The 55,498-nt window shown below is 67.0% G+C and carries 57 protein-coding genes and 1 tRNA gene (1 of these 58 cut by a window edge); 4 read left to right on the top strand and 54 right to left on the bottom strand.

All coding sequences use genetic code 11. From position 1 onward, the window contains the following. The 13 genes from bamA to dnaE form a co-directional block, all read right to left on the bottom strand. Positions 1–2,040, bottom strand: the 5' portion of a protein-coding gene (gene bamA / locus DXK32_RS10620) for an outer membrane protein assembly factor BamA (RefSeq protein ID WP_114858470.1). The gene continues 327 nt to the left of window position 1, outside the view; 2,040 of the gene's 2,367 nt are visible here — the first part of the coding sequence; it begins with the start codon at positions 2,038–2,040; its stop codon lies off the left edge, out of view. A 29-nt stretch (positions 2,041–2,069) separates the two neighbouring features. Next, the gene (gene rseP, locus DXK32_RS10615; protein ID WP_114858469.1) at positions 2,070–3,203 is read right to left on the bottom strand and encodes an RIP metalloprotease RseP; all 1,134 of its coding nucleotides are present in this window, start codon (positions 3,201–3,203) and stop codon (positions 2,070–2,072) included. Between the two features lie 55 nt (positions 3,204–3,258). Continuing rightward, positions 3,259–4,449, bottom strand: coding sequence for a 1-deoxy-D-xylulose-5-phosphate reductoisomerase (locus tag DXK32_RS10610; protein WP_114858468.1), 1,191 nt, complete (start codon positions 4,447–4,449; stop codon positions 3,259–3,261). A 7-nt stretch (positions 4,450–4,456) separates the two neighbouring features. Beyond that, the gene (locus tag DXK32_RS10605) at positions 4,457–5,305 is read right to left on the bottom strand and encodes a phosphatidate cytidylyltransferase (protein WP_114858467.1); all 849 of its coding nucleotides are present in this window, start codon (positions 5,303–5,305) and stop codon (positions 4,457–4,459) included. Beyond that, the gene (locus DXK32_RS10600) at positions 5,250–5,987 is read right to left on the bottom strand and encodes an isoprenyl transferase (protein ID WP_114858466.1); all 738 of its coding nucleotides are present in this window, start codon (positions 5,985–5,987) and stop codon (positions 5,250–5,252) included. Before DXK32_RS10600 ends, DXK32_RS10605 begins: the two co-directional genes overlap by 56 nt. Before the next feature lie 4 nt (positions 5,988–5,991). After that, a complete protein-coding gene (gene frr / locus DXK32_RS10595) occupies positions 5,992–6,561 on the bottom strand; it encodes a ribosome recycling factor (RefSeq protein WP_114858465.1) in 570 nt (189 codons plus the stop codon). Between the two features lie 3 nt (positions 6,562–6,564). Next, positions 6,565–7,320, bottom strand: coding sequence for a UMP kinase (pyrH, locus tag DXK32_RS10590; RefSeq protein ID WP_114858464.1), 756 nt, complete (start codon positions 7,318–7,320; stop codon positions 6,565–6,567). A 54-nt stretch (positions 7,321–7,374) separates the two neighbouring features. Beyond that, a complete protein-coding gene (gene tsf / locus DXK32_RS10585; protein WP_038528340.1) occupies positions 7,375–8,304 on the bottom strand; it encodes a translation elongation factor Ts in 930 nt (309 codons plus the stop codon). 115 nt (positions 8,305–8,419) lie between these two features. Beyond that, a complete protein-coding gene (gene rpsB, locus DXK32_RS10580; RefSeq protein WP_038528344.1) occupies positions 8,420–9,205 on the bottom strand; it encodes a 30S ribosomal protein S2 in 786 nt (261 codons plus the stop codon). 199 nt (positions 9,206–9,404) lie between these two features. Next, the gene (locus DXK32_RS33445) at positions 9,405–9,524 is read right to left on the bottom strand and encodes a type II toxin-antitoxin system RelE/ParE family toxin (protein WP_114858463.1); all 120 of its coding nucleotides are present in this window, start codon (positions 9,522–9,524) and stop codon (positions 9,405–9,407) included. A gap of 115 nt (positions 9,525–9,639) precedes the next feature. Further along, the gene (locus DXK32_RS33665; RefSeq protein ID WP_114858462.1) at positions 9,640–9,792 is read right to left on the bottom strand and encodes a type II toxin-antitoxin system RelE/ParE family toxin; all 153 of its coding nucleotides are present in this window, start codon (positions 9,790–9,792) and stop codon (positions 9,640–9,642) included. Further along, positions 9,789–9,968, bottom strand: coding sequence for a hypothetical protein (locus tag DXK32_RS10565; protein ID WP_114858461.1), 180 nt, complete (start codon positions 9,966–9,968; stop codon positions 9,789–9,791). The genes DXK32_RS33665 and DXK32_RS10565 overlap by 4 nt, the downstream gene beginning before the upstream one ends. A 48-nt stretch (positions 9,969–10,016) precedes the next feature. Next, the gene (gene dnaE / locus DXK32_RS10560) at positions 10,017–13,499 is read right to left on the bottom strand and encodes a DNA polymerase III subunit alpha (protein WP_114858504.1); all 3,483 of its coding nucleotides are present in this window, start codon (positions 13,497–13,499) and stop codon (positions 10,017–10,019) included. Positions 13,500–13,691: 192 nt separating this feature from the next. Between dnaE and DXK32_RS10555 the strand changes: the two genes are divergently transcribed. Together DXK32_RS10555 and DXK32_RS10550 are read left to right on the top strand one after the other, a co-directional pair. Continuing rightward, a complete protein-coding gene (locus tag DXK32_RS10555) occupies positions 13,692–14,297 on the top strand; it encodes a hypothetical protein (RefSeq protein WP_114858460.1) in 606 nt (201 codons plus the stop codon). Between the two features lie 81 nt (positions 14,298–14,378). Further along, a complete protein-coding gene (locus tag DXK32_RS10550) occupies positions 14,379–15,266 on the top strand; it encodes an EamA family transporter (RefSeq protein WP_114858459.1) in 888 nt (295 codons plus the stop codon). A 15-nt stretch (positions 15,267–15,281) separates the two neighbouring features. On the opposite strand, the gene DXK32_RS10545 is transcribed toward DXK32_RS10550, so the two are convergent. The 27 genes from DXK32_RS10545 to DXK32_RS10410 form a co-directional block, all read right to left on the bottom strand. After that, a complete protein-coding gene (locus DXK32_RS10545) occupies positions 15,282–16,139 on the bottom strand; it encodes a dienelactone hydrolase family protein (RefSeq protein ID WP_114858458.1) in 858 nt (285 codons plus the stop codon). A 126-nt stretch (positions 16,140–16,265) separates the two neighbouring features. Beyond that, positions 16,266–16,955 carry an ABC transporter ATP-binding protein gene (locus DXK32_RS10540; RefSeq protein WP_172428642.1) on the bottom strand — a complete coding sequence of 230 codons (690 nt, stop codon included), beginning with the start codon at positions 16,953–16,955 and terminating at the stop codon, positions 16,266–16,268. Further along, positions 16,948–18,195 (bottom strand): lipoprotein-releasing ABC transporter permease subunit, encoded by a 1,248-nt coding sequence (locus tag DXK32_RS10535; protein WP_114858457.1) that lies wholly within the window; start codon positions 18,193–18,195, stop codon positions 16,948–16,950. Before DXK32_RS10535 ends, DXK32_RS10540 begins: the two co-directional genes overlap by 8 nt. A gap of 393 nt (positions 18,196–18,588) precedes the next feature. Then, positions 18,589–19,902: a proline--tRNA ligase gene (gene proS / locus DXK32_RS10525; RefSeq protein ID WP_114858456.1), complete on the bottom strand. Its 1,314-nt coding sequence runs from the start codon at positions 19,900–19,902 to the stop codon at positions 18,589–18,591. Between the two features lie 124 nt (positions 19,903–20,026). After that, a complete protein-coding gene (locus DXK32_RS10520) occupies positions 20,027–20,425 on the bottom strand; it encodes a hypothetical protein (protein WP_114858455.1) in 399 nt (132 codons plus the stop codon). Between the two features lie 8 nt (positions 20,426–20,433). Continuing rightward, complete coding sequence (locus DXK32_RS10515) at positions 20,434–21,318, bottom strand: hypothetical protein (RefSeq protein WP_114858503.1); 885 nt, start codon at positions 21,316–21,318, stop codon at positions 20,434–20,436. A 415-nt stretch (positions 21,319–21,733) separates the two neighbouring features. Further along, positions 21,734–22,333, bottom strand: a complete 600-nt coding sequence (locus DXK32_RS10510; RefSeq protein ID WP_114858454.1) for a DNA-3-methyladenine glycosylase I — start codon at positions 22,331–22,333, stop codon at positions 21,734–21,736. A gap of 25 nt (positions 22,334–22,358) precedes the next feature. After that, a complete protein-coding gene (locus DXK32_RS10505) occupies positions 22,359–22,607 on the bottom strand; it encodes a DUF1467 family protein (protein WP_014240138.1) in 249 nt (82 codons plus the stop codon). Positions 22,608–22,624: 17 nt separating this feature from the next. Next, positions 22,625–23,029 carry a methylmalonyl-CoA epimerase gene (gene mce, locus DXK32_RS10500; RefSeq protein WP_038528376.1) on the bottom strand — a complete coding sequence of 135 codons (405 nt, stop codon included), beginning with the start codon at positions 23,027–23,029 and terminating at the stop codon, positions 22,625–22,627. 33 nt (positions 23,030–23,062) lie between these two features. After that, complete coding sequence (locus DXK32_RS10495) at positions 23,063–24,781, bottom strand: ribonuclease J (protein WP_114858453.1); 1,719 nt, start codon at positions 24,779–24,781, stop codon at positions 23,063–23,065. Further along, positions 24,778–25,551 (bottom strand): type III pantothenate kinase, encoded by a 774-nt coding sequence (locus DXK32_RS10490; RefSeq protein WP_114858452.1) that lies wholly within the window; start codon positions 25,549–25,551, stop codon positions 24,778–24,780. The genes DXK32_RS10495 and DXK32_RS10490 overlap by 4 nt, the downstream gene beginning before the upstream one ends. A 3-nt stretch (positions 25,552–25,554) precedes the next feature. Continuing rightward, entirely contained in the window at positions 25,555–26,349 is a 795-nt protein-coding gene (locus DXK32_RS10485; protein ID WP_114858451.1) for a biotin--[acetyl-CoA-carboxylase] ligase, read from the bottom strand. Next, positions 26,346–27,794, bottom strand: a complete 1,449-nt coding sequence (nuoN, locus tag DXK32_RS10480) for an NADH-quinone oxidoreductase subunit NuoN (protein WP_114858450.1) — start codon at positions 27,792–27,794, stop codon at positions 26,346–26,348. The genes DXK32_RS10485 and nuoN overlap by 4 nt, the downstream gene beginning before the upstream one ends. Before the next feature lie 10 nt (positions 27,795–27,804). Beyond that, positions 27,805–29,331 (bottom strand): NADH-quinone oxidoreductase subunit M, encoded by a 1,527-nt coding sequence (locus DXK32_RS10475; protein WP_014240132.1) that lies wholly within the window; start codon positions 29,329–29,331, stop codon positions 27,805–27,807. Between the two features lie 24 nt (positions 29,332–29,355). Further along, the gene (gene nuoL, locus DXK32_RS10470; protein ID WP_114858449.1) at positions 29,356–31,428 is read right to left on the bottom strand and encodes an NADH-quinone oxidoreductase subunit L; all 2,073 of its coding nucleotides are present in this window, start codon (positions 31,426–31,428) and stop codon (positions 29,356–29,358) included. A 9-nt stretch (positions 31,429–31,437) separates the two neighbouring features. Then, complete coding sequence (nuoK, locus tag DXK32_RS10465; protein ID WP_014240130.1) at positions 31,438–31,746, bottom strand: NADH-quinone oxidoreductase subunit NuoK; 309 nt, start codon at positions 31,744–31,746, stop codon at positions 31,438–31,440. A 2-nt stretch (positions 31,747–31,748) separates the two neighbouring features. Next, positions 31,749–32,363 carry an NADH-quinone oxidoreductase subunit J gene (locus tag DXK32_RS10460; RefSeq protein ID WP_114858448.1) on the bottom strand — a complete coding sequence of 205 codons (615 nt, stop codon included), beginning with the start codon at positions 32,361–32,363 and terminating at the stop codon, positions 31,749–31,751. A gap of 36 nt (positions 32,364–32,399) precedes the next feature. Then, positions 32,400–32,888: an NADH-quinone oxidoreductase subunit NuoI gene (nuoI, locus tag DXK32_RS10455; RefSeq protein ID WP_014240128.1), complete on the bottom strand. Its 489-nt coding sequence runs from the start codon at positions 32,886–32,888 to the stop codon at positions 32,400–32,402. A gap of 94 nt (positions 32,889–32,982) precedes the next feature. After that, positions 32,983–33,993: an NADH-quinone oxidoreductase subunit NuoH gene (nuoH, locus tag DXK32_RS10450; RefSeq protein WP_014240127.1), complete on the bottom strand. Its 1,011-nt coding sequence runs from the start codon at positions 33,991–33,993 to the stop codon at positions 32,983–32,985. Further along, positions 33,986–36,058, bottom strand: a complete 2,073-nt coding sequence (nuoG, locus tag DXK32_RS10445) for an NADH-quinone oxidoreductase subunit NuoG (RefSeq protein WP_114858447.1) — start codon at positions 36,056–36,058, stop codon at positions 33,986–33,988. Before nuoG ends, nuoH begins: the two co-directional genes overlap by 8 nt. A gap of 15 nt (positions 36,059–36,073) precedes the next feature. After that, on the bottom strand, positions 36,074–37,366 hold the full coding sequence (gene nuoF / locus DXK32_RS10440) for an NADH-quinone oxidoreductase subunit NuoF (protein ID WP_014240125.1): 1,293 nt from the start codon (positions 37,364–37,366) through the stop codon (positions 36,074–36,076). Positions 37,367–37,376: 10 nt separating this feature from the next. Next, positions 37,377–37,994 (bottom strand): NADH-quinone oxidoreductase subunit NuoE, encoded by a 618-nt coding sequence (gene nuoE / locus DXK32_RS10435; RefSeq protein ID WP_114858446.1) that lies wholly within the window; start codon positions 37,992–37,994, stop codon positions 37,377–37,379. After that, complete coding sequence (locus DXK32_RS10430; protein ID WP_038531004.1) at positions 37,991–39,139, bottom strand: NADH-quinone oxidoreductase subunit D; 1,149 nt, start codon at positions 39,137–39,139, stop codon at positions 37,991–37,993. Before DXK32_RS10430 ends, nuoE begins: the two co-directional genes overlap by 4 nt. A gap of 68 nt (positions 39,140–39,207) precedes the next feature. Beyond that, positions 39,208–39,837 carry an NADH-quinone oxidoreductase subunit C gene (locus DXK32_RS10425; protein WP_014240122.1) on the bottom strand — a complete coding sequence of 210 codons (630 nt, stop codon included), beginning with the start codon at positions 39,835–39,837 and terminating at the stop codon, positions 39,208–39,210. Positions 39,838–39,861: 24 nt separating this feature from the next. Beyond that, complete coding sequence (locus DXK32_RS10420; RefSeq protein ID WP_014240121.1) at positions 39,862–40,404, bottom strand: NuoB/complex I 20 kDa subunit family protein; 543 nt, start codon at positions 40,402–40,404, stop codon at positions 39,862–39,864. Then, on the bottom strand, positions 40,395–40,763 hold the full coding sequence (locus DXK32_RS10415; protein WP_014240120.1) for an NADH-quinone oxidoreductase subunit A: 369 nt from the start codon (positions 40,761–40,763) through the stop codon (positions 40,395–40,397). The genes DXK32_RS10420 and DXK32_RS10415 overlap by 10 nt, the downstream gene beginning before the upstream one ends. Before the next feature lie 344 nt (positions 40,764–41,107). Continuing rightward, positions 41,108–41,184: transfer RNA gene (locus DXK32_RS10410), tRNA-Asp, on the bottom strand. Between the two features lie 383 nt (positions 41,185–41,567). Between DXK32_RS10410 and DXK32_RS10405 the strand changes: the two genes are divergently transcribed. Further along, positions 41,568–42,854 (top strand): tyrosine-type recombinase/integrase, encoded by a 1,287-nt coding sequence (locus DXK32_RS10405; RefSeq protein WP_162801137.1) that lies wholly within the window; start codon positions 41,568–41,570, stop codon positions 42,852–42,854. Here DXK32_RS10405 and DXK32_RS10400 read toward each other — a convergent pair whose 3' ends face one another. From DXK32_RS10400 to DXK32_RS32090, 4 genes are all read right to left on the bottom strand, one after another. Beyond that, a complete protein-coding gene (locus tag DXK32_RS10400) occupies positions 42,855–43,112 on the bottom strand; it encodes a helix-turn-helix transcriptional regulator (protein ID WP_114858444.1) in 258 nt (85 codons plus the stop codon). 98 nt (positions 43,113–43,210) lie between these two features. Further along, positions 43,211–43,711, bottom strand: coding sequence for a hypothetical protein (locus tag DXK32_RS10395; protein ID WP_114858443.1), 501 nt, complete (start codon positions 43,709–43,711; stop codon positions 43,211–43,213). Between the two features lies 1 nt (position 43,712). Continuing rightward, positions 43,713–44,348 carry a hypothetical protein gene (locus DXK32_RS10390; protein WP_162801136.1) on the bottom strand — a complete coding sequence of 212 codons (636 nt, stop codon included), beginning with the start codon at positions 44,346–44,348 and terminating at the stop codon, positions 43,713–43,715. A 79-nt stretch (positions 44,349–44,427) separates the two neighbouring features. Continuing rightward, a complete protein-coding gene (locus DXK32_RS32090; RefSeq protein ID WP_162801135.1) occupies positions 44,428–44,592 on the bottom strand; it encodes a hypothetical protein in 165 nt (54 codons plus the stop codon). A 404-nt stretch (positions 44,593–44,996) separates the two neighbouring features. On the opposite strand from DXK32_RS32090, the gene DXK32_RS10385 reads away from it, so the two are divergent. Beyond that, positions 44,997–45,470 carry a DUF4145 domain-containing protein gene (locus DXK32_RS10385; RefSeq protein ID WP_114858441.1) on the top strand — a complete coding sequence of 158 codons (474 nt, stop codon included), beginning with the start codon at positions 44,997–44,999 and terminating at the stop codon, positions 45,468–45,470. A gap of 133 nt (positions 45,471–45,603) precedes the next feature. Here DXK32_RS10385 and DXK32_RS10380 read toward each other — a convergent pair whose 3' ends face one another. The 10 genes from DXK32_RS10380 to DXK32_RS10335 all read right to left on the bottom strand — a co-directional run bounded on the left by DXK32_RS10380 (position 45,604) and on the right by DXK32_RS10335 (position 55,153). Next, a complete protein-coding gene (locus DXK32_RS10380; protein WP_114858440.1) occupies positions 45,604–45,960 on the bottom strand; it encodes a hypothetical protein in 357 nt (118 codons plus the stop codon). Positions 45,961–45,962: 2 nt separating this feature from the next. Further along, positions 45,963–46,388, bottom strand: coding sequence for a hypothetical protein (locus DXK32_RS10375; RefSeq protein WP_114858439.1), 426 nt, complete (start codon positions 46,386–46,388; stop codon positions 45,963–45,965). Next, a complete protein-coding gene (locus DXK32_RS10370; RefSeq protein ID WP_162801134.1) occupies positions 46,385–46,990 on the bottom strand; it encodes a hypothetical protein in 606 nt (201 codons plus the stop codon). The genes DXK32_RS10375 and DXK32_RS10370 overlap by 4 nt, the downstream gene beginning before the upstream one ends. A 53-nt stretch (positions 46,991–47,043) precedes the next feature. Next, complete coding sequence (locus tag DXK32_RS10365; RefSeq protein ID WP_114858437.1) at positions 47,044–48,732, bottom strand: phage tail length tape measure family protein; 1,689 nt, start codon at positions 48,730–48,732, stop codon at positions 47,044–47,046. Between the two features lie 95 nt (positions 48,733–48,827). Beyond that, positions 48,828–49,172 (bottom strand): DUF2190 family protein, encoded by a 345-nt coding sequence (locus DXK32_RS10360; protein WP_114858436.1) that lies wholly within the window; start codon positions 49,170–49,172, stop codon positions 48,828–48,830. Positions 49,173–49,175: 3 nt separating this feature from the next. Beyond that, positions 49,176–49,394, bottom strand: coding sequence for a phage head-tail joining protein (locus DXK32_RS10355; RefSeq protein ID WP_114858435.1), 219 nt, complete (start codon positions 49,392–49,394; stop codon positions 49,176–49,178). Between the two features lie 2 nt (positions 49,395–49,396). Continuing rightward, positions 49,397–51,256 carry a prohead protease/major capsid protein fusion protein gene (locus DXK32_RS10350; protein WP_114858434.1) on the bottom strand — a complete coding sequence of 620 codons (1,860 nt, stop codon included), beginning with the start codon at positions 51,254–51,256 and terminating at the stop codon, positions 49,397–49,399. After that, the gene (locus DXK32_RS10345; RefSeq protein ID WP_247877084.1) at positions 51,249–52,694 is read right to left on the bottom strand and encodes a phage portal protein; all 1,446 of its coding nucleotides are present in this window, start codon (positions 52,692–52,694) and stop codon (positions 51,249–51,251) included. Before DXK32_RS10345 ends, DXK32_RS10350 begins: the two co-directional genes overlap by 8 nt. 91 nt (positions 52,695–52,785) lie before the next feature. Beyond that, positions 52,786–54,675 carry a phage terminase large subunit family protein gene (locus DXK32_RS10340; RefSeq protein WP_114858433.1) on the bottom strand — a complete coding sequence of 630 codons (1,890 nt, stop codon included), beginning with the start codon at positions 54,673–54,675 and terminating at the stop codon, positions 52,786–52,788. Continuing rightward, entirely contained in the window at positions 54,665–55,153 is a 489-nt protein-coding gene (locus DXK32_RS10335) for a hypothetical protein (RefSeq protein ID WP_114858432.1), read from the bottom strand. The genes DXK32_RS10340 and DXK32_RS10335 overlap by 11 nt, the downstream gene beginning before the upstream one ends. Positions 55,154–55,498: the final 345 nt, after the last annotated feature.

Genomic DNA, 55,498 nt, shown 5'->3' with positions numbered 1-55,498 from the left:
GGCGGTGTTGAAGCCGCGCAGCGTATCGCCGCCGATGAAGAAGCGGTCGGACAGGAAGACGTCCTTGCCGATGCCGACGATGTAGCCGACCTCGCCCGTGGTGCTGAGCACCCAGTTGTCGTCGAACAGCGGCAGGTAATAGCCGGCGCCGAGACGGTTGCGCAGGAAGCGGGCGTTGCCGCCCACGCCGGCGAAATCGTTCGTCAGGCGGATGTAGTAGCCTTCCGTCGGAGTCAGGCGGCTGTTGCGGCGGTCGTAGGTCAGCTCCTGCCCGATCAGCGACGTCGTGCGCGCGCCCTTCTGGTCCTGAATGTAGCGGGACGCCGAGCTGGGGACGCTGGTGATGTCGGTGTTCTGGAGCTGGTAATAGATGCGCTGGCGCAGGTTCTCGGTCAGCGGATAGCCCATGCGCAGGGCCATGCCGGTGCTCTTCTCGTCGAAGGAGCTTTCGTCCTGGTAGTCGCGGGTGATGCGGAACAGGTCGAAACCGGCGGACAGGTCGCGGTCGAGGAAATAGGGCTCCGTGAAGGAGACGTCGTATTCCTGGCGGCTGCCCGACACGGTGGCGCCGAAGCGCAGGTCCTGGCCGCGGCCCAGCAGGTTGCGCTCGCGGATCGAGAAGTCGGCCAGCGGACCGTCGGAGGTCGAGTAGCCGGCGCCGATGGAGATTTCACCGGTGGACTGCTCGGTCACCTCGACGTTCATCACGGTACGGTCGGGCGCCGAGCCTTCCGCGGTGGTGATGTTGACGCGTTCGAAATAGCCCAGATCCTTGATGCGCTGCTCGGAGCGGCGCAGCTTGGTCGTGCTGAACGGGTCGCCTTCGGACAGCAGCATCTCGCGCCGGACCACCTTGTCCAGCGTGCGGACGTTGCCGGTCACGTCGATGCGCTCCACGAAGACGCGCGGCCCCTCGACGATGTCGTAGACGATGTCGATGGTCTGGTTCTCGCGGTTGCGCGAGATGCGCGGCCGGACGTCCACGAAGGCGTACTGCAGGTCGCCGACCGAGTTGGACAGCTTGGTGATGGTGTTCTCCACCTCCTGCGCGTTGTACCAGTCGCCCTCGCGCGTGGTCAGCACGCTGCGCAGCTGTTCCGGGTCCAACGCCTTCAGCGAGGTGCTGATGTCCATCTTGCCGAACTTGTAGCGCTCGCCCTCGTCCACCGTGAAGGTGATGACGAAGTCCTCGCGGTCCGGCGTCAGCTCCGCCACGGCGGAAACGACGCGGAAGTCGGCGTAGCCTTCCTTGAGGTAATAGCGGCGCAGCAGGTCGCGGTCGTAGTTCAGACGGTCCGGATCGTAGTTGTCGTCCGACGTCATGAAGCGCCACCAGGCGCTTTCCCGCGTCTGGATCGCCTCGCGCAGCGTCCCGTCGGAGAACTTCTCGTTGCCGATGAAGGTGATGCTGCGCACGCCGGTGCGCACGCCCTCGTTGATCTCGAACACCAGATCGACGCGGTTCTGGTCGAGCTGGATGATCTTCGGCTCGACGGTCGCGGCGAAGCGGCCCTGGCGGCGGTAGATGTCCAGGATGCGCTGCACGTCGCTCTGGACGCGCGTGCGGGTGTAGACGACGCGGGGACGGAGCTGGATTTCCTTCTCCAGGTTCTCCTTCTCGATGCGCCGGTTCCCCTCGAAGGCGATGCGGTTGATGATCGGATTTTCCGCCACCTGCACCACCAGCGCGTCGCCGTCGCGCTTCAGCACGACGTCGGCGAACAGGCCCGTGTTGAACAGGGCCTTCAGCGACTGGTCGATGCGGTCGGGATCGAAGGGATCGCCGGGCGCAACCGCGAGGTAGGAGCGGACCGTCGTCGGCTCGATGCGCTGGACGCCCTCCACCCGGATGTCCCGGATGGTGCCGCCCGAGAACATCTGCGCCACCAGCGTCCCGTCTCCGAAGGCGGCGGATTTCGCCGCACCCGGATTGGGCGCGCCCGCCTGGGCCCAGGCTGCGTGGGAAAGGGCAAGAGAAACCGTCGTCATGGCGCAACCGGCCATCAGGCCGAACGCCAGAACCCTGCTCGACACCCGCAAAGCTCGCTCCCTGGCTTTGGGGGCATCCCTCAGGAAATGAGCCCCCTAAAGAAATCCACCACGCGAAGCTGAACGAGATCGTTCCACGTGGCGAAAACCATGAGCGTTAATACCAAAGCAAGCCCGATGCGGAAACCGTATTCTTGCGCTTTAGGTCCGAGAGGACGCCCACGGAGTCCTTCAAGGGCGTAAAACATCAGATGGCCGCCGTCAAGCAGCGGAACCGGAAACAAATTGATCATGCCGAGGTTCACCGACAGGAAGGTCATGAACCAGATCAGCGGGTACCAGCCGGATTGCGCGACCTCGCCGGACATCTGGGCGATGCGCAGCGGCCCGCCCAGCTCCTCGGTGCCGCGCGAGCCGTCGATCATCTGGCCGAGCGCCACGAAGGTGCCGGACACCATGCCGACGACCTCCCGGCCCGCCTGCCACAGGGCGGTGAACGGGTCATGGCGCTTGGTCTCCGCCCCGCCGCGCATGATTCCGAGCTGGCCGATTCGGTGGGTGTTGCCGAGTCGGTCGGTGACCTCCCGCACGTCCGGAGTCGCGGTCAGATTGACCGAACGCCCGTCGCGCTGCACCACCATCTCCAGCGGCGCCCCCGGCTGCATGGAGACGATCTGCCGGATCTCCTCGAATCGCTGGATGCCGCTGCCGTTGATCGAGACGATCAGGTCGCCCGGCTGCAGGCCGGCGCGCTCCGCGGCGCTGCCCGGCTGCACGCCGCCGACGTCCGGCGGGGTGAAGGACTGGCCGGCGGTGGCGAAGAGGACGGCCAGGACGACGATGGAGAACAGGAAATTCGCGATGGGACCGGCCGCCACGATGGCCGCCCGCTGGCCGAGCCGCTTGTGGTGGAAGGAAACCGCCTGCTCCTCGGCGCTCATGCTCTGGGTGTGGGCGCCGGGCGTGCTCGCCGGGTCGGCGTCGCCGAACATCTTCACATAGCCGCCGAGCGGGATGGCGCTGAACTTCCAGCGCGTCCCGGAGCGGTCGGTCCAGCCGAACAGCTCAGGCCCGAAGCCGATGGAGAAGACCTCGATGCGCACGCCGTTGCGGCGCGCCACGAGGTAGTGACCGAGTTCGTGCACAAACACGAGCACGGTGAGGACCAGCAGAAAAGACAGAAGCGTGGTCCCGAAGCCGCCCATGACGTCCATCACATCCCTTGCGTTCCGGAGCGGCCCCTTCGCGGTCCGCGCCCGGAAAAAGACTCTAGCGTGCCAGCGCCGCAACCCGGTCCGCCGCGACGCGGCGCGCCTCGGCGTCGGTGTCGCGCACCGCGCCCAGGTCGCGGAGCGGCCGGTGCGGCAGCGTGCCCAACACCCCCTCGACGATCCGTTCGATGTCGAGAAAGCCGATCCGGCGGTCGAGGAACGCCTGCACGGCCACCTCGTTGGCGGCACTGAGAATAGTAGGAGCGCCCCCACCGCTTTGCAAGGCGGCCCGGGCCAGCCGCAGGGCCGGGAATCGCTCGGGGTCCGGCGCCTCGAAGGTCAGTGTGGCGGCCTTGACGAGGTCCAGCCGTTCGGCAGGCGTGGAGATGCGGGCCGGCCAGCCGAGCGCGTAGGCGATCGGCGTGCGCATGTCCGGCGTGCCGAGCTGCGCCAGGACCGAGCCGTCAACATACTCGACCAGCGAATGCACGACCGACTGCGGGTGGACCAGCACGTCGATCTTCTCTTCGGGAACGCCGAAGAGGAAATGCGCCTCGATGATCTCCAGCCCCTTGTTCATCATGGTGGCGCTGTCGATGGAGATCTTGGCGCCCATGTCCCAGGTCGGGTGGGCGACCGCCTGCTCGCGCGTCGCCGCGGCCATGAAGGCGCGGTCCCTGGTCCGGAAGGGGCCGCCGGAGGCCGTCAGGATCAGGCGCTGGACGCTCTCCAGACGGTCGAAGTCGAAGACCTGGTAGATCGCCGAATGCTCGCTGTCCACCGGCAGCAGGTTGGCTCCGTGGCGGCGCACCTCCTCCATCATCAGGGCGCCGGCGCACACCAGCACCTCCTTGTTGGCGAAGGCGACGCAGGCGCCGCGGCGCACGGCGGCCAGCGTGGGCTCCAGACCGGCGGCGCCGACGATGGCGGCCATGACCCAGTCGGCGGGACGCTCGGCGGCCTCGGCCACCGCTTGGGGGCCGGCGGCGGCCTCCACGCCGGTACCGGCGAGCGCCTCCTTGAGGTCGGCGTAGGCGGCGGGGTCGGCGACCACGGCCAGCTTCGGGCGGAGCTGCCGCGCCTGTTCGGCGAGGAGGGCGACGTTGCGGTTGGCGGTCAGCGCCTCCACCGGGAAGCGCTCCGGATCGCGGGCGACGAGGTCCACCGTCTGCGTGCCGACCGACCCGGTCGACCCGAGGATCGTCACGCGGCGTGGCGCGTCCCCCGCCCCTTCAGCCTTCACAACCATGACCCCGTCACCACCATGCGATTGCCGTACCGATGGTCGCGTGGAACAGGGCCAGCACCGGGGCCGCGCTGAGCAACCCGTCGATGCGGTCCAGGATTCCCCCGTGACCAGGAATGAGATGGCCGCTGTCCTTCACGTTGTAACGGCGCTTGACCGCGGATTCGAAGAGGTCGCCCGCTTGCGCCACCACGGCCAGGACGGCGCCCACCGCAAGAGCCAGCAGCGGCCGTTGCGCGCCCGCGGCCAGGGCCACCCCCCACCCCACCAGGGCGGAGGAGGCCATGCCCCCGATCAGGCCGGCCCAGGTCTTCTTGGGGCTGATGCGCGGGGCCAGCTTCGGCCCGCCGATGGTGCGGCCGGCGGCGTAGGCGCCGATGTCGGTCGCCCAGACGCCGAGCATGGTGAAAAGGAACAGCGCGAGGCCGGAGTCCGGATCGTCGCGCAGCCACATCAGACCCGCCAGACCGGCGACGATGTAGAGGACGCCGCCACCGGACAGACCGCGGTCCGGCCCGCCCGAGGCCACCGCGACGCCGGCCGCGGCCAGGATGGCGACGACGACGGCCGCCCACGGCCCGGCGGCGATCTGCGCGGCCAGCGCCAGCAGGACGCCGGCCACCGATAACGCGATGGCGGCACCCTTGCGGCGGCAGGGAACAAGGTTGCCCCACTCCACGGCGGAGGCCACGGCGCCGAGCGCGATCAGGGCGTAAAACACCCAGCCGCCGGCCCAGACGGCCGCCAGCACGAGCGGAGCCAGAACGAGCGCCGAGATGGCGCGCGTCTTCAGGTCGCCGGATTTAGCGGGTGCCGGTGGTTGCGCCGAAGCGACGTTCCCGTCGGTGGAACTCTTCAATCGCCGCCTCCAGGTCACGCTTGGAAAAATCGGGCCAGAGCGTGTCCACGAAGACCAGCTCGGCATACGCCGCCTGCCAGAGCAGGAAGTTGCTGATGCGTTTTTCGCCGCTGGTGCGGACGATCAGGTCGGGGTCCGGAATGTCGGCGGTGAACAGGCGCTCGGACAGCCGGTCCTCGGTGATGTCCGCGGGGTCGAGCGTCCCCGCCCTCACCTCTTCGGCCAAACGCCGCGCCGCCAGCGTGATCTCCTGGCGGGAGCCGTAGCTCAACGCCACCACGAGGGTCAGCTTGCTATTGTCGCGGGTGAGGGTCTCGGCGTTGTCGATCAGACCGACGATGTCCTTGGACAGGCGGGACCGGTCGCCGATGACGCGCAAACGCACGCCGTTTCGGTGGAGGTCGGCAATCTCGCTGCGCAGATAGAAGCGCAGGAGCTGCATGAGGTCGGACACCTCCTCCTCCGGCCGACGCCAGTTCTCGGATGAGAAGCTGAAGATCGTCAGATAGCCGATGCCCAGCTCGCCCGCGGCTTCGACCGTCCGGCGGACGGCGTCCACGCCCTTTTTATGGCCGGCGGTGCGGGGCAGCCCCCTGGACTTGGCCCAGCGCCCGTTGCCGTCCATGATCACGGCCACGTGCGCGGGCGGGCGCAGGGGGCGGCTGTCTTCCGCGTCGCGCATGCCGTCAGACCTGCATGATGTCCTTTTCTTTCGCCGCAAGCGCATCGTCGACCAGCTTGATGTACTGGTCGGTCAGCGCCTGGACCTTCTCGCCGAGCCCCTTGTGCTCATCCTGCGAGATGTCGCCGGCCTTTTCGGCCTTCTTCAGGCCGTCCATGCCGTCGCGACGCACGTTGCGCACGGCGACGCGGGCCTGCTCGGCGTACTTGTGGGCGACCTTGGCCAGTTCCTTGCGGCGCTCCTGCGTCAGGTCGGGCAGCGGCACGCGGATCGACTGGCCTTCCGTCTGCGGGTTCAAGCCGAGGCCCGAATCGCGGATGCCCTTCTCGACCGCCTTGACCATGCCGCGGTCCCACACCTGCACGACGATCAGGCGCGGCTCCGGCACGCTGACGGTGCCGACCTCCTTGAGGTGCATCCTGGCGCCGTAGGCCTCGATGGTCACGGGCTCAAGCAGGCTGGCGGAGGCGCGGCCGGTGCGCAGGCCGCTCAACTCCTTGCGAAACGCCTCAAGCGCTCCTTCCATGCGGCGCTTGAGATCCGACTGGAGGTCCGATGTATCAGGCGCAGCCACGGCTCACTCCGTTTCTTCGTTGATGATCGTAAACTTGCCCCGGCCCTGCATCACCTCGGCGAAGGCGCCGGGGGTGTGGATCGAGAACACGAGTATGGGGATATGGCTCTCGCGCGCCAAGGAGATCGCGGAGGCGTCCATCACCTGCAGATCGTTCGCCAGGACTTCGAGATAGCCCAGGCGCTCGTAACGCTCCGCGTCCTTCACCTTCTTCGGGTCGGCGGTGTAGACGCCGTCCACCTGCGTGCCCTTCAGCAGAGCGTCGCAGCCCATCTCCGACGCGCGCAGCGCGGCGGCGGTGTCGGTGGTGAAGAAGGGGTTGCCGGTGCCGGCGGCGAAAATCACCACGCGGCCCTTCTCCATGTGCCGGATGGCGCGGCGCCGGATGTAGGGCTCGCACACCGACGACATGGGAATGGCCGACTGCACGCGGGTCACCACACCCATCCGCTCCAGAGCGCTCTGCATCGACAGGGCGTTCATCACGGTGGCGAGCATCCCGATGTAGTCGGCCGAGGCGCGCTCCATGCCGCTCGCCGCACCCTTCACGCCACGGAAGATGTTGCCTCCGCCGATGACCAGGCTCACCTGGACGCCCAGCTCGATCACCGCCTTCACCTCGTTGGCGACGCGGTTGACGACGTCCGGGTCGAGGCCGTAGTCGCGCTGACCCATCAACGCCTCGCCCGACACCTTCAGCAGGACTCGTTTGAAGCGGATGCCGTCAGCCGGCTCGGTGGTCCCGGTGGTCTGGGCCATGGGGGGCTTTCTCCCGGTTGGTGTGAAGAGTGCGTGCGGCGGGCTGCCGGTTCCTTACTTCTGGCCGGCGGCGGCGGCGACTTCGGCGGCGAAATCGCTCTCCGCCTTCTCGATGCCCTCGCCCAGCGCGAAGCGGACGAAGCCCGTCACCTTGACCGGAGCGCCGACGTCCTTGGCGGCGTTCTCCACCACCTTGCGGACCTTGGTCTCGCCGTCGATCACGTAGGTCTGCTCCAGCAGCACCACTTCCTCGTAGTACTTGCGGATGCGGCCTTCGAGCATCTTCTCGACGATGTTCTCCGGCTTGCCCGAGGCGCGGGCCTGCTCGGCGAGCACGTTGCGCTCACGCTCCAGGGCGGAGGTGTCGACGTCGGCGATGTCCAGGGCGTCCGGACGGGCGGCGGCGATGTGCATGGCGATCTGCTTGCCCAGATCGTTCAGCTTGGCGGCGTCGCCGGTCGACTCCAGGGCCACCAGAACGCCGATCTTGCCGAGGCCCGGCGCGATGGCCGAGTGGACGTAGGACACGACGACGCCCGCCGGGACCGACAGCTTGGCCGAGCGGCGGATGTTCATGTTCTCGCCGATGGTGGCGATCAGGTTGGTCAGCTCTTCCTGGACCGTGCGGCCGGCGTCCGGATAGGCGGTGCCCTTCAGGCCCTCGACGTCGCCCGAACCCGACAGGGTCAGCTCGGCGGCCTTCAGGGAGAAGGCCTGGAACTTGTCGTTGCGCGCGACGAAGTCGGTCTCGGCGTTCACCTCGACGACGGCGCCGGCGGTGCCGGCGGTGGCGACGGCGACCAGACCCTCGGCGGCGACGCGGCCGGACTTCTTGGCGGCGGCGGCGAGGCCCTTCTTGCGCAGCCAGTCAACGGCGCCCTCGAGGTCGCCCTGGGTCTCGGCCAGCGCCTTCTTGCAGTCCATCATGCCCGCGCCGGTCTTCTCGCGCAGTTCCTTGACGAGCGCGGCGGTAATCTCGGCCATGGTTTCGCCCTCTTCCTTCCGAACAGATCCAAGCGGATCGGGTTGATCCAAACAACTCATAAAAAAGGCAGCCGGGCCATAGGTCATAAGGCCCGGCTGCCCCGTATCACCGGGATCAGGCCTGGGCCTGTTCGGCCTCGGCCCCTTCCTCTTCCGGCAGCTGCTCGGCCGGAGCCTCCTCGGAGGAACCGACGTCGATGCCGGCGGCGCTCATCTCAGCCTGCAGACCGTCGAGCACGGCGCCGTTCACCAGCTCGCAGTACAGGTCGATGGCGCGCAGGGCGTCGTCGTTGCCGGGGATCGGGAAGGCCACGCCGTCCGGATCGGAGTTGCTGTCGATCACCGCGATGACCGGAATGCCGAGCTTGTTGGCTTCCTTGACGGCGATCGACTCCTTGTTGGTGTCGATGATGAAGAGGACGTCCGGCAGGCCGCCCATCTCCTTGATGCCGCCCAGCGCGCGCTCCAGCTTGTCGCGCTCGCGGGTCAGCTCGAGGATTTCGCGCTTGGTCAGGCCCGAGGTGTCGCCGCCCAGACGCTCTTCCATCTCGCGCAGGCGCTTGATCGACTGGGAGATGGTCTTCCAGTTGGTCAGCATGCCGCCGAGCCAGCGGTGGTTGACGTAGTACTGGCCGCATTTCGACGCGGCCTCGGCCACCTTCTCCTGGGCCTGGCGCTTGGTGCCGACGAACAGGACGCGGCCACCGCCGGCGACGACGTCACGGACGGCCTGCAGGGCGCGGTGCAGAGCCGGGACGGTCTGCTCCAGGTCGATGATGTGCACGCCGTTGCGCACGCCGAAGATGTACGGACCCATCTTCGGGTTCCAGCGACGGGTGTGGTGACCGAAGTGGACGCCGGCTTCGAGCAGCTGGCGCATGGTGAAAGACGGAATAGCCATTTGGAAAAGTCCTTTTCCGGTTGCTCCGCCGCGGGCACTGTCCGTTTGACAGGACACCGGATCGGGCCATCGGGGTAAAGCCGAGGGACCGCCAGCCCGCGTGAGGTTTTGACGACGGCGCTTACATAGCCCGCCGCAACCGCTTTGGCAACACCGGTTTGCCAATTCGGTCGGAAGCGCGATCCTGTTTTCTCAGCGGTTAACCGCGGTCTTGAGCGCTGTGCCAGAGCCGCAGGATCGAAACGGTTTCGTCTTCGCCGATGTCGTAGACGATGACATAGGGACGGACGACGACCAGTTCCCGCGTGCCCTCGACCAAGCCCTAAAGCGAACTTCCGTTCGCTTTAGACTCTTATCGCCTCATTCGCCAGCGGGCTCCGGTCGCATGTGCGACCGGGACCGCCGTCGCGGTCCAAAGCGGATTGCAATCCGCTTTAGCAGCCGCGTCGCGGAAACACCTGCAGGCTGTCACCCGCAAGAACCAACTCCTGGGCCAGGCGCCGAGCAGCGACCGGATTTTCCTGCGAGACATAGTGCAGGATGCGGACGAGATCGGCACGCGCCGCCGCTCGCCAGACGACCCTCACAGGTCGCGAGTTTCCGGTGGTTCCGCACCAAACTCACCCTCGGCCACCCGCAACAGCCATTCCCGCATCTGCTCGTGCGGCACGCCGCGCCGGTCTGCGCGCGCCTTTGCCACCGCAGCCTTCAGGGCATCGGATTCGGCGGCTTCATCGTCGATCTGGCGGGCGAGGTTCGGCATGGCTTGAATATGACATCCCGGCGCGGCCCTTTCCAGCCGTGGACCCGATTACAGCTCCACCACCTCGACCACCCCCGGCACCGCCTTCAGCGCGGCGCGGCTCTGGTTGGTGATGTTGAAGGAGCCGGGAAGCTGGATCTCCACCTCCTTCAGCGGGTCGATCTCGACCAGCAGATGGACCTTGCCCTTGCCGCGGGCCAGCCGCTCCAGCATGCCGCGGATGCTCTCCACCGGCCCGCCGTCGCGCACCACCACCTTCAGGCCGTCCGAGACCTGGGCGACGGCGTCCTCCAGCGGCTTCACCTCCTGGCAGGTCAGGCGGATGTCCTCGCCGTTCATCTGAACGTCCACGGTCATCAGCACCGGGCGCCCGGCCTCCAGCAGGTCGCGGTTGGTCGCCAGCACCTCGGAGAAGACCGTCACCTCGTAGCCGCCGCTGGAGTCGGACAGCTCCACGAAGGCGAAGCGGTTGCCCGACTTCGCGGTCTTCTCCTTGCGGCTGACCACGATGCCGGCGACGCTGCGCCGGGTCGAGCCGCCGCCGGTCACCGCCGTGGCGAGGTCCGCCGACCGCACCACCCTCATGCGGCCCAGCGGCCCGGCGAAGGCGTCCAGCGGGTGGGCGGACAGGTAGAAGCCGATGGAGCCGAACTCGTGCTTCAGCTTCTCCAGCGGCTCCCACTCCTTGACCTTGGGCAGGTCCGGCTCCTTCAGCCCGCCGCCGGCGCCGCCGAACAGGTTGCCGATGCCGCTGTCGCGCTCCGCCGCCTCGGCCTGGGCGTAGCGGATCAGAGTCTCCAGCGCGGCATGGACCTGGGCGCGGTTCGGGTTGATGCCGTCGAAGGCGCCGGCGCAGGTCAGGTTTTCGAGCTGGCGCTTGTTGATGGTCTTCAGGTCGAGGCGGCGGGCGAAGTCGAAGAGGCTCTTGTAGGGACCGTTCTTGCGCCGCTCCTCCACCACCGCCTTCATGGCCGGCAGGCCGACGCCCTTCACCGCGGCCAGCGCGTAGCGCACCGCCTTGGTGCCGTCGGGCAGCGTCTCCACCCCGAAGATGCTGTCGGACTTGTTGATGTCCGGAGTCAGCAGCTTGATCTTCAGCCGCACCAGCTCCTGCCGGAAGACGTTCAGCTTGTCGGTGTTGCCGAGGTCGAGCGTCATCGACGCCGCCATGAACTCCACCGGGTGGTTCGCCTTCAGATAGGCGGTGTGGTAGGCGACCAGGGCGTAGGCGGCGGCGTGGCTCTTGTTGAAGCCGTAGCCGGCGAACTTGGCCACCTGATCGAAGATCATGCTGGCCTGATCGGGGTCCACGCCCTTGTCCTTGGCGCCGACGACGAACTTGTCGCGCTCCTTGTCCATCTCCTCCTTGATCTTCTTGCCCATGGCGCGGCGCAGAAGATCGGCGCCGCCCAGCGAATAGCCGGACAACACCTGGGCGATCTGCATGACCTGCTCCTGGTAGATCATGATCCCGAAGGTCTCCTTCAGGATCGGCTCCAGGGCCGGATTCATGTAGTCGGGCAGCTCCTCCCCGTTCTTCACCTTGATGTATTTGGGGATGTTGTCCATCGGGCCGGGCCGGTAGAGCGACACCAGCGCGATGATGTCCTCCAGCCGGTTCGGCTTCAGCCGGCGCAGCACGTCGCGCATGCCCGAGCTTTCCAGCTGGAACACGCCGGTCGATTCGGCGCGGCCGAGGATCTCGTAGCTTCGGGGATCGTCCAGCGTGACGGTGGTCAGGTCCGGCTTCTCCGGGATCAGGTCCACCGCCGTCTTCAGCACGGTCAGCGTCTTCAGGCCGAGGAAGTCGAACTTCACCAGCCCGGCCTGCTCGACGAACTTCATGTTGAACTGGGTGACCGGCATGTCGGAGCGCGGGTCTCGGTACAGCGGCACCAGATCGTGCAGCGGCCGGTCGCCGATCACCACGCCCGCCGCGTGGGTCGAGGCGTGGCGGTACAGACCCTCCAGCTTCAACGCGATGTTGACGAGGCGCGCCACCGTCTCGTCGCCGTCACGGGCTTGGCGCAGCATCTCCTCGCTGTCGAGCGCCTGCTGGAGCGTCACCGGGTTGGCCGGGTTGTTCGGCACCAGCTTGCAGATCTTGTCCACCTGCCCATAGGGCATCTGGAGCACGCGCCCGACGTCGCGCAGCACGGCGCGGGCCTGCAGCTTACCGAAGGTGATGATCTGGGCGACGCGGTCGTAGCCGTACTTGTCCTGGACGTAGCGGATCACTTCTTCGCGGCGATCCTGGCAGAAGTCCACGTCAAAGTCGGGCATCGACACGCGTTCGGGATTCAGGAAGCGCTCGAACAGCAGGCCGAAGCGCAGCGGGTCCAGGTCGGTGATGGTCAGCGCCCAGGCGACGACCGAGCCGGCGCCCGACCCGCGGCCCGGACCCACCGGGATGTCGTGCGACTTGGCCCACTTGATGAAGTCCGACACGATCAGGAAGTAGCCGGGGAACTTCATCGACACGATGACGTCCAGCTCGAACTCCAGCCGCTCGAAATAGGTCTTGCGGGTCTCTTCGCGCTGCTCCGGCGTCATGTCCGGGGTGTAGACGACGCTGTTCAGCCGCATTTCCAGACCCTCGCGGGACTGGGCGCGCAGCTCCTCCCCCTCGTCGCGGCCGCCCTCGCAGGGGAAGGGCGGCAGGATGGGCTTGATCGGCTTCAGCAGGAAGGAGCAGCGCCGGGCGATGGCGACCGTGTTGTCCACCGCTTCCGGCAGGTCCTTGAACAGGTCCCGCATCTCCTCGGCCGACTTGAAGCGGTGATCGGGAGTCAGGCGGCGGCGCTCGGTCTGGCTGATGTAGGCGCCCTCGGCGATGCAGAGCAGCGCGTCGTGCGCCTCGTACATGTCCTCGGTCGCGAAGTAGCAGTCGTTGGTGGCGACCAGCGGCAGGTCGTGGGCGTAGGCAAGATCGATCAGCGCCGGCTCGATGGCGTCCTCGATCACGGCGAAATGGTCGCGGTGCCGCTGAAGCTCGACGTAGAGCCGGCCAGGGAACAACCGCTTCAGCCGCTCCAGCACGTCGAGCGCCAGATCCTTCTGCCCCTCGCCCAGCAGCCGCCCGACCGAGCCGCCGGGACCGCCGGTCAGCGCGATCAGCCCGGCGGAATGGCCCTCCAGCGCGTCCAGCGGGATCTGTGGCCCGGCCATCGGGTCCGATTCCAGGAAGGCCTTGGACACCAGCTTCATCAGGTTCCGGTAGCCCTCGTCGCTCTGGCAGAGCAGGACGAGCTGGTCGGGAACCGACGCCGCCTTGCCCGGCAGGCCGGGCTTGCCGTTGGCCGGGCCGACTCGGGTGATGCCCAGGACCGTGCCGATGATCGGCTGCACGCCCGAATCCGCGGCGGCCAGAGCGAACTCCAGCGCGCCGAACAGGTTGCCGGTGTCGGTCACGGCGACCGCCGGCATCTCCTTCTTCTGGCAGAGCTTGACCAGCTCCTTCACCTTGATGGCGCCCTCGGACAGGGAATAGGCGGAGTGGACGCGCAGGTGGATGAAGTCGGCGTGGGGCATGGCGGAGATGGGCACCGGTTCCAGCGAAGGGGGGGACGTTTCCCCTTAGTCGTCGCGCATCCCGTCCCCCACTGCAAGGGACCAAGCGCGGGCCCGGCCATGCGGCGATGCGCCAACCCTGTCGAAGGTCAGGGAAGATTCCCCGATCATGCGTGTTCGTGCTATCGAAAGAGGCAGAGCCACGATCCGAGAATGACCCGTTCCATGCGCTGCATCCGCTCCAGCGCCGTCCTGGCGGTGCTGGCGGCCACGCTCCTCACGGCTTGCCAGACCACCGGCGCCCCCGCACCGTCCGCGGAGGAGACCCACCGGCCACCGCCGCCCGAAACGACGCCTTCGTCTCCCCTGTCCGACGCGCCGGGGCGCATCGTCGCGCAGAACAAGGGCTGGATCGTGCGGGCGCATCCGGCGACCAAGACCGGCTCGGCCTATTGCTACGCCACGCGGACCGACGACTCCTCCCCCCTCTCCTTCCGGGCGACGGCGAAGGGGGCGGCCATGCTGGTCAACGCCGACCAGCACGCCCAGCCCGGCAAGGACACGGAAAGCCGCCTGACCGCCATCTTCCCCGACGGCGAAACCATGGCGCTGGAGGCCAGCCCCCTGCCCGACGGCGGCGTGGTGGTTCCGGTCGAGCTGCCCAAGTACGAGGACCTGTTCGAACCCTTCATGCGGTCGCGCGCGGTGACGCTGCAGCGGGACGGCGGCGGGACGGAGATCGGCGACGTCAATCTCGGCGGCTCGTCCTGGGCGCTGGCCGCGCTTGACGAGTGCCGCATCCTGCACACGGACAAGTAAGGCACGGAGAGCGGCCACACCCTCTTTGCGTGCCGCTGCGCCGCATTGACCGCCATGCCCTGCGGGTCTAGCCTCGGCCCCATGCGCACCGCCCACATCGGCCTTGCCGTCGCCGTCGCGGCGATCTGGGGCTTCAACTTCGTCGCCATCAAGGTCGGCCTCGCGGACTTTCCGCCGATCCTGTTCTGCGCCCTGCGCTTCGCGCTGGCGGCGCTGCCCCTTCTCGTGCTGGGGGTTCGCGGCGGTCCGCCGGTGCCCTGGCGCTTCATCCTCAGCATCGGCATGGTGCTGGGGGTGGTGAAGTTCTCGCTGCTGTTCGTCGGGATGGACATCGGCATGCCGGCGGGGCTGTCGTCGCTGGTGCTGCAGTCGCAGGCCTTCTTCACCGCCCTGTTCGCCGCCCTGGTGCTGGGGGAGCGGCCCGGGCCGAAGCAGATCCTGGGCATGGCGGTGGCCTTCGCCGGGATCGGCCTGATCGCGCTGGAGATGCCGGCGGGCGAGTCGTTGCTCGGTCTGGGGCTGGTCATGGCCGCCGCGGCCACCTGGGGCGTGGCGAACCTGCTGATGAAGCAAGCCAAGGCGCCGGACCTGTTCCGTATGATGCTGTGGGTCAGCGTGGTGCCGCCGATCCCGCTGCTGCTGCTGTCGCTTGGGATGGAAGGTACGGACCGGGCGTGGCAGGCCCTGACCCATCTGACGCCGCTGGGCGTCGGGGCGGTGGCCTACATCGCCTTCGGGGCGACGCTGTTCGGCTTCGCCGCCTGGGGCTTTTTGTTGCGCCACTATCCGGCGAGCTTGGTGGCGCCCTTCTCGCTTCTGGTGCCGGTCTTCGGCATGAGCTCCAGCGCGCTGGTCCTGGGCGAGAGTTTCACCCCGTTGAAGATGGCCGGCGCGCTTCTCGTCCTTGCCGGGCTGGCGGTGGCCGTGCTGAAGCTGCCTTCCGCACGGCCGGCCACCCATCGGCCCTGATTCGGGCCTGATCGCTCAGGTCAGGTTCTTCTTCAGGAACTCCACGGACCGGCCCCAGGCGAGGTCCGCCGCTTCCTTGTTGTAGCGCTCCGCCGACGTGTCGTTGTGGAAGGCGTGGTTGACGTTGTCGTACATGAAGAGTTCGTAGGACTTGCCGCCCTTCTTCAGGGCCTCCTCATAGGCCGGGACCTTGGCGTTCACGTTGTTGTCCAGCCCGGCGTAGTGGAGCTGGAGCGGCGCCTTGATGGTGGTGACCAGCGCCGGGTCGGGCGCCGGGCCGTAGAAGACGACGCCCGCCTTGAGGTCGGGCGCCTTGATGGCCAGCCGGTTGGTCATGCCGCCGCCCCAGCAGAAGCCGATCGCCCCAACCTTGGCGTTGGAATAGCGGTAGGCCATCAGGTCGCTCATCGCGGCGATCAGGTCGTTGACCGCCTTGTCGGGATCGAGCTGGCCGATCATCTCGCGGGCGCGGTCGGGGTCCTGCGGGGTGCCGCCCAGGGGGGACAGCAGGTCAGGCGCCGTGGCGACCAAGCCGGCCACCGCCAGCCGTCGCGTCGCGTCCTCGATGTAGGGGTTAAGGCCGCGATTCTCATGGATCACCACCACCGCCGGCGACTGCTCGGCCAGCTTCGGGCGGGCCCGGTAGGCGCGGACGTCGCCGGTGGCGCCCTGGAAGGTGACGCGCTCCGTGGCGATTCGGCTGTCGTCCTCCGGAACCTCGGCGGCCAGGGCGTAGTTCGGCTCGATCTGGGAGAGGATCGCCGGAATGGCCGCCGCGCTGCCCGCCAGCACCGCCAGCCGCTCCAGAAAGACGCGGCGCGGCAGCGGCCGGTGGGTGTACTCGTCGTACAGATCGATGATCTTCTGATCCATGGACTCCGGTCCCTCCGTGTTGAGTTGCGCGAAGTCTGCCCCAGGACGCACCGATCACCAATCCGCCGAACGGCGATGCCACTCTTACGCGGTTTGGCCGATCACCCGGCCGCGCCGCGATGGCGGTCAAACCCGCGCGTGCTCCACAAGGACTCCGTCGCTCATTTCCAGCACCCGGTCCATGCGGTTCGCCAGTTCCAGATTGTGGGTGGCGATCAGCGCGCCGACGCGGGCCTGCCGGACGATGGAAGTCAGCATGGCAAAGACCCCCTCCGCCGTGTGCGGGTCGAGGTTGCCCGTCGGCTCGTCGGCGATCAGCAGGCCCGGCCCGTTGGCCAGCGCGCGGGCAATGGCGACCCGCTGCTGCTCGCCGCCCGACAGGCGGGCCGGACGGTGGCCGGCGCGCGGCTCCAGCCCGACCATGCGCAGCAGTTCAAGGGCGCGCTCGCGGGCGGTGCGCTTCGGAACACCGTTGATCATCTGCGGCAGCACGATGTTCTCCAGCGCGGAGAATTCCGGCAGCAGGTGATGGAACTGGTAGACGAAGCCGACCGAGCGGCGGCGCACCTCGGTCCGCTTCCCGTCGTCCAGGGCGGACACGTCGGTCCCGGCGATCCGCACGGTGCCGGCGGTCGGCCGCTCCAGCAGGCCGGCGATGTGCAGCAGGGTCGATTTGCCGGCGCCCGACGGGCCGACCAGGGCGACCAGCTCGCCGGCATGGACGGTCAGCTCCGCCCCGCGCAGCACCTGAAGCTCGGTCCCCGCCTGCTCGAAGGTGCGGACGATCCCCGACAGTTCCAGCATCGGCTCACTCATAGCGCAGGGCCTCCACCGGATCGAGACGCGCCGCCCGCCAGGACGGGTAGACGGTCGCGGCGAAGGACAGGCCCAGCGCCATCAGCGTGACCTGAACCACCTCCGACCAGTCGATCTTGGCCGGCAGCTGCGACAGGAAATAAATCTCGGCGTTGAACAGGTTGGTGCCGGTCAGCGCCTGGATGCCCTGGCGGATCGTCTCGATGTTGAGCGCGAAGGACACGCCGAGCGCCACGCCGACCAGCGTCCCCGCCACCCCCACCGAGGCGCCGGACAGGAAGAAGATGCGCATGATCATGCCGCGGGTGGCGCCCATGGTGCGCAGGATGGCGATGTCCCGTCCCTTGTCCTTCACCAGCATGATCAGGCTGGAGATGATGTTGAAGGCGGCCACGGTGATGATCAGCGACAGGATCAGAAACATCACGTTGCGCTCGACCTGGAGCGCCGTGAAGAAGCTGGCGTTGGACTGCTGCCAGTCGACCACCCGCCCCACCCCGGCCACCGCCGACTGGATGGCGTCGCGCGCCGCGCGGATCTGCGTCGGGTCGTTGACGAAGACCTCCAGCGAGGTCACCGCTTCGCCCGTGCGGAAGAAGGCCTGGGCCTCCGGCAAGGGCAGGAAGATGAAGCTGTTGTCGTACTCGAACATGCCGACGTCGAACACCGCGCCGATGGTGAAGCTGCGCATCCGCGGCACTGTGCCGAAGGCGGTGACGTTGCCCTGCGGCGCGATCAGGGTGAGCTGGTCACCGACCGCCAGACCAAGCCGCTGCGCCATGCGGATGCCGATGGCGATGTTGTCCTCGCCGAAAGCCTCCGCCGTGCCGCGCACGATGTTGCGGGACAGCGTCGGGCGCACCCGGAAGTCCTCCGGTCGCACCCCGCGCACCACAGCACCCGAGGCGACGCCGCGCACCGACACCAGCGCCTGCCCCTCGACCGTCGGCGTCACCCCGACCACGCCGGGCACGCCCTGGAGCCGCTGCACCAGCGGGTCGTAGTCGGGCAGCGGCCCTCCGCGGGCGCTGTAGACGTTGAGGTGGCCGTTCAGGCCGAGCACGCGGCCCAGAAGCTCCGCCCGGAAGCCGTTCATCACCGACATCACGATGATCAGCGTCGCCACGCCGAGCGCGATGCCCAGCAGCGAGAATCCCGCGATGACCGAGATGAACCCTTCCTGGCGGCGCGCCCGCAGATAGCGCATCGCGACCATGCGTTCGAAGGCGGAGAAGATCATGCGGCTCCCGATGAGCGAAGGGCGGGCGACGATGGCCCGGCAAAAGCAAAGGCGGCGGACCGCAACCAGTCCGCCGCCCCGCAACATAAGTGCTTAACCGTGGCAGGAAAAGGGCGACCTTCCAGCGACCTTCGAAGGCGCCCGCTCCCCTTCCTAAATCCCCTCTCCCCTCCGCTCACGCGCAAACGAAGTTTGCGCTGACGCGACAGGCGGACCTTCGGTCCGCCGAAAGCGGGGAGAGGGTTAGGGTGAGGGGGGTGCGCGCGGCGCCACGTTCGGCACAAGCGCAACCCCCTCACCGGCCCTCCGGGCCACCCTCTCCCCAGAGGGGAGAGGGCTAAATGGCAAAGCGCGGAACTTTGATTACAGCGCCCGCTCCCCCGCCCCACGGTGTTACGCCGAGAGCTTCTCCAGCGCGCTTTCCACCGACAGCTCCTGCTTCTCGCCGGTGGCGCGGCGCTTCAACTCGACCACGCCGTTCTTCAGGCCGCGCGGCCCGACGACGAGCTGCCACGGCAAGCCGATCAGGTCCATGTCGGCGAACTTCACGCCCGGACGCTCGTCGCGGTCGTCGTACAGCACGTCCAGCCCGTTGGCGCGGAGCTTGTAGTACAGCTCCTGGCAGACGCGGTCGGTCTCGGCGTCGCCGACCTTCAGGTTGACGAGGCCGACGTTGAAGGGCGCCACGGAGTCCGGCCAAATGATGCCGTTGTCGTCGTGGCTGGCCTCGATGATGGCGCCCATCAGGCGCGACACGCCGATGCCGTAGGAGCCCATCTCGACCGGGACCGGATCGCCGCCCGGACCGGCGACGACGGCGTTCATCGGCTTCGAGTACTTGGTGCCGAAGTTGAAGATGTGGCCGACCTCGATGCCGCGGGCCGACACCAGATCCGACTCCGCGACCGGGCAGTTGCCGGGCTCGTGCTTCTCGTCGGTGGCGGCGTAGATCGAGGTGTAGGTGTCGAAGAAGGGCTGCAGGTCCTCGTCGAAGCCCGGCGCGTTCTGCAGCACGTCCAGGGTCAGCCAGTCCTTGTGGCAGAAGACGCCGCTCTCGCCGGTCTCGGCCAGGATGATGAACTCGTGGCTGAGGTCGCCGCCGATCGGGCCGGTGTCGGCGCGCATCGGGATCGCCTTCAGCCCCATGCGGGCGAAGGTGCGCAGATAGGCCAGGAACATCTTCTGGTACGAGCGCCGGGCGCTGGCCGGGTCGATGTCGAAGCTGTAGGCGTCCTTCATCAGGAACTCGCGGCCGCGCATCACGCCGAAGCGAGGGCGGATCTCGTCCCGGAACTTCCACTGGATGTGGTAGAGGTTCAGCGGAAGCTGGCGGTAGCTCTTCACGAAGGCGCGGAAGATGTCGGTGATCATCTCCTCGTTCGTGGGACCGAACAGCATCTCACGGTCATGGCGGTCGGTGATGCGCAGCATCTCCTTGCCGTAGTCGTCGTAGCGGCCGCTTTCCTTCCACAGCTCCGCCGACTGGATGGTCGGCATCAGCAGTTCCTGGGCGCCGGCGGCGTCCTGCTCCTCGCGGACGATCTGCTCGATCTTCTTCAGCACCCGGTGGCCCAGCGGCAGCCAGGCGTAAATGCCGGCGCTGGTCTGGCGGATCATCCCGGCCCGCAGCATCAGGCGGTGCGAGACGATCTGCGCCTCGGTCGGGGTCTCCTTGAGGGTCGGCAGGAAGAAGGTGGACAGCCGCATGGCTCTGCTCTCGGTTTCGAGGGGATTCGTCCGGCGGTGCGCCGGTCCGCAACAGGGAGAGCGACTTTAGGAAGCCACCGCGCGCTTGTCCATCGTCACGGCGCGCATCCGCGGGCGAACCGCCCTATCGGGTGGTGCGGCAATAGGCGTAGACCTCGGCCTCGCTCGGCGCGCCGATGGGCTGGCCGTTGAAATAGAGCCGGTTGGCGTACCAGGTCAGATAGCCGACCTCAACGCCCGGCGCCGCGGCACCCTGCGGCACCGGGAAGCCCATGCGGCGGGCGAAATCGACGGTCACCGGGATGTCGAACCGCTCCAGCGGCGGTGCGGTCCCGGCCGAGCCCGGCAGGTCGGCGGGGGCCACCGCCTTGCCGTTCACGTCCAGGCCCGGCGTGTACTCCACCCCGGCCGCCGGGCGATGCGCCGTCAGGAACTGACAGGCGGACAGGTCGATCGGCTGCGCCACCGCCCCATTGGAAAGCGTCAGAAACGCGACGAGGAGAGGAGCGGAGCGGCGGATCATGGCGGACCTCAGCCTTGGGCGGCGGCGGATTGCTTCATGGATTTCCAGTAGGTGGCGAGATAGGGCATGCCCTTCTCCGCCTCCTCCTGGGTGCGGGCCGACTGGCGGATGTACTTGCCGAGGAAGGGCTTGTTCACGAACTCCATGTCGACGGCCGCCTTCAGCACCAGGAATTCGCCGATCCGGTCCGGCAGATTGTAATGCCATTTCTGCAGGCATTCCGAGGTCACCCCCGGTTTGGCCTGGTCCTGGCCCGACAGGTAGAATTCCTGGTGATGGTACTGGTTGATCTCCTTCCAGGCCTTGAAGATGCGCGCCGGCTTCACGCGGACCAAACCCTTCAGCACCTTGATGTCGTCATGGAACAGCGGCAGGTAGCCGCGGCGCTCAGCCTGCTCGTTCAGCATGGTGTAGAGGCCGGCCATCACGTCGCCCTCCGCGCCTGAATCGCTGGTCTTCTTTTCCGGCTTGTCCGCCTTGCGGCCGAACAGTGAGGCGAAAAAGCCCTTCTTCTTGGCCGGCGCCGAGGAGCCGCTGTCCGCCCCCACCTTCCGCTCGTCCCACAGCGCGTCCCAGGCGTAATCCCAGGCGGTGAAGACGGCGTTGGAGCGGTCGTCGAGGACGGTCAGCAGATAGTCGCGCCCGTCGCGCGGCCAATCCACGTCGCCGACGATGGCCCGCACCGGACGGCGGCTGAGCAACACCGGGAAGATCCCGACGCGCACCAGCTCGGCGTAGATTTCCTGAAAGGACGGGGTCAGGGCAAAGGGGAGCTTGGCCGCCGGCTGCTCTTCGGGGGTCAGCAGTTCAAGACTTTTGCGGGTACGGTCAAGCAGTTCGGTGGTCAGAATGGCCGCGAACTGCTCGAACTTCTCGTTATCACCCGCGGTCATCGGCGCCTCGGCATCGTTCTCCCCGCTGACGGCCGCAAATTCCGGCTGCGAACGCCGCCGCATTTGAATCCAAAGCCGGAACGGACGCTCGCCCGCCTCCCGCACAGTAGGATGAGCTATACCCGCAAAGGGTTAATTCATTCTGTACCGAAGCACAACGGTCCGTCTGCCTACGGACGAAGGTGATCGTGGGCGCCGTGAACCGGATCGGGGCGAAAAAAGGACCGCGCGGCGGTTGCGGCGCGGCCCGAGGTTTAGGGAGGAATCGCCACCAGGCGTCGGAAAAGAGGGAAGAACCCCTCTCGTCACACCAAATACATTGAACTCGACCCCACCCGATGACAAGACGGAATTTGGACTAAACCAAGTCGTCACTGAAGAATTCGCAGATTTCGCCCAAGACATAGGCGGTTGATTACGTCATAGGCTGCGTTATGCCTGATTTATGAGCGTTGTATCCTGCGAACCCCTGCCGAACGGCGGCCATCCAAGGGGGATCGAGCGCCGCGACTTCGGACCAGACCGGGCAGCGGGGCTGATGCGCGCCCGGCAGATAGCCGAGGCTCATCAGGAATTCGCCGGTGATCTCGCCGCCGGTGAAGCGGAAGGTGCGCTTGAACAGGCGAACCCACTCCGCCTTGCCCAAAGGGTGATGGGCGCGCAGCCAGCCGTCGAACGAGCCGTGGGTTTCGCGCAGGGTCACGATCCGCCGCGCGTTCTCGATGGCGGCGTCGACCTTCAGCCGGTTGCGGATGATGCCGGGATCGGCCAGCAGCCGCTCCCGCTCCACCTCGCCGTAGGCGGCGACGCGGTCGATGTCGAAGCCGTCGAAGGCGGCGCGAAAGGCCTCGCGCTTCTTCAGGATGGTCAGCCAGGACAGGCCCGCCTGATTGATCTCCAGAATCAGCCGTTCGAACAGCACCCGGTCGTCGGCGCTGGGAAACCCGTACTCGGTGTCGTGGTAGGGGCCGTGATGCGCGTGGCCGGGCGCCACGTCGCAATAGGTCAGACTCACGCGAGGGCTCCATCCGGGAGTGGGATCAGTGCGGCTTGGCCATCTCGCGGAAGGAAATCAGGTCCGACTGCACGATGCCGAAGATGACCAGCCACACCACCGCCGCGACCAGCGTCGTGGCGGCGAATTTCAGGAGGATGCGCGGACGCTCCGGCGCGCTGCTCGCCATGCCCGGCTCGGGCTGGGCCGGGGTGCGCACGCCCCAGGGCAGCACCGCGAACAGCACCACCCACCAGACGACCACATAGACGCTGATGCCCGTCACCCAGCCCATGGCAGCCTCCCTTCGTCTCAGGCCTGCTCCAGCTCGACCAAGGTCCCGCAGAAGTCCTTGGGGTGCAGGAACAGCACCGGCTTGTCATGAGCGCCGATCTTCGGCTCGCCGTCGCCCAGAACGCGAGCGCCCTGCGCCTTCATCCGGTCGCGGGCGGCCAGGATGTCGTCCACCTCGTAGCAGATGTGATGGATGCCGCCGGACGGGTTCTTTTCCAGGAAGCCGGCGATCGGCGACTTTTCGCCGAAGGGATGGAGCAGCTCGATCTTCGTGTTGGGCAGCTCGACGAAGACGACGGTGACTCCGTGCGGCGGCAGGTCCACCGGCTGGGACACCGCGGCGCCCAGCGTGTCGCGGTAGAGCGCGGTCGCCGCCGTCAGATCCGGCACGACGATGGCGACGTGGTTCAGCTTCCCGATCATGGGTCCTCCCGAAAGGCGTAAAGTCGGAAACGCTTATACACGGACGAGATGCACGTCCGTCACCGGCTTCTTGCCGTGCGTCGCGTTGAAGCAGCGGCGGACGGCGATGCGGGCGGCGGCGCGCACCTGTTCGTCGTCGGCGCGGGCCGATTTCGGCATCTCGGCGACGGCCTCGCGCACCGCGTCCACCACGTCGAGCAGCATGTCGCGGTCCGCCGAGTCGTCGAGCAGCCCCATCACCGCGATCTGCGGCGCGGTCACCAGCTCGCCCTTGCCGTTCATCACCAGCGTCACCACGGCGGCGCCGTTGTGGACCATCCGGTGGCGCGCCCGCATCAGCCCGGTGTCGAGCGGGATCAGCCGCTTGCCGTCCAGCGCCATGCGGCCGGAGCGAACCTGCGCCACCACCCGCGGCGGCGCGTCGGGCGCCAGCCGGATCAGGTCGCCGTTGCCGGGGACCAGAGACTCCGGCACCTGACAGGCGCGGGCCAGCTTGGCGTGCTCCAGCTGGTGGCGCTGCTCACCGTGGACCGGCATGGCGATGCGCGGGCGCACCCACTGGTACATGCGGACCAGCTCGTCCTGCGCGGGGTGGCCGGACACATGGACCGGCGCCTCGTCGGCGGTGACGATGCGGATGCCTTGCCCCACCAGCAGGTTCTGCATGCGGCCGATGGCCCGCTCATTGCCGGGAATCTCGCGCGAGGAAAAGATCACCACGTCGCCGCGCTGCAGCGACACCTGTGGATGGTCGTCCGACGCGATGCGGGCAAGGGCGGAGCGCGGCTCGCCCTGGCTGCCGGTGCAGACCAGCACCAGCTTGTCGCGCGGCACGTAGTTGGCGTCATGCTCGGTCAGGAAGGCCGGCAGGTCGGCGAGATAGCCGTTGGAGCGCGCGGCCTCGTTGATCCGCCACATCGACCGCCCGACCAGCGCGACGTGGCGGCCGTGCGCCGCCGCCGCGTGGGCGATGCTCTCGAGCCGCGCGACGTTGGTGGCGAAGCAGCTCACCGCAACGCGCACATCGGGGAACTGCCCGATCAGCTCGGTCAGCGTCTTGCGTACGTTGCCTTCCGACCCGGAGCTGCCGGGCACCAGGGCGTTGGTGCTGTCGCCGATCAGCGCCAGCACCCCCTCGTCGCCGATGGCGCGCAGCCGCTCCTCGTCGGCCGCCTTGCCCACCAGCGGCTCGGGGTCGAGCTTCCAGTCGCCGGTGTGCAACACCGTGCCGGCGGCGGTGCGGATCGCCAGGGCGTTCGGTTCCGGAATGGAATGGGTGACCGTCACATACTCGACGGAGAAGGGGCCGACTTCGATGGTGCTGCCCAGCGCCACCTCGTGGACCGGCACCACCCCGGCCAGCCCGCGCTCGTGCAGCTTCGCGCGCAGGACGGCGGCGGTGAAGGGCGTGCAGTAGACGGGCACGCGGAGCTGCGGCCACAAATACTGGATGGCCCCCAGGTGATCCTCGTGCGCGTGCGTCACCACGATGCCCACGAGGTCGTGCCGGCGCTCCGCGATGAAGGCGGGGTCCGGCATGATGACGTCCAGCCCCGGCATCGTGTCGTCCGCGAAGGAGATGCCGAGATCCACCATCAACCACTTGCCGCGATGGCCGTAGAGGTTGAGGTTCATGCCGATCTCGCCCGAACCGCCCAGCGGCAGGAAGTAGAGCGCGTCGTCCTCGGGAGCGAACAGGTCGCCGTCTCCCTCGACCGGGTGGACGGAGGGAGCGGAGTCGGGATGGGTCATTGGGCCGTGTTGCGCTTGTGGATCAGGAGGAGGCCGCGCAGCGTGAGTTCGCCGTCGGTGTGTTCGATTACATGGGTTGCCTTGGCGAAAAGCACACCCAGCCCTCCGGTCGCGACGACCGTCATCGGCTCGCCGTACTCCGCCCGGATGCGGTTGACCAGCCCTTCGATCAGGCCGACATAGCCCCAGAAGACGCCGGACTGCATGCATTCGACGGTGTTGGTGCCGATGACGTGGCCCGGCTGCTGGATCTCGACGCGGGGCAGCTTGCTCGCCGCCATCTGCAGCGCCTCCAGCGACAGGTTAAGGCCGGGCGCGATGACGCCGCCGCGGTAATTGCCGTCGCGGTCGACCACGTCGAAGGTCGTCGCGGTGCCGAAATCGATGACGATCAGCGGCGTCTTGTAGGTGGCCGCCGCCGCCACCGTGTTGACCAGCCGGTCGGCGCCGACCTCGTCCGGCCGGTCCACCAGCGCGCGGGTGCCGAGATCGACCCCCGGCTGGCCGACCACCAGGGGCTCGCAGCCGAAATGATCCTTGCACAGGCGCTTCAGGTTGAAGGTGGCGCCGGGCACCACGCTGGCGATGATGGCGCTGTCGATGTCCGCCGGGCGCAGCCCCTTCAGCGCCATCAGGTGGGTCATCCACACCATGTACTCGTCGGCGGTGCGCTTCTTGTCGGTCGCCGTGCGCCACAGGCCGCGCTGTTGGTCGCCCTCATAGATCGCGAACACCACGTTGGTGTTTCCGGCGTCGATGGCGAGCAGCATCTCTCAGGTCTCCACCGCGGGTGGGAAAAACACGTCTCCGGCGGCGATGCGCTGGCGCCCCGCCCCGTCATCCCGATCAAGCAACAGAACGCCGTCGCTGTCCAGATCGGCGAAGGTACCGGTCAGCGTGCGGTCCGGCAGACGGACGACGATGGGCTCGCCCAGACCCCGCGCCCGCTTCAGCCAAGCGGCGCGCACGGGGGCGAAGCCATGTGCCGTCCAGACGCCGTACCAGCGGGCCAACTGCTCGGCGTAGATCTCCAGCAGGGCCGCGGGCTGGAGCGCCGGGGCGCCCTCCGCCGCCAGCGAGGTGGCGGCGTAGTCGGTGCCCTCGGGAAAATGCCGCAGGTTGATGCCGACGCCGAGCACCAGCCAGGAGATCCCTCCCCCGGCCGCAGCCTCCGACTCGAGCAGGATGCCGGACAGCTTGCGGCCGTGCACCAGAACGTCGTTCGGCCATTTGCAGCGCACACCGTCGGGATCGGGAAGGACGGCGGCGGCGGTGTCGGCGATGGCGAGCGCCGCCACGAACGAAATCTGCGCCGCCTCGGCCGGCGGGCGCGAGGGACGCAGTATGGTCGAGCTGTAGAGATTGCCTTCCGGCGAGGTCCAGGCCCGGCCGCGACGGCCACGGCCCGACTCCTGCCGCTTGGCCCAGACGATGGTGCCTTCGGCAGCCCCCGAACGCGCGAAGGCCTTCGCCTCGTCGTTCGTGCTGCCGACGGAGTCGAAGGCCATCACCCGGAAGCCCGGAGGCAGGCGCAAACGCGCCGCCTCCGCTTCGTTGCCTGCCGTCATCCGGCGAACAGCGAGGCCGCCGCCGCCGCCGCGTAGTTCAGGATCGGCGCCGGAACCACGAAGAACAGCAGCGTGAACAGGCCGGTGGCGATCAGGATGCCGGTCATCCCGTCGTCGCCGATCTTGTCGAACGCCTCCACCGGCTCATCGAAGTACATGATCTTGATGATGCGCAGATAGTAGAAGGCGCCCACGACGCTGGTCAGAACGCCGACCACCGCCAGCGTGTAGAGCTGCGCCTCGATGGCGGCCAGGAAGACGTAGAGCTTGCTGAAGAAGCCGGCCATCGGCGGGATGCCCGCCATGGAGAACATGAACACCGCCATCGCGCCCGCCAGCAGCGGGTTGGTGCGCGACAGGCCGGCGAGGTCCTTGATCTCCTCGACCATGCGGCCCTGCTGCTTCATGCACAGGATGACCGCGAAGGTGCCGATGTTCATGACGATGTAGACCGCCATGTAGATCAGCACGCCGCGCACGCCTTCCTGGGTGCCGGAGGCAAGGCCGACCAGGGCGTAGCCGACGTGGCCGATGGAGCTGTAGGCCATCAGCCGCTTGATGTTGCTCTGGGTGATCGCCGCGAAGGCGCCGAGCGACATCGAGAGGATCGAGCTGACGATGATGATCTGCTGCCACTGGTGGGCCAGATGACCGAACGGCTCGATCAGCAGGCGGGTGAACAGCGCGATGGCGGCGACCTTCGGGGCGGCGGCGAAGAAGGCCGTGACCGGGGTCGGCGCGCCCTCGTAGACGTCCGGCGTCCACATGTGGAACGGAACGGCGGAAATCTTGAAGGCCAGGCCGGCGGCGACGAAGACCAAGCCGATGATGACGCCCACCGACGGATGCGCGCCACCGGCGAACAGGGCGGCGATCTTGTCGAAGGAGGTCGTGCCGGCGAAGCCGTAGACCATCGAGGCGCCGTACAGCAGCATGCCCGAGGAGAGCGAGCCGAGCACGAAGTACTTAAGGCCCGCTTCCGACGACTTGGCACTGTCGCGGCGGAAGGCGGCGATGACATAGAGCGCAAGGCTCTGAGTCTCCAACCCGACATAGAGGGAGATGAGGTCGTTGGCCGACACCATCATCAGCATGCCGAGGGTGGCGAAGAGCATCAGCACCGGGAACTCGAACCGGGCCATCTTCTCGCGCTCATTGAAGCCGAGCGCGAGGAGGACCGACAGCGAGGCGGCGACGAGGATCAGCACCTTCATGAAGACGCCGAAGGCGTCCATCACGAAGAGGCCGTTGAAGGTGACGACCCGGCCGGTGCCGTAGCCCATGGTCAATATGGCGGCCAGCAGCAGCGCCACCATCGTCATGTAGCCGATGGGGCGCGTGAAGCCGTCGCCGCGGAACACGCCGATCAGCAGCAGGGCCATGCCGGCGCAGGCGAGGAAGATTTCCGGCAGGGCCGGCCAGATGTCGGGAAACACAGCGGTCATGTCGGAACCTCTAGCGCGCGGCGACGGAGACGTCGGCCCCGCCCTGAGCGGCGGCCAGCTTGGTCTGGTAGGTCTGGATCAGCTGCCCGACCGACGCCGAGGTGACGTTCAGGAAGCTGTTCGGGTAGACGCCCATCCACAGCACCACGACGATCAGCGGCAGGAAGATGGCAACCTCGCGGGTGTTCAGGTCGAACATCGCGCGGACGTCCGCCTTGACCAGCTTGCCGTACACGACGCGGCGGAACAGCCACAGCGCGTAGGCCGGGCCCAGGATCAGGCCGGTGGCGGCCAGGAAGGCGACCCAGGTGTTGTCGCGGAAGGCGCCGAGCAGGACCAGGAACTCGCCGACGAAGCCGGAGGTGCCCGGCAGGCCGACCGAGGCCATGGTCATGAACAGGAAGACCACCGCGTATTTCGGCATGTTCTTCACCAGACCGCCGTAGCGGGCGATCTCGCGGGTGTGCAGCCGGTCATAGACGACGCCGACGCAGAGGAAGAGCGCGCCCGAGACGATGCCGTGCGACAGCATCGTGAAGATCGAGCCCTCGATGCCCTGCTGGTTCAGCGCGAACATGCCGATGGTGACGAAGCCCATGTGGGCGACGGACGAATAGGCGATCAGCTTCTTCATATCCTCCTGCGCCAGGGCGACGAGGGAGGTGTAGATCACCGCGACGATCGACAGGGCGTAGACCATCGGGGCGAAATACTCGGTCGCCTCGGGCAGCATCGGGATGTTGAAGCGCAGGAAGCCGTAGCCGCCCATCTTCAGCAGAACGCCGGCCAGGATGACCGACCCGGCGGTCGGCGCCTCGACGTGGGCGTCGGGGAGCCAGGTGTGCACCGGCCACATCGGCACCTTCACCGCGAAGGACGCGAAGAAGGCCAGCCACAGCCAGAGCTGCATGTTGCGCGGGAAATGGGTCGCCGTGATCGTCGGGATGTCCGTCGTGCCGGCCGCGAAGTACATGGCCAGGATGGCCAGCAGCATCAGGACCGAGCCGAGCAGCGTGTAGAGGAAGAACTTGAACGCCGCGTAGACGCGCCGCGCCCCGCCCCAGACACCGATGATCAGGAACATCGGGATCAGCACGCCCTCGAAGAACATGTAGAAGAGGACGAAGTCCAGCGCGCAGAACATCCCCACCATGAGGGTTTCCAGCACGAGGAAGGCGATCATGTATTCCTTCACCCGGGTCTGCACCGCCTCCCAGGAGGAGAGGATGCAGAGCGGCATCAGGAAGGTCGAGAGGATGACGAACAGCATCGAAATGCCGTCCACACCCATGTGGTAGGAGATCCCGAATTCGGGGATCCACGCCGCCTTCTCCACGAGCTGGTAGCCCGGGTTGCGCGGGTCGAAGTTGAACCAGATGAACAGCGACAGGACGAAGGTGATGACCGTCGTCCAGAGCGCGACGTAACGGACGTTCCGAACCACATCCGGCGTGTTGCCCCTGCAGAAGAGCAGGATCAGCGCCACACCGGCCAGCGGCAGGAAGGTCGTGAACGACAGGAGCGGCCAGCTAGCCATTGTTCTTGTTCCCCTTCAAACCGCTCAACCGAACACAGACAGCCAGGCGACCAGCAGCACCACGCCGATCACCATCGCGAAGGCGTAGTGATAGACGTAGCCGGACTGGAGGCGGCTGGCGCGCGCCGCGACGTCGCGGGTGACGGCGGCGATTCCGTCCGGACCGACACCGTCGATCACGGCGCCGTCGCCGGATTTCCACAGGCCGTAGCCCAGATACTTGGCCGTACGCACGAACAGACGGTCGTACAGCTCGTCGAAGTACCACTTGTTGTACAGGAACTGGTGCACGCCGCGGAACGTGCCGGCGACCTTCTCGGGCAGGCCCGGGATCGCCATGTACATGATGTAGGCGAGCGCGATGCCGATCAGGCCGACGACCAGCGGGGCCAGCTTGACCCAGCCCGGGGTGTGGTGGTGGGCCGCCTCGATGCTGTTGTTGTCCGCCAGCACCAGGATGGTCTTGCCCCAGAAATGCTCCATGCTGTGGCCGATGAACAGCTCGTGGAAGCCGAAGCCGGCGAACAGCGCGCCCACGGCCAGGACACCCAGCGGGATCAGCATGACGATCGGCGATTCGTGGGCATGGTCGAAGACCGACTTCTCCATCCGCGGCTTGCCGTGGAAGGTCATGAACAGCAGGCGCCAGGAGTAGAAGGCGGTCAGCAGGGCCGCGGCGATGCCGAGCGCGAAGGCGAACTTGCCGACCGGGCTGGCCGAGGCGAAGGCCGCCTCCAGGATCATGTCCTTGGAGTAGTAACCGGCGAAGAAGGGCAGACCGGCCAGCGCGAGGTTGCCGATCCACATCACCGCGTAGGTGAAGGGGATCTTCCGCCAGACGCCGCCCATGTTGCGCATGTCCTGCTCATGGTGCAGGGCGTGGATCACCGAACCGGCGCCGAGGAACAGCAGCGCCTTGAAGAAGGCGTGCGTGAACAGGTGGAACATCGCGGCACCGTAGGCGGAGACGCCGGCGGCGAAGAACATGTAGCCGAGCTGGCTCATGGTCGAATAGGCGATGACGCGCTTGATGTCGAACTGGGTGAAACCGATCGTCGCCGCGACGAAGGCCGTCAGGGCGCCGACCACGGCCACGATCTCCAGCGCCGTCGGGGCGTATTCGAAGACCGGGGACAGGCGGCAGACCATGAAGACGCCGGCGGTCACCATGGTGGCCGCGTGGATGAGCGCCGACACCGGGGTCGGGCCCTCCATGGCGTCCGGCAGCCAGGTGTGCAGGCCGAGCTGGGCCGACTTGCCCATGGCGCCGATGAAGAGCAGCAGGCAGGTGATGGTCAGCGCGTCGAAGTTCCAGCTGAGGAAATGCAGCGTCTGGCCGGCCAGCTCCGGCGCCTTGGCGAAGATCGCGTCGAACTGGACCGAGCCCGTCAGCACGAAGATCGCGAAGATGCCGAGCACGAAGCCGAAGTCGCCGACGCGGTTGACCAGGAACGCCTTGATCGCCGCGTTGTTGGCCGAGGGCTTCTCGTACCAGAAGTTGATGAGCAGGTAGGAGGCGAGGCCCACGCCCTCCCAGCCGAAGAAGAGCTGCACGAGGTTGTCGGCCGTCACCAGCATCAGCATGGCGAAGGTGAACAGCGACAGGTACCCCATGAAGCGCGGCTTCTGCGGGTCCTCGGCCATGTAGCCGATGGAGTAGAGGTGGACCATCGACGACACGGTGTTGACCACCACCAGCATGACGGCGGTGAGCTGGTCGACGCGCAGCGCCCAGGACAGGTCCAGGCCGCCGCTGCGAATCCAGCTCATCAGCTCGATCGTGCGGGGATGGCCGCCGACGGCGACGTCGAAGAACAGCACCCAGGACAGGATCGCGGAGAGCAGGACGGCACCGGTGGTGACGAACTGCGCGGCGCGGTCGCCCACGGTGGGCGGCCCGGCGACGACGTGATGGTCGTCGTGGCCGTCGTCGTGATGCTCCTCGTGAGCGTGCGCGTCATGGCCATGACCGTGGTCATGCCCATGGTGATCGTGGTGACCGGCGTGCGCCGGCTCCGCCTTCGGCCCGCCGAACAGGGCGATGGAACCCGCGACGAGGAACGCCAGGAGCGGGAGGAATACGACAAGGACTTCCATGGCGCTGCCTTAGCCCCTCATCAGATTGATGTCTTCGACCCGGATGGAGCCGCGGTTGCGGAAGTACACCACCAGGATGGCGAGACCGATGGCCGCCTCGGCGGCGGCGACGGTCAGGATGATCATGGAGAAGACCTGCCCGACCAGATCGTTCAGGAAGACCGAGAACGACACCAGATTCAGGTTCACGGCGAGCAGCATCATCTCGATCGACATCAGGATGATGATGACGTTCTTCCGGTTGAGGAAGATGCCGAGGACGCCGAGCGTGAAGATGATGGCCGAGACCGTCAGATAATGCCCGAGACCGATTTCCATGATCACACGCCCTCCCCGGTCGGCACCTTGCGGATGGCGACCACGTCCTCGCGCCGACGGGCGAGCTGGGAGCCGATGTTCTGCTTCCGGACACCCTCGCGCTGACGCAGGGTCAGGACGATGGCGCCGATCATGGCGATCAGCAGCACGATGCCCGACGCCTGGAACAGATAGACGTAGTGGGTGTAGATCAGCTGTCCGAGCTGCTCGGTGTTGGTCGCACCGGGCATCGCCGCGACCGGCGCCGAGGCGGCCTTCTCCGCGGCCGGCGCGATGATCCAGCCGCCGAGCACGGCGGCCAGCTCGGCCAGCAGGATAAGACCGATCAGCCCGCCGATCGGCAGGTACTGGAGCGCGCCCGCCCGCAGCTCGCGGAAGTTGATGTCGAGCATCATCACCACGAACAGGAACAGCACCGCGACCGCGCCCACATAGACGATCACCAGGATCATCGCGATGAACTCGGCCCCGAGCAGCACGCACAGGCCGGCGGCCTGGAAAAAGGCCAGGACCAGATAAAGGACCGAATGAACCGGATTCCGCGCCGAGATGACCATCACACCGGAGGCCACCAGCAGCGCAGCAAAGACGTAGAAGGCGATGCCTTGAACAATCATCGTTATCCCCGTTTCCGCTTACCGCACTGCAAAGACTTACCGGTACGGCGCCTCGGCCGCGAGGTTCTGGGCGATTTCCGCTTCCCAGCGGTCGCCGTTCGCCAGCAGCTTCTGCTTGTTGTAGAAAAGCTCTTCACGGTTCTCGGTGGAGAACTCGAAGTTCGGACCCATCACGATGGCGTCCACCGGGCAAGCCTCCTGGCAATAGCCGCAGTAGATACACTTCGTCATGTCGATGTCGTAGCGCGTGGTGCGGCGGCTGCCGTCCTCACGCGGTTCGGCCTCAATGGTGATGGCCAGGGCCGGACACACCGCCTCGCACAGCTTGCAGGCGATGCAGCGCTCCTCGCCGCCGGGATACCGGCGCAGGACGTGCTCGCCGCGGAAGCGGGGGCTGATGGGGCCCTTTTCGAACGGGTAGTTCAGGGTCACCTTGGGCTTGAACATGTAGCGCAGGGTGAGCCCGAGGCCGCCCAACAGTTCGGTCAGGAACAGGCTGCGCGCCGCACGATCGAGGAACGCCATGGCCTCTTCGTCTCCTTCCTAGCGGGCGCCCCGTTCCGGGTGACGCCCGCGCTTTCTCTTTGAAACTCGATCCGATGGTCCGTTCAGGCGCCGGTCACTTGGGCAGCCAGCCGAACGTCACCAGCACGCCGGCCGTCAGCACGACCCACAGCAGCGAGAACGGCAGGAACACCTTCCACCCCAGACGCATCAGCTGGTCGTAGCGGTAGCGCGGCATGGTCGCGCGGACCCACACATAGACGAACAGGCAGAAGGCGATCTTCAGGGCGAACCAGATCGGGCCGGGGATCCAGGTGAAGGGCGCGAACGGCAGCGGCGGCAGCCAGCCTCCCAGGAACAGGATGCTGGTCATCGCGCTCATCAGGATCATGTTGGCGTATTCGCCAAGGAAGAAGAGCGCGAAGGGAGCCGAGCTGTATTCCACCATGAAGCCGGCAACCAGCTCCGACTCGCCTTCCGGCAGGTCGAAGGGGGAGCGGTTGGTTTCCGCCAGCGCCGAGATGAAGAAGATGACGAACATCGGCAGCAGCGGGATGGCGAACCAGATCGTCTCCTGCGCCTCGACGATCTTCGTCAGGTTCAGCGAGCCGACGCAGAGCAGGACGGAGATGATCACGAGGCCCATCGAGACCTCGTAGGACACCATCTGCGCCGCCGAGCGCAGCGCGCCGAGGAAGGCGTAGCGCGAGTTCGACGCCCAGCCGGCCATCACGATGCCGTACACGCCCAGCGACGAGATCGCGAACAGGTACAGGATGCCGACGTTGATGTCGGCCAGCACCATGCCGTAGTCGAAGGGAATGACCGCCCAGGCGACCAGCGCCAGGAAGAAGGTCAGCATCGGCGCCAGATAGAACACGAAGCGGTTCGCGCCGACCGGCAGGATCTGCTCCTTCGCGAACAGCTTCAGGCCGTCCGCGAACGGCTGCAGGAGTCCAAACGGGCCGACGATGTTCGGACCCTGGCGGAGCTGCATGGCGCCCATGATCTTACGCTCGGCGTAGGTCATGAAAGCCACGGCCACCAGGAGCGGCACGACGATCGCCAGGATCTTGAGGACGATGATGATCAGCGGCAGAAGGAAGCCGCTCCAGAACTCAGCCATGGGTACCGGTCCTCTCCTGAGCGCTCTCGGCGGGCTTCACAAACGTCTCGGCGCAACGAGCCATGGTCACCGAGGCGCGGCTGATCGGATCGGTCATGTAGTAGTTCGCGACCGACGAGAAGAAGGGCGAGTCGTCGACCAGTCCTTCCACGCCGAACGGCGCCCAGGGGGCCGGCGTGACCGTGCCGACCGCCGCGAAGACCGGGTTGACCTCGGCCAGACGGCGACGGATCTGGGTCAGGCTGTCGTAGGGCAGCTTGTGGCCGAGCTGTTCCGACAGGGCGCGCAGGATCTTCCAGTCCTCCCGCGCCTCGCCGGGCGGGAAGGTGGCGAGACGCGCCTGCTGCGGACGGCCCTCGGTGTTGACGTAGAGGGCGTTCTTCTCGGTGTAGGCGGCACCCGGCAGGATGACGTCGGCGCGGTGGGCGCCCTTGTCGCCGTGATGGCCCTGGTAGACCACGAAGGCGTTGCCGAGGGCGGCGGTGTCGATCTCGTCGGCGCCCAGCAGGTACACCACGTCGATCTCGCCCTTCCCTGCCCCCTCGACGATGCCGGCGGTGCCGCGACCGCCCTCGCCCGGCAGGAAGCCGATGTCGAGACCGCCGACGCGGGACGCCGCCGTGTGCAGCACGTTGAAGCCGTTCCAGCCGTCCTGCACCACGTTGAAGGTCTCGGCCAGCTTGCGCACCGCGGCCTGGACGGCGGCGCCGTCCTTGCGGCGGAAGGCGCCGGCGCCGAGGATGACCATCGGGTTCTTGGCGCCGCGCAGAACGTCGGCGAAGGCGTGCGTGCCGTCGACGAGCTGCTGCAGGGCGTTGGTGCCCGTGCCGAGATGGCTGTACGGGTAGGTCAGCTCGCGGGCCTCGCCGATCACCGCCACCTTCAGGCCACCCATCAGGTAGCGCTTGCGGATGCGGGCGTTGACGATGGTGGCTTCCCAACGCGGGTTGGTGCCGACCAGCAGGATGACGTCCGCCCGCTCGATCCCGGCGATGCCGCTGTTGAACAGGTAGCCGGCGCGGGCCGACGTGTCGAACAGGGCGCCGTCCTGGCGGCAGTCGATGTTGGCCGAGCCGAGGCCCGCCATCAGCTCCTTGAGCGCCAGCATGGATTCGGTGTCGGCCAGATCGCCGGCGATGGCGGCGATGCGGTTGCCCGGAACACCCTTGACCTTGGCGGCGACGGCCTGGAAGGCCTCGGCCCAGGTCGCCGGCTGGAGCTTGCCGTCCTTGCGGACGTAGGGGCGGTCGAGACGCTGGCGCTTCAGCCCGTCATAGGCGAAGCGGGTCTTGTCGGCGATCCACTCCTCGTTGACGTCCTCGTTGACGCGCGGCAGAACGCGCATCACCTCGGGGCCGCGGGTGTCGACGCGGATGTTCGAACCGACCGCGTCCAGAACGTCGACCGTCTCGGTCTTGCGCAGCTCCCACGGACGGGCCGTGAAGGCGTAGGGCTTGGACAGCAGCGCGCCCACCGGACAGACGTCGGCGAGGTTGCCCGACAGCTCCGACCCGATGGCCTTCTCGACGAAGGTGGTGATCTCCATGTGCTCGCCGCGGTTCACCGCACCGAGGTCGGGAACGCCGGCGATCTCGTTCACGAAGCGGATGCAGCGCGTGCAGTGGATGCAGCGCGTCATCTCGGTCCGGATCAGCGGCCCCATGTACTTGTCCTGGACGGCGCGCTTGTTCTCGCCGTAGCGGCCACGGTCGAAGCCGTAGGCCATCGCCTGGTCCTGGAGATCGCACTCGCCGCCCTGGTCGCAGATCGGACAGTCCAGCGGGTGGTTGATCAGCAGGAATTCCATGACGCCCTTGCGGGCCTTGTGCACGAGCTCGGTGTTGGTCTTGACGACCATCCCGTCGCCGCAGGGCATGGCGCAGGCGGCCACCGGCTTCGGCGCGCGCTCCATCTCCACGAGGCACATGCGGCAGTTCGCCGGCACGCTCAGACGCTCGTGGTAGCAGAAGCGCGGGATCTCGATGCCCAGCTGTTCGCAGGCCTGCAGGATCGAGGTGCCCGGCTCGACTTCGATCTCGATCCCGTCGATGGTGAGTTTCGGCATTGGAAACCGGGCTCCTTACTCGGCCGCCAAGGACTTGGCGGCGTTGCGGTAGTCGAGGATGCGGCGCTCGACCTCCGGCCGGAAATGCCGGAACAGGCCCTGGATCGGCCAGGCCGCGGCATCGCCGAGCGCGCAGATGGTGTGCCCCTCGATCTGTTTGGTGACCTCCAGCAGCATGTCGATTTCCTCGACGCGCGCGTTGCCGGTCACCATGCGCTGCATGATGCGGTTCATCCAGCCGGTGCCTTCGCGGCACGGCGTGCACTGGCCGCAGCTCTCATGGGCGTAGAACTGGGACAGGCGGGCGATGGCCTTCACCACGTCGGTGGACTTGTCCATCACGATCACCGCCGCGGTGCCCAGGCCCGAGCGCACGTCGCGCAGGCTGTCGAAGTCCATCAGGACCGTGTCGCAGATCGACTTCGGCAGCAGCGGCACCGACGAACCGCCGGGGATGATCGCCAGCAGGTTGTCCCACCCGCCGCGCACGCCGCCGGCGTGCTTCTCGATCAACTCCTTCAGCGGGATGCCCATCTCCTCTTCCACGTTGCACGGCTTGTTGACGTGCCCGGAGATGCAGAAGAGCTTGGTACCGGTGTTCTTCGGACGGCCGAGACCGGCAAACCACGCGGCGCCACGGCGCAGGATGGTCGGAACCACCGCGATGGACTCGACGTTGTTCACCGTGGTCGGGCAGGAATAAAGACCGGCCTGGGCGGGGAACGGCGGCTTGTTGCGCGGCTGGCCCTTCTTGCCCTCGATGGACTCGATGAGCGCGGTCTCCTCGCCGCAGATGTAGGCACCCGCGCCGCGGTGGATGTAGATGTCGTAGTCGTAGCCGGTGCCGCAGGCGTTCTTGCCGATCAGCCCCGCCTCGTACGCCTCGTCGATAGCGCGCTGGACGTTGGAGCCCTCGTTGTAGAACTCGCCGCGGATGTAGATGTAGCAGGCCGAGGCGCCGATGGCGAAACCGGCGATCAGGCAGCCTTCGATCAGCTTGTGCGGATCGTGGCGCAGGATGTCGCGGTCCTTGCAGGTGCCCGGCTCGCCCTCGTCGGCGTTGATGACGAGGTAGACCGGCTTGTCCGTGACGTTCTTCGGCATGAAGGACCACTTCATGCCCGTCGAGAAGCCGGCGCCGCCACGTCCGCGCAGGCCGGATTCCTTGACCTGCTCGATGATCCACTCTTTGCCCTGGGCGATCAGAGCCTTGGTGTTGTCCCAGTCACCACGCTTCCGGGCGGCGTCCAGGCCGAAGCTCTGGTAGCCGTACAGGTTGGTGAAAATGCGGTCCTCGTCGCGAAGCATCGCATCCCCCTCAATCGGCCGTGGTGGTGAAGGCCTTCAGAGTCGTCGGGCCGCCCACCGGTTCGGAGGACTGCCGGCCGATCTGCGAGCCGTGCTTGGGGATCTCGCCGCCCTTGAGGGCGTCGATGATCTTTTCCATGTGTTCCGGGCTGACGTCTTCATAGTAGTCGTCGCCGATCTGGACCACCGGCGCGTTGACGCAGGCGCCCGAACACTCGACCTCGCGCAGCGTGAACTGGCCGTCCGCGGTGGTCTCGCCGACGCCGATGCCCAGCTTGCGCTCGCAGGTGTGCACGACGTCGTCCGACCCGCGCAGCCAGCACGGCGTGGTCGTGCAGACCTGGATGACGTGCTTACCGACCGGGGTCTTGTTGTACATCGTGTAGAAGGTCGCGACTTCGTACACGCGGATGCGCGGCATGCCGAGCAGGTCGGCGACGGCGTCCATGGCGACGCGCGGCAGCCAGCCGTCGCTCTGGCGCTGGGCCAGATCGAGCAGCGGCATGCAGGCGCTGGCCTGCTTGCCCGCCGGGTACTTCGCGATGATGGCCTTCGCCCGTTCCAGATTTTCCGGATTGAAGGCGAAGGAGGCCGGCTCCTTGGCCGGGTCGTGAGCCGGGGCGCTCATCGGTCAATTTCTCCGAACACGATGTCCATGGACGCGATGTTGGCCACCGCGTCGGCCAGCATGTGGCCCTTCGACATGAAGTCGAGGCCCTGCAGGTGGGCGAAGCCCGGCGCGCGGATCTTGCAGCGGTACGGCTTGTTCGTGCCGTCCGACACCAGATACACGCCGAACTCGCCCTTCGGCGCCTCGATGGCGGTGTAGGTTTCGCCCGCCGGGACGTGGAAGCCCTCGGTGAAGAGCTTGAAGTGATGGATCAGCGCTTCCATCGACCGCTTCATCTCGCCGCGCGGCGGCGGGGAGACCTTGCGCTCCTCCGCGCGCACCGGGCCGTCGGGAAGCTCCTTCAGGCACTGGCGGATCATGCGGTTGGACTGGCGCATCTCCTCCATGCGGACGAGGTAGCGCGCCCAGCAGTCGCCGGTCAGGCCGACCGGCACGTCGAAATCCATGCGGTCGTAGACTTCGTAGGGCTGCGACTTGCGCAGGTCCCAGGCGACGCCCGAGCCGCGCAGCATCGGGCCGGTGAAGCCCCAGTTGAACGCCTCTTCCTTGGTGACGACGCCGATGTCGACGGTCCGCTGCTTGAAAATGCGATTGTTCGTCAGCAGATTGTCAATGTCGTCAACAAACTTCGGGAAGCGCTCCGTGAACTCCCAGATGTCGTCGGTCAGGCCAGCAGGCAGATCCCAGGCGACGCCACCGGGACGGAAGTAGTTCGCATGCAGGCGCGCACCGCACACACGCTCGTAGAACTCCATGAGGATCTCGCGTTCCTCGAAGCCCCACAGCGCCGGCGTGATCGCACCGACGTCGAGCGCGCCGGTCGTGATCGACAGGATGTGGTTCAGGATGCGCGTGATCTCGGAGAAGAGGACGCGGATGTACTGGGCGCGCAGCGGCGCCTTGATCTGCAGCAGGTTCTCGATGCCGAGCACATAGGCGTGCTCCATGCACATCGGGCTGACGTAGTCCAGGCGGTCGAAGTAGGGAACGGCCTGCAGGTAGGTCTTGTACTCGATCAGCTTCTCGGTGCCGCGGTGCAGCAGGCCGATGTGCGGGTCGCAGCGCTCGACGACTTCGCCGTTCAGCTCCATCACCAGACGCAACACGCCGTGGGCCGCAGGGTGCTGCGGCCCGAAATTCATGGTGTAGGGCTTGATCTGGGTCTTGCCGCCGGACTGGCCGGCGGCGGGGTGTGCGGACGTGGCGATGGTCACGGCTTGCTCCCGGTGTCAGGGGCCTGGGCCTTCTCGTCGCCGGGCAGCATCACGTTCGTCATGCCTTCCCAGGGCGACAGGAAGTCGAAGCTGCGGAAATCCTGCGTCAGGCGGACGGGTTCGTAGACGACTCGCTTCTGGTCCTCGTCATAGCGGCACTCGACATAGCCCGTCATCGGGAAGTCTTTGCGCAACGGGTGACCTTCGAAACCATAGTCGGTCAGGATGCGGCGCAGATCCGGATGGTCGGAGAAGAAGATCCCGAACATGTCCCAGGTTTCACGCTCGAACCAGCCGGCCGCGTTGTACACCGGCACGGCCGAGGCCACGGGGGTGTCCTCGTCGGTGGTGACCTTCACGCGGAGGCGCCGATTGTGCTTGTAGCTCAAAAGGATGTAGACGACCTCGAAGCGTTCCTCCCGCTCCGGCCAATCCACAGCGGTGACGTCGAGCAGCTGCTCGAACGAGCAGGTCGGATCGTCACGCAGGAAGGTGAGCGACTTGATGAGCGAGGGCCGGCGGACGGTCACCATCAACTCGCCAAGCTTCAGCTCGACCTTCAGGACGTCATCGCCGAGCGTCGCGGCGATATGGTCCCCAAGTTCCTTCAACGCCTGTTCGGACATGGCCAGGACCTGCCTTTTTCTTATTCAGCGAGCGATGCGGTTGCCGCGCCGGATCTTCTTCTGGAGTTGCAGAATGCCGTAGACCAGCGCTTCCGCGGTCGGAGGACAGCCCGGCACGTAAATATCGACCGGAACGATCCGGTCGCAGCCGCGCACCACCGAGTAGGAATAGTGATAGTAGCCGCCGCCGTTGGCGCAGGAGCCCATCGAGATCACCCAGCGCGGTTCCGGCATCTGGTCATAGACCTTGCGCAGCGCGGGGGCCATCTTGTTGGTCAGCGTGCCGGCCACGATCATGCAGTCGGACTGGCGCGGGCTGGGACGCGGGATCACGCCGAATCGGTCGAGGTCGTACCGGCTCATGTAGGCGTGGATCATCTCCACCGCGCAGCAGGCCAGACCGAAGGTCATCGGCCACAGCGATCCGGTGCGGGCCCAGGCGAGCACGTCTTCGTACTTCGCCGTGATGAAGCCCTTTTCCTGGATCTCCTCGGTGACCGCGCGGAGATAGGCGTCCTGTTCCGGTCCGGGCGGAATCGGCGCCAGCTTGGCAGCCTCTACTCCCATTCCAGAGCTCCTTTCTTCCACTCATAGATGAAGCCGATGGTCAGGATCCCAAGGAACACGATCATCGACCAGAAGCCGAAGAGGCCGATGTCCCCGAGCGCGACGGCCCACGGGAACAGGAAGGCGACCTCGAGGTCGAAGATGATGAACAGGATGGAGACCAGATAGAACCGCACGTCAAACTTCGTGCGGGCATCCTCGAAGGGCTCGAAGCCGCACTCGTAGGGGGAGAGCTTCTCCGAATCCGGATTCTTCGGGCTGATGACGTAAGACGCGCCAACCATCACCACGGCCAGCGCGATACCGATCAACAGGAACACCAGGATCGGAAGGTACTCAATGATCAGCGGGTTGGTCACCGCGGTCCTCCCATAAGCCCACGCCACGATCGCCGGTACGGCCCGTAATCGGCCGACGCGCGGTGTCGTGGCTGGAATGCCTTGGATTAGCCCATCAGACGGGGCGGAATATATGACGAGAGCGTGATCAAGGAAAGCGCTTTGAATCGCTTTCGGCCAACGAATCCACTCTGCGGAAATGAGCGGATGTCCTTGGTATTACCAAACTTTTTAAATGACCCTTCTCTCTATCCGGCTTATCGGATATGCGGGTCGAGCCAATCGGATATAGGGACCGCGGGCCTGCCGGTAAAGCCGTGAAGGCTTCGTTTTCTTTGCAAAAAGGAGAATGGGGAAGAAGAAAATGGCGCGAGTGACGGGACTTGAACCCGCGGCCTCCGGCGTGACAGGCCGGCGCTCTAACCAACTGAGCTACACCCGCGCAACGCGGCGATGTGAAATGCGCAAAACAGGCGTCCGTGTCATAGGATCGCAGCGCAGTTTCCCAGGGACATGCCCCGTCGCCGATGGGCGGTTTCTAGCCGCCCGACCCACGACCTGTCAATCACGAATTTGAAAAGGACGGGTCGGAAGGACCGGGCGCGATGGTGGGCGATGAGGGTTTCGAACCCCCGACCCTCTCGGTGTAAACGATGCCCCACCCTGTAACTTGCGAGAAAGTCGCGTCACCTATATGCGTTGACTTTCTTGCGTTTTATCGGCTCCGGTGTAACCATGGGTAACGGCGTTTCGACCCGCGTAGCGCGTCGGCTGTTACCCAATCTGTTACCCAGCGCCTTCTGTTACCCAGGAAAGGGGGCCGCCATGCCTAAGGTGAAGCTGACCACGAAGGCAGTGGAGGCCGCCAAGCCGCTATCCCCCGGCCAACGCCTGGAGCTATTCGACACCGCCCTCCCCGGCTTCGGCCTTCGTGTCGGCGACACCAACAAGACGTGGTTCGTGTTCTATCGGCTGGTCGGGAAGCAGAAGCGCTTCACCCTCGGGCACTTCCCTGCCCTGTCGCTTTCCGCAGCGCGTGAAGCCGCCGGAAAGGCACTGGAGAAGGTGGAGCACGGCGAGGACCCGGCAGCGGAGAAGGAGGCAGCGAAGGCCCGCGCCCATGCGGCGCTGGAGCAGAAGGCGGCCACCGGCTTCCTGCCGGACAGCTTCGGCTCGCTGGCATCTATATATATAAGGCAAGAGTGTCCCGGCTTGCGGCGCGGTTCCGAGCTGGAACGCATCATCGATCGGGAGATCCAACCGGCTTGGAAGGACCGCCCTGCGGCGGACCTGCGCCGCCGCGACCTGACTGCCCTCCTCGATCCGTTCATCATCGCCGGCCATGTCCAGAAGGCGCACAAGGTCCGTGAGATCGTGGTCCGGATCGTCAACTGGGCCGTGGATCGCGGCGACCTGGAAGCGAACCTTCTGGTGAGCCCGAGCCGTGGCCGAAAGCGAAGCGGCATCCTCCGGCGGGAGAAGCGGGAGCGAGTGCTGTCCGCGGAGGAGTTGGCCGCGGTGTGGGCTGGGTGCGAGGAACTGACTGGCCCCTTCCCTGCCATCGTCAAGACGCTCATCCTGACCGGACAGCGTCGGGAAGAGGTCGGCGCCATGCGCTGGGCGGAACTCGACCTGGACAACGGCCTCTGGACTATCCCTTCGGATCGCTACAAGACCGGGATCGTCCACGTAGTGCCGCTGACCGAACCGGTGAAGAAGATTATCACCGGCCTGCACCGGTTGTCGGACGACTTCGTGTTCGCGACCAAGAAGGACAGCCACTTCAGCGGGTACAGCAAATGCAAGGCCCGACTCGATGCCATGGTGGCCGCACAGCGGGCGAAGGCCGGGCTGCCCGACATCGACGGCTGGACCCTGCATGACCTACGGCGGACGCTGCGCACCGGCCTGTCCGAGTTGCGGGTCAACTCAGACATCGCGGAGCGCGTGGTCGGGCATGTGATCGGAGGCGTGCAGGGTGTCTATGACCGGCACGCCTACCTTGACGAGAAGCGGGATGCCCTGGAACGATGGGCGGCCAAGGTAGTGGGGATTGTCAACCCGCCTCCGGCGAATGTGGTTCAGCTCCACCCCGACCGCGCCGCAGGGTAGTCACGGCTCCTGTCGGCGCGCACGCTTTCCGCCCCTTGGGCGTCGAGCTGCCCGCGCGATCCGCTCCGCCACCTCATCGGCATAGCGGGCGTCGGCGTCCGTCTGGACCACGCCCAGCGCCGCCTCGACGGCTTGCCGGTCGTACCGGGGCAGCCGTGGCGTCAAGTAGACCGGCTTGGGCAACTTGCCCTGCACCTCCAGCGTGCGCACCGTGTCCACGCTCACACGTAGCTCTGCAGCGAGTTCCTTGCGGGTCATCCAGCGGGGCGGCGTCATTCGTCGGGGCCTTAGTTCGGGCAACGGGAAAGCCAGACCGTAGCTTCCAGCCGGCCAAGCACAAGGGCCTTTTCCCTCCGTCACACATCGATCGCCGACACGACGGCCCGGCGGCCCAGCGCATCGCGCCATCCAATCACCATGTGGCAGAACGGAACAGGGCTGGGCAGCACGCCCGCCAGGAGGCACCGGTTGAACACCGGGTCCGCATTGGTCGCTTCCTCATAGACCACGGCCATGGGCGCTGTGCATTCCCAGAATGGATCGGCTTCGAGCGGCTTCCCGATCTGCCGCCGCGCCCACTCCCGCCCGAACACGCCGATGGTGGGGTGCCCGACGAATCGGAAGACGAGCGGCCCGCCCGCCCGCTCGGACGTCATGACCAAGCACCGGTCAAGCAGGCTGGCGGCCTTCAGGTCCGCCACGAAGCCGGGACCGAACTCGGCGTGCGCCCGGCGCAGCGCCTTGACGTGCCGCTGCCACTCCAGGGCGAAGCCGTCCGGCTGCCGGTGGACCTCGATAGGGGCAACAGGGCGCGCAGCGGCGCCCTGCCTTCCTGAACGATGAAGCAGCCTGAGCACGTCACGCCCCCGCCGGGTGAGCAGCGCCGGCCATGGCGCCCCACACCTTCCGCGCCAGATCGGCGGTGATGCCCGCGGCGCTGGCGCCCGCCTCGACCATGGCGGGGGTGGGCTCGGCGGCCAGCCGGCCCGCTTCGGCCTCCAGCAGCCCGGCGGTAGCGGCGAACAGGTCACCCGCCGACGTGACCGGCCAGAGCGTCGCGGCGTCGCGCATGAAGGTGTCGGCGGGCAGCTCGGTCGGGTTGATGCCGGACACCTCCACCAGCACGTCGAAGATGGAGCGGCCCAGGCGTTCCAGGAGCCAGAGGTTTCGTTCGGCTGCATGCCGGTTTTTGCTCTCAACCGCCGCTTCGACGTCATCCGCGATGTAGCGAATCAGCATGGCGTGCACGGCGGCATCCGCCAGCGTGGTCGCCTTGGTGGACATGACGAGATGTTCGATGGCACCGCGCACCTGATTGTCAGCCTGTTCGCGGGCGTCAAGGGTCGCGAGGGTCTTCCAGTCCAAGCCGGCACGCGGCACGTCGTTGCGCCGGGCCTCGGAGATGATGGCGCCCAGCCAGCGGCCCAACTCATGGACAGGGCCGGATGTGGTGCTTTCGGTAGGCAGAGTCGTGGTATTCTCGGAACCAGCCATGGTCCGTAGCTCCTCAGCAGCTCGGGTTGTGGTCAGGCCGGACCGGGAGGGTAGGATCTCCCGGTCCGGCCGTTTTCATTCAGCGCAGCAGCGCCTCCGTGATGATGTCCTTGTAGCGCTCGTCAGCAGCGAGGCGTTCCGCCAACTCGGGCGGGACAGCGGCATACAGCAGCGCGATCAGTTCCGCCGTGTGCCGTGCCTTGTCCGCCTTGCGCTGGCGGTGAAGGCGGGAGCGCTCAGCCACCGATAGTGGCTGGTCAAATTGCCTTGGCCTTGCCTGCATAACGCCTCCATTTCGTTGCGCCACGATGATAGCGTTGCGCCACGAAATAGCCAAGGAGTTTTGTTGCGTAACGCATTCCGCGCTAACGATCTGGTACGGGGTGCGGGACGGCGCGCCATATGAAGCGTTACAACGGACTTTTCATTTCTTTTAGCACTTGATAAAAATGAGCGATTTCGTTTTTTATTGCGAGTCTCGCCATGAAATGCCCGCATTGTGAGGTGCACTTCCATACCGGCAGTAACGCGAAGTGCGTAGCGTTTGGCGCTTTCGACAATAACGGCTGGTATTTTTTTGGCAATGTATGCCCGTCGTGTGAAAAGCCCATTCTCACTACAGTTAATTTAGCCAGAAAGATTGATAGAATGATCTGGCCTGAATTCAGCGCGCGTTCAGCTTTTGATGTTTCTAATGTTCCGATTGAGATTGCAGAGGATTACAAAGAGGCTTGTGCTGTAGTCAATATCAGCGCTAAAGCCGCAGCTGCGCTTGTTCGACGATGCCTTCAGGCGATCCTTCGAGAGCAAGGTTATCAGCAGCGCGATTTAGTGGAGCAAATCAAAGCCGTATTGGCGGAGCAAGATCTACGCAAAGCCCTGCCGCACACTCTGCATGAGACTGTGGACGCTATTCGAAATTTTGGAAACTTCTCAGCCCACCCCATGAACGATAAGACGACACTCCAAATCATAGACGTTGAGCCAGAGGAAGCAGAGTGGTGCATTGAGATTGTAGAGGAGCTGTTCGAGCACTACTACAACCGGCCCGCAGCTGCAGCAGCTAAGAAGGCTGCCTTGAACGCTAAACTCCTAGCTGCGGGCAAACCAACCGCCTTGTAATAACCTCTAACCTGCCGCCCGATCTCGTACCTTGGTCGCCCGGCCCACCCTCTACCGCCCCAAGCTGTCGTTGCATACCACCAGTGCCAACGGCGACACCCCGCCGCGGGGCGTGGCCGTACCGGGGCGCCGCTCATTTCCCCTTACCGGGTCGGTCCAGCACAAGGACCGGCAGGACCGGCTTGGGCGACAAGGCGCGGTCCAGCGCGGCGGTTGCCTCGGTGATCACCGCGGACATGCCGTCGAGGCGGGCGGCCTGCACCAGCTCGCCGTGACGCTCGGCGATCCCGGCCGTCATCGTCGCCCAGAGCCGTTCCCCCTCCACACGCTTCCGCAGGATGCCCATGAAGCGCTCCGGATCGGCGCGCACATCATCCGCGGTCACGGCGTCGAGCGACGCCAGTACGTCCGTGCAGCCCTGGACGGCCTCCAGGGCATGCCTCCGGAGCTGCGCCAAGTCGCCGTCCATCTTCGTTTTACCCTTCGACATGATCACCCCTCCAAGGCTTCAAGGATGAAGCCGGCAAAGCTGTCTTCCATGCTCATGTAGCGCTGGATTTCGAACTCGATCTGCCCGGCATCGCGCGGCATGAATATACGGCGGGCAGCCGCCTCCATTTGCTGGCGAGCCTTCTTCAGCTTGCTTGCCAGAAGCCGCCTCTGGTGGCGCGTCGTGGCGAGCGGCGCCATGATTTCTTCGAACGCCGCGATGCTGTCATTCACGCACTTTGCGTTCAGGGCTTTCATGTCGCTCCAGATGCCGGCGACGATTGCATTGTCGCGCGGTACGGCCTCCTTCCAGGCCGCTGCCCTTTCCACCAGCTTCGCCGCAGCTTCTCGACGTTGCTGCTCGATCTCGCCCATGCGCCGGTCAATCTCAGCGTTGATGGCCGGCAGCATGCCTTGGGTCAGCGTCATGCGGCGGCCCTCGCCTGTGCGCGGAACGCCCGCACCTCCTCGGCGTTGGGGTCCCCCAGCATCTTCGCGTGCGTGTCGTAGTCGGGATACAGGGCCACCATGCGCCGCTCCACGCCAGCCCTGGAAACGGTTGTCTGGTGCATCACGCCACCGATGCACAGCGGCGCCTTGAACTTGTTCTGCACCTTCCACTGCGCCAGGGCGAGGCGGATGAACTGGTCATCGGTCGCGGTCGCCGGCAGTTGGACGCGGGAGGCTTCCGGGGTCGGTGCCATGTGGACGCCCCGCCCGATCTCGGCCACCTCGAACACGGCGGGCCGGATTTTGATGCGGATCAGCCGGAGGTCGTTCCGCTGGTCGCTCCAGCCGGCCGCCGTGATCTCCACATTCTGCGCAAGAGCCATGATTTCCGGATCAATCAGCGACTCCAGCTTGGCGGCCTGCGCCTCCACTTCATCAATCGTGACCGCCTCGTTCAGAAGGCAATTGACCACGTTCGACAGGTAGACGTTCCCGCGGCAGGCCCAGGCGAAGCGGCCGGACGGCGCCACCTCAGTCTTGTGGCGATTGAGCTTCACCGGCTTCCCGTCGGAATAGGTCATCGTGTCGGTCAGAAGGCGAACCGTGTCCGCCTCGAAAGCGACGTTGCAAACGCTCATTGAAGGGCCTCCATGATCATCGCGCCGAAGGCGTCGGCGAACTCGTCGGGGATGGTGGTTTCGTCGGCCACGCGCTCGGCGGCCCGCTCGGCGGCGCGCTCCGTCTCCTTCCAAAGCGGATCCTGCTCCCGCAGCGCCTTGTTGATCCGCTCGATCTGCTCCGGGCTCAGCGCCTTCAGGCCCTCGCCCATGGTGTCGGCGTGTTGCTGGACGAGCTGCATAGCCGCCTGCACCTCGTCGACACGCTTGGCGTACCGCTCCGCCGGGGTGAGTCCATCCTCCAGCGTCTTGTTCACCAGATCCCACGCGCTGGACAGCTTGCGCCCATCCATCTCGCGGGCCTTGTCGCTCAGATCATCCAGCACATCGGCGAAGGTGCGGGCGTCCTTCGCTCCGGTGGCGAACGAGCTGGCGCCGGCCTCCCCCGGCTTGCGGCCAGGAAGGGGGATGCGCATGGATGCCGCGCCCACCGCGGTAAGACCGTCCTCAAGGCGGGTGAGCTGGGTGGACAGCTCGACCGACTTCCGGGCGGGGTCCACGAGCGCTTCGGCGGCCTTCTTCGCTTGATCGGCGAACGGCCCGCCTGCCTTGGCCGCGGTGTCCAACGCGATGGAGAGACGACCGATGGCCTCGATGTCGTCCGGCCCGGCGGCCTTGAATTCCTTCAGCGCGCCGGCAAGATCGCGCATGGATTGCGCCGGCCCGGTCAACAGCGTCGTGCCCATGGCACCGCGCGCCCGGTTGGCGCTCTCCTGAAGGGCGATGGCGTTGGTTACGGCCACGTCCAGGTTTTTGAGGTCGCCCAGGTAATCGGCCACGGCCTTGCGCTGCGCGGCGAGACCTTCAATCGCCTTGTTCTTCTCGGAGGTCAGGCGGATGCGCTCCACCTGGAGCATCGTTTCGGACAGGGTGCGGTAATGCGCGGCCAGATCGGCGACGCTCAACGCCTCCTCCTCGTGCCCTTCGCGCAACCGCTTCCCGGACGCCGCGGCCTCATCGATGATGCTGCGAACGGCGCCCATCGTGTCCTCATACGACTTGGCGGACCGCTCGGCGTCGGTCATCCCGTCGCCCATGTTGAAGAACGCCCCAGCGGCCACGGACGCCACCGCCACAACAGTGCCGATGACCGCGCCAACGGGGCCGAAGGCAGAGGCGATCTGCGGACCCTGCTGCGCCAGGATCACGAAGGCCGAAGTCCCCATCTGCGCCTGAACAACCACGTCCTGAAGCTGGAGACCCATGTTGCCCATGGCGTTCTTCATGTTCACGGTCGAGGCCGTGGCGGCGGCCTGAGAGCGGATGAAGTTGTCGTTCGCCACGCCGCCGGCTGCCAACTTCTGGCGCATCAGGTCCATGAGGCGGATTTTCTCTTCCTCGGTCGTGATCCCCTGCTGAACGGCACGGGTTAGGTCGCGCTCGGCCGTGGCGAGCTTCTGCGTTGCCGCGTAGACGGGATCGACGGACCGGGCGATGCGGTCGAACGTCCGAAACACGGACTCTCCCGCCCGCGTGGTGTTGACAACGGCATCATCAAACAGCCGCAGCCCTCGCGCACCCTTCTCCCCGGCGCGCTCTCCGGCTTCGCCCATGCGGTCGAATGCCTGCCCGACACGCCGCGCACCTTCCTGCGCCTGCCGGTCGTCGATGACGACTTCATGGACAAGGGCGTTCGCGAGTTCCATCGATTCCGCTCCGTTGCTTTGTGCCCTGGAGGGGCGCGGCCATCAGGCCCGATGAAGGGCGCCAGCCGGCCCCAGATCGGGCCTGATGGCCCAGGTCACGCTGCTGCGGCGGTGCTGACGCCATCCAGCCGCACCGTCACCGTAGCCGCACCGTTGCCCGCGGCGGCCACGGCCACGCCGACGGGGTACAGCCCAGCGCCGGGCGCGTCGCACTGGTGGTTGGTGTTGTCCCAGCTCACCCGGCCGCCCGCGGCGATCACGGCGGTGGTCTTCTTGGGCAGGGTGAAGACACCCTCGGTGACGCCCACCACGACGGCGCCGCTGGCCGCGGTGGTGCTGGCGACGGCGAACAGGGCGCCGACGATGAAGCCTTCTCCCGACGCCAGGGCGCGCGGGGCGATGAGGTCGAGGTTGCAGCCGGCTTGCACGAAGTTCCGCATGGGTCACAGTCCTTTCGAGGTCGCGAAGGTGACGAAGGGGGCGCAGGTCGTGCCGCTCGCCGCGGCGATCTTGCGATCCAGGTCGAGAAGCGCCCGCTTCATTTCGGCGTCGCTGCGGTATTCGGTCTCGGAGCCATCGCTGTAGGCCACCTTGCGCACACCGGTGAAGCGGGCCGCCTCCAGGGCGTCCCGCATCTCGATCAGTTCGGCCAGCGTCGCCATGATCAGGCGCCGGGGTTGTAGTAGGCGCCGCGGTAATCCACCGCGCCCACGGCGAAGTCGATGGTGAGCTTGACCTTCACGCCCGCGACATCGAATCCGGGTTCCGGCGTGATGACCGGGCCGGACTGGCCCTGCAGATAGCCGTAGATGAAGGTTTCCAGCGCCGACGGCTCCGCCATCATGTACCAGCCCGGCCCCGGCAGGTTCGCGTCGCCCACCGGCTCCAGCTTGCCGGCCAGCGGGTTGACCGCGGCGGCGGTGGTCGGCGCCACGGCGGTGCTGACGAACTGGCGGGCCGCGGTGAACTGGTCCGGGCCGGTCGCCAGGACGGAAGGCTTCAGGTTCAGCTTCAGCCCGTCGAGGCTGGTCTGCTTCATCATCGCCGCTTCGCCGGCGGAGACGGTGCCCAGGTCGATCGCGGCGCCGCTGGCCGCGAGGTTGCCATGGCTGGCGTGGAACAGCGCCTTGCCGTCCGACAGGACCGGGTTGGACACCACCAGCGCCCATGCCACCGAGTTCTCCCAATCGGCGCAGCGCAGCGCCGCCTTGGTCGGCAGATCGGCGAAGGCGCTGAGATCATCGTTGATCAGCGCCTTGCGGCTGAACATGACGACGCGGCCGTACTCGCCCAGCGTGACGCTCTCGCCGCTCTCGCTGATGGCGCCGTGCTTGTACTCGCCGTTCTCCCCCACAGCCAGGGGCACCGGGAAGTCGCCGACGCGGGCGAAGGAGGCTGGCTTGAAGTCGCGGAAGTCGCGGCGCGCGAAGAACCGGCGGTAGGTCGGCGCCGCCGCCTGATAGGCCGGCAGGAGGGTCTTGTTGGCCGCGTTCGCCAGCAGCACCGGGAAGTCGCCCGTGGTCATCGCACGCTGATACAGGTCGGCGGGCGACAGGTGCCGCGTGCCGATCGGGTTCCCGCGGCGGTCGGCCAGCTCGGCGGCCAGATCGAGGAGGGACCGGCCGGCGTAGGAGCGGGCCTGTTCCGGCATCTGGACGCGGTGCGCTTCCGGCAGGTGCGCCGTGGCGCGGGCGGCGAAGGCCGTCGCCATGCGGTCCACCACGTTCCCCGGATCGTCGTGATCGTGGAGAACCTGGACGGCGGCCAGCGGGCGCGTGCCGGAGCGGGCCAGCATGGCGTCGAACACCGCGGCGCGGGCGCGGTCGAGGTCGGCGCCGTCGTCAATCAGCCGGTCGGCGGTGGCGACGTCCAGGCCAGCGGCGCGGACCATGGTGCGGATCTGGCCGTTGATGCCCGCCCGGTTGGCGGTGGCGCTGGTGTCCGCCGCGCGGGTGCTGATGTCGGTGGTGGCCTCCGCCGTGGCGTCCGCCTCGGTCGTGGTATCGTCGTCCATGGAACCTCCTGCGGATCGGACAGTGGCGCCGGCATCAACCGGCACGGGGGTGAAGGAAAGCTCGTGTGGCGCCCAGGCGATGGCGCGGAAGACGGGCAGCCCGTCGCGCTTGCCGGCCCGCTGCCACCGCTGGACCGAATAGCCCAGCGACACGCCGCGCACGGAACCGGCCTCCACCTTGGCGATCAGGTCTTCCGCCGTGGCGCTGGTGTCGAAGCGCACCGTCGCGGCGATGCGGTCCCCGTCGATCTGCGCCACGGCGACGGTGCCCACGGCGGCGTCGGTGGTGTTGCGGTGGTCCTTCAGCGCCGGGCCGCCGCGGAACCGGGAGAGGTCGGCGCCGGCCGCGTCCAGCTCCTCCACCCAGGCGGAGCGGGTACCGTCCGGGGCGGGCGCCGGGCGAACGGCGGGGGCCGGGCCGGACAGCGCCACCACCTCGACGGTGCGGGCCTCGCGATTGAGCGTGGTCGGGGTGGTCGCGCCCATGGCGCGGGTCAGGGCCTCAGCCATTGGCGGCGGTCTCCGTGGTTTCGTCCGGCGGGGTCGGCGCTGCGGCCTTCGTCGCCGTGGTGGGCAGCCCGAGCCGCTGTTCCCGCTGCACGTCGGCGGCGATCTGGGCATCCAGGGTCTCGACGTCGTAGCCGCGTTCGGCGACGGACTGCGCCCGGCTCTTGAGCTTGGCCTCGATGGCCTCCACCTCGGCCCGAACATCCTTCAGCGGGTCCACCCAATCGAAGGCCGGGGGCAGCCATTCCGCGGACAGGTAGGGTTCCGGATCGCGGAAGAAGTCGGGCGCGTCGATGGCACCGGACAGCACGGCCAGGGTTACGAAGCGGCGCCATACCGGGTCGCAGAGCTGCGGGATGATCGTGAGGTGCTGAAGCTGTTCGACGCTGCGGCGGAACTCCACCAGCCCGCCGCGCAGGCTCGAATAGTTGGCGTCCTTCAGGTCGCCCGAGACTTGGAAGTACGTCGCCCCGATCCCCACAGCTATGGCCCGCATGTGGTTCTTCGTGAACGGGTCATAGTTCTTGTCGTCGGGCGGGTTCGTGAACTCGACGGATTCGCCGGGATTCAGCGGCACCAGGGCGCCCGGCTCCAACGTCGGCGTCTCGGCGTTGCCCTGCGGCTTCCAGGCCGGGTTGCTGTCGTCCTTGTTGACGATGAAGCCGGCCAGCATCGCCGCGACCTTGGCGCGGACCAGGGCGGCGTCCTCGTAGGCGTCCAGCTCCTTCACCCGGAGGAGAACTGGCGCCAGCCAGGACAGGCCGCGCAACTGGTTCTCCACCAGCTCGCGGAACAGGTGCAGCATGTCCTCCGCCGGAACCCGCTTCGGCTCCCAGGTCGGCGCCAGCACCGGCATGGTGGGATCGTTCGGGTTGAAGGGCAGCACCCAATAGGCCACCCGCCGGCCCAGCGCGTCGAACTCGATCCCGGCCCGAACCGGGTTGCCGGGGCGGATTTCCTGCCACTGCGTCGCCGGTACTTGATCGCGGGAAATCATCTCGACCTGGAACGGGACGGGCAACCCGTCCTCGGGCAGCCGGGCGCGGAGACGGATGAACGCTTCGCCCCCTTCGATCATGGCGCGCACGGCCAGGGCCTGTTGGGCGTAGAAGCCGCCGGCCCGGCCCGACGCATCGGCCACCCGCTCCCACCGCTCCCACAAGCTGTGCAGCGCATCGCGCACCGCCGGATCGGGGTGCTTGGAGCGGGGCTTGATCCCGGTTCCTACGGCGTTGCTCACCATGGCGTTGACCGCGGCGGCGACGTTCGGGTTGTTGCGGGCGAAGTAGGCCGCGCGCTGGGCCGCGATGGAGGCGCCGGCCATCATCTCGGCGTTCAGGTTGACCATGCGGGACTTGCCGGCCCAGCGCTTGCCCGCACCGGCAGCGTCAAGGCTGCGGGTCAACAGGGTGCCAAGGCTGCGGCGAAGGCCGGAAAGCATGGATGATGTCCCATGTCAGGGGAATTATCCCTAACGATAGGATTAATCGCCATACATTGCAAGAGCGGATCACTTCCGATACCGGTTGCAACTACCCGGACACCCAGGAGGATCGCGATGCCTTCCGGACCGGCGCCGGTGATGGCCGAAGGCCCGCCTCCGGCGCCGCCCCTATGGAGCGCGCGAGGTCCGCCCAGGCCTCGTCCCCCATGCGGTCGAGGCCCTGCCGGGCCGCTGCGGCGCGGGCATAGGTCCGGCAATCCAAAGCCTCGTTCCGGTCCCGCAGCTTCTCCCACGCCGTGACGCGCCCGCGCCCTTTGCCGCCGCGGGTCACCCGGTGTTCGGCGACGAGCTGCTTGCAGGTCTCCTCTCCGGCGTGCATGGGCAGGTGCACGTAGCCGGCAGGGAACGCTTCGCCGCTCTCGGCGGTGGGCCGGTCGAGGCGCAGGAAGCCGTAGAATTCCCCTTTGGCCGCGGCGGACCCCACCGGCCACAGCTTGACGCCGTTGCTGATGCGCTTGCCGCGGTGGCTGATGTCAGCGGCGGACGGCTGGCCGAGGATCGGCGCCAGGGCCAGAGAGGAACCCTTGATCGCCATGACCTGCGGACCGGCGGTGCGCACCCACGCCTTGACCGCTTCCATGGTCACGCCGTCGCCGGCATCGATGGCGGTCATGGTGACCGGCAGGGTGGCGCCGTGTTCGTGGCGCCAGGTCTCCGCCAGCATCGCCGACAGGGCGCGCCACGGCGCGTCGGTGAACGGGTCGCCCATGATGACGCGGTGTTCGATCAGCCACGATTCCTTGCCGCGGCCCCAGGCCCACACGCTCACCTCGATGCGGTCGCGCTGGACGTCGGCGCCGGCGGTGAGGAACAGCCCGCCAGCCGGAACGGTGCCCGGCTCCCAGGTCTCGCGCCGATCGTAGAGCCGCCGCCAGTCCGGCGCCTCGCCGCGGTCCACCCAGCACTCACCCAGGACGGTGTTCGTCCAGACTTGGAGCTTTTCCCGGTCCTTCTTAGCGGCCAGGAACTCCGCCACCAGCTTGGGCCACGCCGCGCCGGGCAAGGGGCAGTAGGCGGACCAGATGTGGAAGCTGCGATGCCCCTTGAAGGGCTGTTCCGCCACCCAGCGGCCGGCCTCCAACATCTCCAGCTTGTGGCTTTCATCGATGGGACAGCCGTTGACGCAGACATAGAACGCCGTGTCCGGGTCGCCGTCACGCCAACGCATCCCGGCGCCGGTGCCATCGCCCCAGACGAGCGGTTGCGTGGCGCCGCAGTGGGGACAGGGGACGTGGTAGCGCTCCATGGTGCCGGCGGCGAAGGCGTCGGCGATCTTGGATTCCCCGTCGAGGAGCGGTGTGCTGCCCAGCACCGCCAACGGCTGGAGGGACTGCGTCAGGCGCTTCAGGCCCAGCGCGATCTGGTCGCCCTCCTTGCCGGCCACCGCGGGGTAACCGTCGATCTCATCGAACAGCAGCACGTCAAGGTCGATGCGGCGGAAGGCGCGCGGGCTGTTCGCCCCGGTGATCTTCAGGGAGCCGCCGGGGAACGCCTTGCGCTTGATTGTGTCGCCCTTCTTCTTCGCCCCGGCCTCGGACAGCAGGCCGGTCAGTACCGGCCAGTCGTGCAGGGGGTCCACCGTGTCCTTCGAGTAATCCTCGGCGTCCTCGATGGTCGGCTGGACGATCATGATCTTGGATGGGCGCTGCGCGATGAAGTAGCCCAGCGCCGCGGACAGCATTTGCGTATAGCCGACGCGGGCGGATTTCATGAGGGTGATCCGCTCCACAGCCGGGTCCGTCATCGCGTCGAGGATCTCGCGCTGGTAGGCGTAGGGCTTGAACACGGCGCCGTCGTAGAGCCGGGCGTGTTGCTCCGCCCATTCCGCCAGGGAGAGGCGCGGCGGCGGGCGCAGCGCGGCGAACCATCCGGTCGCGGTTTCGGCCACCAGCTCGGACACCGGCAGATCAAGCGGCATCGGCGTGTTCCTCGGCGGTGCTGACAACCCGCTCCTCCGACAGCTCCACCAGCACGCCGTTCACCGCGTCGGACAGCCGGACCCGCACGTCGGCGGGTTCGGACAGCCGGGCGAGCGGCCCCGCCAGCTGGGCCGGCAGGGAGGTCAGGCGGTCGCGGACGATCTGGAAGGCGGCGGAGACGGCGCGGGTGATGTCGGCGCGGGGCAGCAGCTCCAGGCGCAGGGCGGCGTTCTTCAGGGCGTAGTGGTCCGCCTGTTCGCGGGCCAGCCGGGCGCGCTCGGTGGTCAGGTCATCGGCGGAGGGACCGGTACCGCGGCCCGCCGCCATCTCGCGGAGGTGGCGAATGTAGGCGAGGCGGCACTGGTCGAGGTTCAGGGCGCCGCGCCGGGCGTTCGGCAGCACGCCCTTGTCGAGCAGTTCGCGCACGCTGCGGTCGGACAGGTCGAGATGTGTCGCGATGTCGGTTTGCGTCGCCATGGGATCAAATCCTCCGATATAGGAAATATATCATCGTCGGATAGGAACCGGAACCCCTTGTGGGGGCTCGCATCTGGCGATGTCGCGCGGCAGGGGCCACCCCCGGTCCCATTGCCCCGGAAGGACCCGCGCCCTCGGTCACCCCGCGGCCGCCTCCCGCCCGGCCTCGCCCCGGCGGACCCGCACCGGTTGGGCCAGCGCCTCCAGCTCGTCCGCCGTGGTCTCCTCGTGTCCGGCAGCGGCAAGGGCGGCGTTGATGCGGGACAGGCGGACGGGCCGGCGTTCGCGGAGGTCGTGTCCCGAGGCGTGGTGTAGGAGCCGGGGCGCTCATCTGGTCACCGGCGT

Origin of the sequence: Azospirillum brasilense (genome assembly GCF_003349955.1) — a bacterium.
Taxonomy (GTDB): Bacteria; Pseudomonadota; Alphaproteobacteria; order Azospirillales; family Azospirillaceae; genus Azospirillum; species Azospirillum brasilense_B.
The sequence above is the reverse complement of the archived record's forward strand: the minus strand, read 5'-3'. Positions and strand labels throughout refer to the sequence as shown.

Bases quoted from the DNA above. Each gene is read 5' to 3' on its own strand.
- DXK32_RS10565 (WP_114858461.1), bottom strand. From the start codon at position 9,968: ATGCCGAACCTCGCCCGCCAGATCGACGATGAAGCCGCCGAATCCGAT.
- DXK32_RS10485 (WP_114858451.1), bottom strand. From the start codon at position 26,349: ATGACGGCAGGCAACGAAGCGGAGGCGGCGCGTTTGCGCCTGCCTCCG.
- DXK32_RS10545 (WP_114858458.1), bottom strand. From the start codon at position 16,139: ATGGATCAGAAGATCATCGATCTGTACGACGAGTACACCCACCGGCCG.
- DXK32_RS10555 (WP_114858460.1), top strand. From the start codon at position 13,692: ATGACCCGTTCCATGCGCTGCATCCGCTCCAGCGCCGTCCTGGCGGTG.
- DXK32_RS10425 (WP_014240122.1), bottom strand. From the start codon at position 39,837: ATGTCCGAACAGGCGTTGAAGGAACTTGGGGACCATATCGCCGCGACG.
- dnaE (WP_114858504.1), bottom strand. From the start codon at position 13,499: ATGCCCCACGCCGACTTCATCCACCTGCGCGTCCACTCCGCCTATTCC.
- DXK32_RS10380 (WP_114858440.1), bottom strand. From the start codon at position 45,960: ATGTCGAAGGGTAAAACGAAGATGGACGGCGACTTGGCGCAGCTCCGG.
- nuoI (WP_014240128.1), bottom strand. From the start codon at position 32,888: ATGGCGTTCCTCGATCGTGCGGCGCGCAGCCTGTTCCTGACCGAACTG.
- DXK32_RS10495 (WP_114858453.1), bottom strand. From the start codon at position 24,781: ATGACCCATCCCGACTCCGCTCCCTCCGTCCACCCGGTCGAGGGAGAC.
- DXK32_RS10420 (WP_014240121.1), bottom strand. From the start codon at position 40,404: ATGGGAGTAGAGGCTGCCAAGCTGGCGCCGATTCCGCCCGGACCGGAA.
- mce (WP_038528376.1), bottom strand. From the start codon at position 23,029: ATGATCGGGAAGCTGAACCACGTCGCCATCGTCGTGCCGGATCTGACG.
- DXK32_RS10335 (WP_114858432.1), bottom strand. From the start codon at position 55,153: ATGGCGACGCAAACCGACATCGCGACACATCTCGACCTGTCCGACCGC.
- nuoF (WP_014240125.1), bottom strand. From the start codon at position 37,366: ATGCTTCGCGACGAGGACCGCATTTTCACCAACCTGTACGGCTACCAG.
- DXK32_RS10535 (WP_114858457.1), bottom strand. From the start codon at position 18,195: ATGATCTTCTCCGCCTTCGAACGCATGGTCGCGATGCGCTATCTGCGG.
- nuoK (WP_014240130.1), bottom strand. From the start codon at position 31,746: ATGGAAATCGGTCTCGGGCATTATCTGACGGTCTCGGCCATCATCTTC.
- DXK32_RS10505 (WP_014240138.1), bottom strand. From the start codon at position 22,607: ATGGGCTGGGTGACGGGCATCAGCGTCTATGTGGTCGTCTGGTGGGTG.
- DXK32_RS10350 (WP_114858434.1), bottom strand. From the start codon at position 51,256: ATGGCTGAGGCCCTGACCCGCGCCATGGGCGCGACCACCCCGACCACG.
- DXK32_RS10515 (WP_114858503.1), bottom strand. From the start codon at position 21,318: ATGACCGCGGGTGATAACGAGAAGTTCGAGCAGTTCGCGGCCATTCTG.
- DXK32_RS10460 (WP_114858448.1), bottom strand. From the start codon at position 32,363: ATGATTGTTCAAGGCATCGCCTTCTACGTCTTTGCTGCGCTGCTGGTG.
- DXK32_RS10365 (WP_114858437.1), bottom strand. From the start codon at position 48,732: ATGGAACTCGCGAACGCCCTTGTCCATGAAGTCGTCATCGACGACCGG.
- DXK32_RS10610 (WP_114858468.1), bottom strand. From the start codon at position 4,449: ATGGTTGTGAAGGCTGAAGGGGCGGGGGACGCGCCACGCCGCGTGACG.
- DXK32_RS10345 (WP_247877084.1), bottom strand. From the start codon at position 52,694: ATGCTTTCCGGCCTTCGCCGCAGCCTTGGCACCCTGTTGACCCGCAGC.
- pyrH (WP_114858464.1), bottom strand. From the start codon at position 7,320: ATGGCCCAGACCACCGGGACCACCGAGCCGGCTGACGGCATCCGCTTC.
- DXK32_RS10550 (WP_114858459.1), top strand. From the start codon at position 14,379: ATGCGCACCGCCCACATCGGCCTTGCCGTCGCCGTCGCGGCGATCTGG.
- DXK32_RS10370 (WP_162801134.1), bottom strand. From the start codon at position 46,990: ATGACCTATTCCGACGGGAAGCCGGTGAAGCTCAATCGCCACAAGACT.
- nuoG (WP_114858447.1), bottom strand. From the start codon at position 36,058: ATGCCGAAACTCACCATCGACGGGATCGAGATCGAAGTCGAGCCGGGC.
- DXK32_RS10375 (WP_114858439.1), bottom strand. From the start codon at position 46,388: ATGACGCTGACCCAAGGCATGCTGCCGGCCATCAACGCTGAGATTGAC.
- DXK32_RS10540 (WP_172428642.1), bottom strand. From the start codon at position 16,955: ATGAGTGAGCCGATGCTGGAACTGTCGGGGATCGTCCGCACCTTCGAG.
- DXK32_RS10405 (WP_162801137.1), top strand. From the start codon at position 41,568: ATGCCTAAGGTGAAGCTGACCACGAAGGCAGTGGAGGCCGCCAAGCCG.
- tsf (WP_038528340.1), bottom strand. From the start codon at position 8,304: ATGGCCGAGATTACCGCCGCGCTCGTCAAGGAACTGCGCGAGAAGACC.
- nuoH (WP_014240127.1), bottom strand. From the start codon at position 33,993: ATGGCTGAGTTCTGGAGCGGCTTCCTTCTGCCGCTGATCATCATCGTC.
- nuoN (WP_114858450.1), bottom strand. From the start codon at position 27,794: ATGACCGCTGTGTTTCCCGACATCTGGCCGGCCCTGCCGGAAATCTTC.
- DXK32_RS10390 (WP_162801136.1), bottom strand. From the start codon at position 44,348: ATGGCTGGTTCCGAGAATACCACGACTCTGCCTACCGAAAGCACCACA.
- DXK32_RS10340 (WP_114858433.1), bottom strand. From the start codon at position 54,675: ATGCCGCTTGATCTGCCGGTGTCCGAGCTGGTGGCCGAAACCGCGACC.
- DXK32_RS10520 (WP_114858455.1), bottom strand. From the start codon at position 20,425: ATGATCCGCCGCTCCGCTCCTCTCCTCGTCGCGTTTCTGACGCTTTCC.
- DXK32_RS10360 (WP_114858436.1), bottom strand. From the start codon at position 49,172: ATGCGGAACTTCGTGCAAGCCGGCTGCAACCTCGACCTCATCGCCCCG.
- rseP (WP_114858469.1), bottom strand. From the start codon at position 3,203: ATGGACGTCATGGGCGGCTTCGGGACCACGCTTCTGTCTTTTCTGCTG.
- DXK32_RS10490 (WP_114858452.1), bottom strand. From the start codon at position 25,551: ATGCTGCTCGCCATCGACGCCGGAAACACCAACGTGGTGTTCGCGATC.
- DXK32_RS10400 (WP_114858444.1), bottom strand. From the start codon at position 43,112: ATGACCCGCAAGGAACTCGCTGCAGAGCTACGTGTGAGCGTGGACACG.
- DXK32_RS10600 (WP_114858466.1), bottom strand. From the start codon at position 5,987: ATGCGCGACGCGGAAGACAGCCGCCCCCTGCGCCCGCCCGCGCACGTG.
- proS (WP_114858456.1), bottom strand. From the start codon at position 19,902: ATGCGGCTGTCCACCTTCTTCCTGCCGACCCTCAAGGAGACCCCGACC.
- nuoE (WP_114858446.1), bottom strand. From the start codon at position 37,994: ATGAGCGCCCCGGCTCACGACCCGGCCAAGGAGCCGGCCTCCTTCGCC.
- DXK32_RS10385 (WP_114858441.1), top strand. From the start codon at position 44,997: ATGATCTGGCCTGAATTCAGCGCGCGTTCAGCTTTTGATGTTTCTAAT.
- DXK32_RS10355 (WP_114858435.1), bottom strand. From the start codon at position 49,394: ATGGCGACGCTGGCCGAACTGATCGAGATGCGGGACGCCCTGGAGGCG.
- nuoL (WP_114858449.1), bottom strand. From the start codon at position 31,428: ATGGAAGTCCTTGTCGTATTCCTCCCGCTCCTGGCGTTCCTCGTCGCG.
- DXK32_RS10430 (WP_038531004.1), bottom strand. From the start codon at position 39,139: ATGAATTTCGGGCCGCAGCACCCTGCGGCCCACGGCGTGTTGCGTCTG.
- DXK32_RS10475 (WP_014240132.1), bottom strand. From the start codon at position 29,331: ATGGCTAGCTGGCCGCTCCTGTCGTTCACGACCTTCCTGCCGCTGGCC.
- rpsB (WP_038528344.1), bottom strand. From the start codon at position 9,205: ATGGCTATTCCGTCTTTCACCATGCGCCAGCTGCTCGAAGCCGGCGTC.